A 57671-nucleotide genomic window follows, 5' to 3' on the forward strand; every position below is an offset into this window, starting at 1 on the left:
TCCTCAAGGCATCTCGTCACCCCCGATGGCAAAAGGCCGCGCATTTCCCAACCCCCGCTACACTCCTCTCTGACCTGCTCGCGATTTATCCCCCAGACCCGTTCAGCCATCGCAAGGAGGCTCGATGAACGATGAATTGCAGCATCTGAAGAACCTTGGCAAGACCTCTGCGCAGTGGCTGCACGCAGCCGGCATCCACAGTGCATCGGATCTGCGCCGCCTGGGCGCGGTGGGTGCATACCAGGCCGTGAAGACACGAGGGTTTCGCGCATCAAAGGTGCTGTTGTACGCCATTGAAGGCGCCCTGCTGGACATGCACTGGAACGATTTGCCGCTCGAACGCAAAGAAGCCCTCAACCAACAACTCGACGCGAAGAACCCTTCGCAAAAAAATCCAAAATAATCGTGAAAAGGGGATTGACCGCTAAATGAGAATTGTTATGATTATCACAACTGGTCGCGAGACTGGTTGGATAAGCTAAGAGCCCCTGGTTCGGACTCTCAGATTATCTCCTCATCAGGCTAATCACGGTTATTGACCCGGCAATTTGCCGGGTCTTTTTTTGCCTATAGGTTTGTGTCGCCTGGCTTGACCCGGTCACCGCTCACATTACTGACGAAACTGCGCGCAATAGTCCTGCTCCGGCATCGCCGCCGTGTACCACATGTAATCCGCCTCGCCTGGCTCAACCTGCTCGCCCACCTCGGTAAGCAGCAGGACCTTGCTCCCCCCCGATGCGCCCAGATCAGCCAGATGCAACGGCACGCCCAAGTCCTTGCGCGCGTGGTAGGCCCCTGCGAACAGCAACGCCGGCTGCGGTGCCGCCAGCAAGCGCTCGGCCATGCGCCGGTCGCGCTGTTGCTGCACGGCCAGCATCGCTGGCAACTGGCTTTCAGGCAGCATCCCGCAGTGCCCAGCGCGCACTTGCTCCAGCAACGCAGCCTTTACCGCAGGCGCATTGGACTTATCACCCTTTAACAAAGCGGGCTGCCGATAAGCCTGGCGCATCTCGCCAGGCGACAGGTTGGCCGCCAGCAGCGGCACGCGCTGCTGCAAGGCCTCACGCACGATCGGCCCGTACAACGTCCAGTCCCAACCCTCTTGCCACGCCAGGGCCTTGGGCAAGTCTGCCGGCAAAGCATGCGCCTGCACCTTGTCGACCAGCGGTTGCTGCTCGGGCTGCAGCATTTCCAGCAAGAGGCTGCCTTGCGCGCGCCGAGCGTGCAAAGCGCGTAGCAGCCAAAGCTGCAGCGCATGATGATCGGGGTTGTCGTGCTTCTCGCCCACCATGACTCGGGGAGCCTCTGCCAAGCGCTGCACCAGCTGCTCAGGGCTGATCACCTGACCACTGGCAAGGTCGATGATGTGCCCCAACTCGGCATGCGTGCGCCCTTCACTGCTCTGCCAGGCGGGTAATGGCGGCAAGCTGGCCTGGCAGCCACCCAGTGACAGCATCAGGCATAGCATGAGACCAGACAGCAGCAGATGACGCATCGGCAATGCCTCCTAGCGGGTGATGATCAGTGGATGCCCACGCTCCGGGTGCGCCTGCACCAGCACGTCAATACCGTATACCGCTTTCAACGCTGCGGGAGTCAACACCGCCTCGGGCGTGGCAAAGGCATGACAGCGCCCCTGTTCCAGCAGCAGGATACGGTCACAGTAACGCGCCGCCAGGTTCAAGTCGTGCAGGATCACCAGCACTGCGGCGCCACGGTCGGCGAAGCGGCGTACAGACTCCAGCGTTGTGTGCTGGTGCAGCGGGTCGAGCATTGAGGTCGGCTCGTCGAGCAGCAGCGTGGTGCCCTCTTCGCCCGGCCACAACTGCGCCAGCACGCGAGCCAGGTGCACTCGCTGCCGCTCACCTCCCGATAAGGCCAGGTAACTGCGATCCACCAGATGCCAGGCATCTGCAGCCTGCAAGGCCGCCTCGACAATTTCTGCATCGCGCCGCTGCCCGGTCCCATGCGGCATACGCCCCATGCTCACAACCTCTTCGACCCGGAACGAGAAGCCCAGGCTGGACACCTGCGGCAGCACCGCCAGGCGCCTGGCACGCTCCTGCCCACCCCAGTCAGCCAATGGCCGTCCCTGTAGCGTTACCTGCCCACGGTCCGGTGCCAGTTCGCCACACAACACCCCCAACAGGCTGCTTTTGCCGGCACCGTTAGGGCCTAGCACACCCACAACCTGCCCCGGACTCAGTTGCAGGTGAATGTCGTGAAGCACCTCGTTGCTGCCCCGCCGCAGGTGCAGCCCTTCCACTTGCAACATCAGCTGCGCCCTCGCATCAGCAGGAACAGAAAGAACGGCGCACCGATAAAGGCCGTGACGATACCGATCGGCAACTCGGCAGGCGCCAGCAGCAGCCGCGCAGCCAGGTCGGCGAACAGCATCAGCACGCCGCCCGCCAGCAACGAAGCCGGCAGCACCACCCGGTGATCAGGCCCGGCCAGCAAGCGCACCAGGTGTGGTACCACCAGGCCGATGAAACCGATCAGCCCGGCGGCAGCCACCGCTGCCCCCACCCCCAGCGCCGTGCAGAACACCAGCTCACGCTTGAGCCGCTCGACATCAACGCCCAGGTGGCGTGCCTCCGACTCACCCAACAACAGCGCATTCAGCGCCTTGGCCCGGCGTGGCAACCACACCGCCACACCCGCGGCCACCAGCAGCAACGGCCACAGCCGCTCGTAGCTGGCACCGTTCAGACTGCCGAGGTTCCAGAACGTCAGTGTGCGCAGGGTAGCGTCGTCGGCCAGGTAAGAGAACAGCCCCACCGCCGCGCCGCCCAGCGCGGTCATGGCCACACCGGCCAGCAGCATCGTGGCCACGTTGGTCTGCCCATCGCGCCGCCCCAGGCGGTAAACCAGCGCGGTTACCCCAAGCCCCCCGACAAACGCGCAAAAGGACAGCAAATAGGGCGCGAAGGCCTCCGGCATGCCGCCAAACCAGGCACCGCCGACAATGGCGACCGCAGCCCCCATCGCAGCCCCGGCGGCCACCCCCACCAGCCCTGGGTCGGCTAACGGGTTACGGAACAGCCCCTGCATGGCCACACCGGACAGCGCCAGCACCGCGCCCACCGCCAACCCCAACAGGGTACGCGGCAGACGGATCTGGCCCAGGATCATCTCGGCCTGTTGCAGGCCGTCAGCCGCAATCGGCAGCCCCAGCAGGCGCAGGCCGGCACGCAGGGTGTCGAACAGCGGCAAGCTGACCGGCCCCAAGGCCAACGACAGCCAGACCGCCAACAGGCACAACAGGCTCAGGCAAATGAACAACGTACGTGGCTGTACCCGCTGCTTCATTGTGCAAAGCTGGCCTTGGCCGCCGGGTAGAAGTTGGCAGCCAGCGACTGCAAGGTAGCCGGCAGGCGTGGCCCAAGACCGCCGACCAGCAATGTTGGGTCAAGCGATACAAGGCGCTTCTCACGCACGGCACGGGACGCCGCCAGCGCGGGGTTTTCTTTCAGCAGCGCCTGCAAGGCCTGCTCATCGGCCAGCGCCCGGTCGGAGAACACGATCACATCCGGGTCCAGCGCGGCCAGTGCTTCGTTGGAGAAATTCTTGTAACCCTGATGCGCTGCCAGGTTACGCCCACCCGCCTGGCCCAACAGCCAGTCACCCGCAGTGCCCTGCCCGGCAATCAGCGGCTTGGCGCCGGCATGCCCGACGAGTAGCAGCACGCCCGGCGCCTTATGCCCTGCCTGGGCCTGCTTGACCTTGGCCTGCAAATCCTCAAGCTGCTGGTGGTAACTGGCCGCCAACGCCGACGCTTGCTGCTCGGCGCCAAGCAACTGGCCCAGGTGCTTGAGGTTTTCATCCACCGCCGACAGCTCGGCCCTGCTGGAAAACAACGCCACCTGCACACCCGCCTTGCGGATTTGCGCCAGCACCGGTGGCGGGCCCATTTCTTCGGTACCCACCAGCACATCCGGGCGCAGGCTAAGGATGCCTTCCGCCGACAGTTGCCGCTGGTAACCCACACTAGGCAGTGATTTCAACGATGCCGGGTGCTGGCTGGTGGTATCAACCCCCACCAGCCGCGCTTCACCGCCCAGCGCAGTTATCCACTCACTCAGTGCACCTCCGGCGCTGACCCAGCGTTGCGGCAGCTCGGCCGCCAGGGCCTGGGTAGAGAGCACAAGGCTTGCGCACAGCGCGAGCAAGGCGACGGGACGGCGCATCATCGGGTTCCTTCTGAAGGCGGACCACACGCCTTGTGGCGGGCGGCAGAACTGCGCACCATAGGTAGCCGGACGCAGCGAATGCGGGCAATTTGATAATTATTCGCATTGGCGCGTCAAGCCATCATCTGTTTCACGAGTCGTCCTTGCCATGCACTTCCTTTGTACCTCCCACGGCCTGGCCGAAGGCCAAAGCCGCGCCTTCAGCGTAGACGGCGTCGAACTGTTTGGCGTGCGTCGCCAAGGCCAGGTGTTCCTCTACCGCAACCGTTGCCCACACCGCGGCATCCCGCTGAACTGGGCGGAAGATGCGTTTCTCGATGACAGCGCCAGTCTCATCCACTGTGCCCACCATGGTGCGCTGTTCCTGATAGAAAGCGGCGAATGTGTGGCAGGCCCCTGTGAAGGAGAGCAACTTCAGCCCATGGGCTGCCACGAAGACAGCCAGGGCATCTGGTTCAAGGGTTGAGCAGCACTGGCAAGCGGCGGTCGATGACGATGCCTTCAGCGTCCAGGCGGGTACCGTAGGCCAGTACCTCAACGCCGTCGGCCACCGCGGCACGCAGGGCCTGAGCGTAGGCACCGTCGATTTCCTCGGCCGGGCGCACGGCATCGATACCGGTCAGGTTCACGCAGTACAGTTGTACCGCCCGTACGCCCTGCCGGGCCAGCGTGGCCAACTCGCGCAGATGCTTGGCACCGCGCTGGGTTACCGCATCCGGGAACGCTGCGACCGTGCTGTCGGGGTAGCCCAAGGTTACGCTCTTGACCTCGACATACACGGGCGCGCCGTCAAACTCCAGGCGAAAGTCGATCCGGCTGCCTTCCTCGCCGTAAGCCACTTCGCGCTTGAGCGCCGTGAAACCGGCCAGCTCGGCAATCACGCCTGCCCTCAGCGCCTCCTCGACCAGCGCATTGGCCCGCCCGGTATTCACACAGGCCAGCCGCCCCTGCGGCGTTTCGCTGATTTCCCAGGTACCCGGCAGCTTGCGCTTGGGGTCGGTGGAGCGGCTGAACCACACCTGCCCACCTTCACGCATGCAGTTGAGCATGGAGCCGGTGTTCGGGCAGTGAATGGTCAGATGTTCACCATTGGCCAGTTCGATATCGGCCAGAAAGCGCTTGTAGCGGCGCAGCAGGCTGCCCTGTTCAAGTGAAGGAGAGAAACGCATCAGCCTTGCCAGCTCCGCAGGCCACGGGCAATGCGCTGCACCGCCTCTTCCAGGCGTGGCAGGCTCTGGGTGTAGGCAAAGCGCACATGGTGGCCGGCCAGGTGACGGCCGAAGTCCAGGCCCGGCGTGAAGGCCAGGTGCTCGGTTTCCAGGAAGTGCCGACAGAAGGCGAACGCATCACCGCCAAAGGCACTGATGTCGGCATATAGGTAGAACGCGCCCTGTGGCTCGACGGCAATGCGGAAGCCCAGTTCGCGCAGGGCTGGCAACAGATAGTCGCGACGGCGGGCGAATTCGGCGCGGCGTTCTTCAAAAATGGCCAGGGTTTCCGGCTGGAAGCATGCCAGAGCAGCATGCTGCGCCATGCTAGGTGCGCTGATGTACAGGTTCTGCGCCAGTTTTTCCAGATCAGCCACTGCGCCAGGCGGCGCCACCAGCCAGCCGAGGCGCCAACCGGTCATGCCGAAATACTTGGAAAAACTATTCAGAACGAACGCCGAGTCGTCGACTTCCAGCACGCTTGGCGCGTCCATGCCATAGGTAAGGCCATGGTAGATCTCATCCACCACCAGGTGACCGTGACGCTCATGGGTGGCCCTGGCAAGGCTGGCCAGCTCGTCACGCCCCAGCACGGTGCCGGTCGGGTTGGCCGGCGAAGCGACCAGAGCGCCCACCGTGTCCTTGTCCCAGTAACGGTCGACCAGGTCGGCTGTCAGTTGGTAATTCACGTCCGGCCCTACCGGCACCAACTGCGCGCCCCCCTCGACCAGGCGCAGGAAGTGGCGGTTGCACGGGTAGCCCGGGTCGGCCAGCAGCCAGTGCTTGCCCGGGTCAACCAACAGGCTGCTGGCCAGCAGCAATGCGCCTGAGCCACCCGGGGTAATGAGGATGCGCTCCGGGTCGATACTCAGCCCATACCGCTGGCCATAAAAGCCGGCGATGGCTTCGCGCAGTTGTGGCAGCCCGCGCGCTGCGGTGTAGCGGGTGTGCCCAGCGGCCAGTGCCGCCTGGCCGGCCGCGACGATGGGCGCGGCCGTGGTGAAGTCCGGCTCACCGATTTCCAGGTGGATCACGTCATGCCCGGCCGCCTGCAGCTCGTTGGCCCGGGCCAGCAGTGCCATGACATGGAAGGGTTCGATGGCGCGACTGCGCGCACTGTAGGGGTGGGCCATGACCTTCTCTCAATTGGGTCTAAACTGGAGATTCTACCTCTGCACGCCACCGAACGTACGGCTCAGGCCGCTGTCAATTGCCAGTAACAGGCGGGGTAGCGCACCCCCGATCTATCTGGTAAGTTCGGCGGCTCGCAGTCGCAGGGCCGGCGGGTGCCGGAGATGGAGCAGCCTGCGCATTGGATCAGATGAGTGAGAGGCGGTCTATTCATGTCCACCGTAGAAAAGCAAAAAGCCCAGACCATGTACGGTGTCGAGCCATACGTAGAAACCAAGGGTGAAGAGTACATGGGCGAGCCCATGAAAAAACACTTCACCAAGCTTCTCGGCGCCTGGAAGCAAGAGCTGATGACCAGCGTGGACCGCACTGTGGACCACATGAAGGACGAAGCAGCCAACTTCCCCGACCCGGCCGACCGCGCCAGCCAGGAAGAAGAGTTCGCCCTGGAACTGCGCAACCGCGACCGCGAGCGCAAGCTGATCAAGAAAATCGACAAGACCCTCGACAAGATCAAGGCCGACGAATACGGCTGGTGTGAGTCGTGCGGTATCGAAATCGGCCTGCGCCGCCTGGAAGCCCGTCCGACCGCGGACCTGTGCTTCGACTGCAAGGAAATCGCCGAGAAAAAGGAAAAAACGATCGGCAAAGGCTGATCTTTCTTCCACCTGAACGGGGCGCTCGATGCGCCCCGATTCATTTATATGCCCAGCCAGACCATGACCGACTCCAGCTACATCGGGCGTTTCGCCCCCACCCCCAGCGGCTTCCTGCACTTCGGCTCGCTGGTCGCCGCCCTCGCCTCCTGGCTCGATGCCCGCGCCGTCAACGGCCGCTGGCTGCTGCGCATGGAAGACACCGACCCACCCCGCGAAATGCCCGGCGCCCGCGATACCATCCTGCAAACCCTTGAACGTTACGGCCTGGAATGGGATGGCGAGGTTGTGTTCCAGAGCCAGCGCCACGACGCCTACGCGGCAGTGGTCGACCGCCTGTTCAACATGGGCCTGGCTTATGCCTGTACGTGTTCGCGCAAGCAACTGGAGGGTTACAACGGGATTTACCCGGGTCTGTGCCGCAACGCCGGGCACGCCCGTGAAGGTGCAGCAATCCGCTTGCGCGTGCCCGAGCTGATCTACCGCTTTACCGACCGGGTACAGGGTGAGTACCAGCAGCACCTGGGGCGTGAGGTGGGCGACTTTGTCATCCAGCGCCGTGACGGGCTGTATGCCTACCAGCTGGCGGTGGTGCTGGACGATGCCTGGCAGGGTGTTACCGATATCGTGCGTGGCGCCGACCTGCTCGACAACACCCCGCGCCAGCTGTACCTGCAAGAGCTGCTGGGCTTTTCACAGCCGCGCTACCTGCATATTCCGCTGATCGTGCAACCGGACGGGCACAAGCTGGGCAAGTCGTACCGCTCGCCGCCGTTGCAGGCAGAGCATGCTACGCCGTTGTTGCTGCGCGCGTTGCGGGCGCTGGGGCAAGAAGCAGACCCCGAGTTACTGCTGGCAACACCGGCTGAAGTGCTGGCGGTGGCGCGCAAGCAGTGGCGGCCGGAGGCGATTGCGCAGCGGACCACGGTGCCAGAGGCTGAGTTGCGCTGAGGCTTTAGCGGCCTCTTCGCGGGCACAGGCAAAACAACTCTCAAAAACAAAAGCCCAACAAATTCAAACTCTTGGCTAACCTCACCGATTCCCGCTAGCATCCCCCCAGCCATTTGCGCCAATAATAAGTCCAAGCCCGCAGCGCCCAACCATCGAGGCCAGCATGTACATCTATCGTTTGGTCCTGCTTCTGGTCGTGGGGATCTACCTGTTCTCCCCGGCCATCATGGACTGGTGGATCGAACCGACCGGAGCCTGGTACCGCCCTTACCTGCTCTGGCTGATCCTGATCGTCGTCACCTTCATCCTGCAGAGCCAACGAGATGCCGATGAGCTTTAGCCTGACCCAGATGATCCTGATCAGCGCCGGGTACCTCATGGTGCTGTTCGGCGTGGCCTGGATCAGCGAGCGGGGGGTCATCCCGCGCTCGATCATTCGCCACCCGCTTACCTACACCCTGTCGCTGGGCGTATACGCCAGTGCCTGGGCCTTCTATGGCTCAGTCGGCCTGGCCTACCAGTACGGCTACGGCTTCCTTGCCTGTTACCTGGGCGTGTCCGGCGCGTTCCTGCTGGCACCGGTGCTGCTATACCCGATCCTCAAGATCACCCGCACCTACCAGCTGTCCTCCCTGGCCGACCTGCTGGCGTTCCGCTTCCGCAGTACCTGGGCGGGGGCGCTGACCACCATCATCATGCTGATTGGCGTGTTGCCTTTGCTGGCGCTGCAAATCCAGGCGGTTGCCGACTCGATCAGCATCCTCACCGGTGAGCCGGTCAAGGCAAGGGTGGCATTCGCCTTCTGTACGCTGATCATCCTGTTCACCATCTTCTTCGGTTCGCGGCACATCGCCACGCGTGAGAAACACGAAGGGCTGGTGTTCGCCATCGCCTTCGAATCGGTGATCAAGCTGCTGGCCTTGGGCGGCATCGGCCTTTACGCCCTTTATGGCGTATTTGGCGGCCCGCACGAACTGGAAGTCTGGCTGCTGCAGAACCAGACCGCTCTGGCCGCCCTGCACACCCCGTTGCAGGAAGGGCCATGGCGCACCCTGCTGCTGGTGTTCTTCGCCTCGGCCATCGTCATGCCGCACATGTACCACATGGCCTTCACCGAAAACCTCAACCCGCGCTCACTGGTCAGCGCCAGCTGGGGCCTGCCGCTGTTCCTGCTGCTGATGAGCCTGGCCGTGCCGCTGGTGCTGTGGGCCGGCCTGCGCCTGGGCGCCAGCACCAACCCCGAGTACTTCACCCTGGGCCTGGGTATTGCCGCCAACAACGAGGCACTGGCACTGCTGGCCTACGTCGGCGGCTTGTCGGCCGCCAGCGGCCTGATCATCGTCACCACTCTGGCGCTGTCGGGCATGGCCCTCAACCATCTGGTACTGCCGCTGTATCAACCCCCGGCCGAAGGCAACATCTACCGCTGGCTGAAGTGGACCCGCCGCGCGCTGATCGTTGCCATCATCACCGCCGGCTTCATGTTCTACCTGACCCAGAACAACCACCAGAGCCTGGCCAACCTGGGCATCGTCGCCTTCGTCGCCACCCTGCAGTTCCTGCCAGGCGTGCTGTCGGTGCTGTACTGGCCCACCGCCAACCGCCGCGGCTTCATTGCCGGGTTGCTGGCCGGCACCCTGGTGTGGATGGTGACCATGCTGCTGCCGCTGCTGGGCAACCTGCAGGGCTTCTACATCCCGATGCTGGACATGATCTATGTGCTGGACGACACCAGCTGGCACATGGCGGCCATTGCCTCGCTGGCGGCCAACGTGCTGCTGTTTACCCTGATCTCGCTGTTCACCAACGCCAGCAACGAAGAAGTCAGCGCCGCCGAAGCCTGTGCGGTGGACAACGTGCGCCGTCCGCAGCGCCGCGAGCTGCACGCAGCCTCGCCCCAGGAATTCGCCACCCAGCTGGCCAAACCGCTGGGCGCCAAGGCCGCACAAAAGGAAGTGGAGCAGGCCCTGCGCGACCTCTACCTGCCGTTCGACGAGCGCCGCCCTTATGCCCTGCGCCGCCTGCGAGACCGCATCGAAGCCAACCTGTCCGGGCTGATGGGGCCGAGCGTGGCCCAGGACATGGTCGAGACCTTCCTGCCGTACAAGTCCGGTAACGAAAACTACGTGACCGAAGACATCCATTTCATCGAAAGCCGCCTGGAAGACTACCACTCGCGCCTGACCGGCCTTGCCGCAGAGCTCGATGCCCTGCGCCGTTACCACCGCCAGACCCTGCAGGAGCTGCCCATGGGCGTCTGCTCGCTGGCCAAAGACCAGGAAATCCTGATGTGGAACAAGGCCATGGAAGAGCTCACCGGCATCGCCGCCAAGCATGTGGTCGGCTCGCGCCTGGTCACCATCGACGAGCCTTGGCGCGGCCTGCTGCAAGGCTTCATCAACGTGCCCGACGAGCACCTGCACAAGCAGCGCCTGGCGCTGGACGGCCAGCCGCGCTGGCTGAACCTGCACAAGGCCGCCATCGACGAGCCGCTGGCACCCGGAAACAGCGGCCTGGTGCTGCTGGTGGAAGACCTGACCGAAACCCAGGCACTGGAAGACAAGCTGGTGCATTCCGAGCGCCTGGCCAGCATCGGCCGCCTGGCCGCTGGCGTAGCCCACGAAATCGGCAACCCGATTACCGGCATCGCCTGCCTGGCGCAAAACCTTCGTGAAGAACGTGAAGGTGATGGCGAAATCATCGAGCTGTCCAGCCAGATCCTCGACCAGACCAAGCGGGTATCGCGCATCGTCCAGTCGCTGATGAGCTTCGCCCATGCCGGCGGCAGCCACCAGAACAGTGAAGAGCCGGTGTGCCTGGCCGAAGTGGCGCAGGACGCCATCGGTCTGCTGGCGTTGAACCGGCGCAATTTCGAAGTACAGTTCTTCAACCTCTGCGACCCGGACCACTGGGCCGAAGGGGACCCGCAGCGCCTGGCCCAGGTGCTGATCAACCTGCTCTCCAACGCCCGCGATGCCTCACCGCCCGGCAGCGCCGTGCGCGTGCGCAGCGAAGTGAGCGAGCACACCGTCGACCTGATCGTCGAGGACGAGGGCAGCGGGATACCGAAGAGCATCATGGACCGCCTGTTCGAACCCTTCTTCACCACCAAAGACCCGGGCGAAGGAACCGGACTGGGGCTCGCTCTGGTCTATTCCATCGTGGAAGAGCATTATGGGCAAATCACCATCGACAGCCCGGCCGATATCGAACGGCAACGTGGCACCCGGATCCGCGTGACCCTGCCCCGGCATGTCGTAGCGACGTCCCCTGAAATTCGAGACCGTCGAGAGAATTGAATCAATGCCGCACATTCTGATCGTCGAAGACGAAACCATCATCCGCTCGGCCTTGCGTCGCCTGCTCGAGCGGAACCAGTACCAGGTCAGCGAAGCCGGCTCGGTGCAGGAAGCCCAGGAACGCTTCAGCATTGCCACCTTCGACCTCATCGTCAGCGACCTGCGCCTGCCAGGTGCGCCCGGCACCGAGCTGATCAAGCTCGGCCAAGGTACCCCGGTGCTGATCATGACCAGCTACGCCAGCCTGCGCTCGGCGGTGGATTCGATGAAAATGGGCGCGGTGGACTACATCGCCAAGCCCTTCGACCACGACGAGATGCTGCAGGCCGTGGCGCGTATTCTGCGCGACCGGCAGAACGCTCCGGCCGCCGCACTGGCTGCCGAGCCACGCGCCACCAACGGCAAGGCCGCCGCGGCCGACAAAGGCAGCGCGGCTGCGGCCAATGGCGAAATCGGCATCATCGGTTCATGCCCGCCCATGCAGGACATGTACAGCAAGATCCGCAAGGTGGCGCCCACCGACTCCAATGTGCTGATCCAGGGTGAGTCGGGTACCGGTAAAGAGCTGGTGGCCCGCGCCCTGCACAACCTGTCACGCCGGGCCAAGGCACCGATGATCTCGGTGAACTGCGCGGCCATCCCCGAGACCTTGATCGAGTCCGAACTGTTCGGCCACGAGAAAGGCGCGTTCACCGGTGCCAGCGCCGGGCGTGCGGGCCTGGTAGAGGCCGCCGACGGTGGCACGCTGTTCCTTGACGAAATCGGTGAACTGCCACTGGAAGCCCAGGCCCGTCTACTGCGTGTACTGCAGGAAGGCGAGATTCGCCGGGTGGGGTCGGTGCAGTCGCAAAAGGTCGATGTGCGCCTGATCGCCGCGACCCACCGCGACCTGAAGAACCTGGCCAAGGCCGGCCAGTTCCGCGAAGACCTTTACTATCGCCTGCACGTCATCGCCCTGAAACTGCCTGCCCTGCGCGAGCGCGGCAGTGACGTGAACGAGATCGCCAGCGCCTTCCTCGCCCGCCAACGCGCGCGTATCGGTCGCGACGACCTGCACTTCTCGGCCGAGGCCGAGCAAGCCATTCGCCATTACAGCTGGCCAGGTAACGTGCGAGAGCTGGAAAACGCCGTGGAGCGTGCGGTGATTCTTAGCGAGAGCGCAGAAATTTCGGCCGACCTGCTGGGCATCGACATTGAACTGGGCGACCTGGAGGAGGACGAGATCCTCAACAACGCCCTGGTTGCAGCCAGTGCTGCAAATGCCAGCCACGAGCCGACCGAAGACCTGTCGCTGGAAGACTACTTCCAGCACTTCGTGCTCGAACACCAGGACCACATGACCGAGACCGAGCTGGCACGCAAGCTTGGCGTCAGCCGCAAGTGCCTGTGGGAACGCCGTCAGCGCCTGGGTATTCCACGGCGCAAAAGCAACGTTACCAGCGATAACTGACCTGCCTGGCGTACGCCGCAGCATATGCGGTGGGGTGAGACCAAGCGCCGCCCGCGCGGCGCATCGCGAGCTGCGCTCGCTCCTACGTCTGTTTAGGGCCAATCATTCCTGGGGTATTTGCGCGCGTACGCCTTGGTGCATGGCGCGATATTGCGTAGTACAAACCAGGCGGTCGCGCGCGCCTGCCACAGGCGTTACTGGCCAAAAACAAACGTAGGAGCGAGCGCAGCTCGCGATGCGCCGCGCGGGCGGCGCTCGATCTCACAGGCGCTGAAGCTGTCACGACGAACACCCCAGGTAACACATCAGTCCCCACAAAAATCTGTTACCCAACCTTTGGGTCGTAACAGTTCCCGAGGCGTACGGTAACGAAATCCCGACATTTTCAGCCCCTCGAAAATCACCAGAACGCCTCAACCCCTTGATTTTACTGGACTTGCAAAAGTTGGCACGGCACCTGCTATATGCTTAGTACAAAAACAATAACAAGCACTGCAACTCAGAATAAGAACAAGACGAAACGGCTCACGCACAATAAAAACAAGACGGCGGAGGCGCAGCTAACTGATTCTTTTGGAGAGGATGCGTGTTTGGGGCTTGCCCCACAACCAGGCAGAGAACAACAAAAACTGCACTAAAAAGCAGCGCCTGAACTGGTTGGATCGACAGATCAACGTGACATCAGCGGCCAAAGCAATCCGTTTGCTCTTAACCCCTGGATTGGGGGTCGTCCACAAGCTTCGAGATTTGTGGACAGGGCACTCAACAAAAACAAGAAGCCCAGCAAAAAAACAATAAGAGCACGCAACGACTTCTTGGGGAGCTTAGGCTCCCCTTGTCGTTTCTACCCTTCTGGCAGGCATCCTGCTACCCGCCTACACCATTCCCTGAGTAAATGCTAGAATCCCCGCCCATCATGCGGCCATTCTCCTATTCTTGGCCGAACATTCCTTCAAACAGTGCATCCCATGCTGAAGAAGCTGTTCCAGTCGTTCCGCCCGCCCGTACCGGGCCAGCACCACAGGCGCACCACGCCTGAGGTGATCAACAAGAGCCAGCACTCGCTGCAGCGCCACCAGTTCAGCCGCCATGCGGTGAACATCGTGGAACGCCTGCAAAGCGCCGGCTACCAGGCTTACCTGGTCGGGGGCTGTGTCCGCGACCTGATGCTGGGCATCACGCCGAAAGACTTCGACGTCGCCACCAGTGCCACTCCCGAACAGGTCCGTGCCGAGTTCCGCAACGCGCGCATCATTGGTCGCCGCTTCAAGCTGGTCCACGTGCATTTCGGCCGTGAGATCATCGAAGTCGCCACCTTCCGCGCTCCTCACTCGGAAGAAGATCAGGGCGACAGCCACCGTTCGTCGCACAATGCCAGTGGCCGCATCCTGCGTGACAACGTGTACGGCACCCTGGAAGAAGACGCGCAACGCCGCGACTTCACCATCAACGCCCTGTACTACGACCCGGTCAGCGAGCGCATTCTCGATTACGCCAACGGTGTGCACGACGTGCGCAACCGCCTGTTGCGGCTGATCGGCGACCCGACCCACCGCTACCAGGAAGACCCGGTGCGCATGCTGCGTGCGGTGCGTTTCGCCGCCAAGCTCGACTTCGGCATCGAAAAGCACACGGTCCAGCCGATTCGCGAACTGGCCCCGTTGCTGCGCGAGATCCCGCCAGCGCGCCTGTTCGAAGAAAGCCTCAAGCTGTTCCTTTCCGGCCAAGGCGCCATCGCGTTCGAAATGCTGGTCGACCTGCAATTGTTCGAGCCGCTGTTCCCGGCCAGTGCCCACGCCCTGGACGAGCGCCCGACCTACACCCACACGCTGATCAGCCAGGCACTGAACAACACCGACCTGCGCGTGAAGCAAGGCAAGCCGGTCACGCCGGCGTTCCTGTTCGCTGCACTGCTGTGGCCAGCCTTGCCATCCCGCGTGCTGCACCTGCAGAACCAGGGTGTACCGCCGATTCCGGCCATGAACGGTGCCGCTCACGACTTGATCGCCGAGCAATGCGCACGCATTGCCATCCCCAAGCGCTTCACCCTGCCGATCCGCGAGATCTGGGACATGCAGGAGCGCCTGCCACGTCGCAGTGGCAAGCGTGCCGACATGCTGCTGGACAACCCCCGCTTCCGCGCCGGTTACGACTTCCTGCTGCTGCGTGAAAGCGCAGGCGAAGAAACCGACGACCTCGGCCAGTGGTGGACCGACTACCAGGATGCCAACGACAGCGAGCGCCGCGAGATGATCCGCGAGCTGGGCAGCCGTGACGAAGGCACCGGTGCCGGCCCGCGTAAACGCAAACGCAGCGGCAGCAAGCGCAAACGCAGTGGCGACGAGGCGTTCGAGTGAAGACCCGCGCCTACGTCGGCCTGGGCAGCAACCTGGACGCACCTGCCGAGCAGCTGCGCAGCGCCTTGCAGGCGCTTGACCAGGTGGACAGCACCCGCCTGGTAGCGGCCTCTGCCCTGTACACCAGCGACTCGCTGCTGCCCGGCCAACCGCGCTACACCAACGCAGTTGCTGCCCTGGACACTGCTCTGCCGCCCCTGGCCCTGCTCGATGCGCTGCAGGCCATCGAGAACGACCAGGGCCGCGTGCGCAAGGAACGCTGGGGCCCGCGCACGCTGGACCTGGACATCCTGCTGTTCGGTGATCAGGTACTCGACGAGCCACGCCTGAAAGTGCCGCACTACCACATGCACGCCCGCCCCTTCGTGCTGTACCCGCTGGCCGAACTGGTCCCGGGCGATTTCCGCCTGGCCGATGGCCGCGCCCTCGCGCAGTTACTCGCAGACTGTCCGTTCGTCGGCCTGGAACGCCTGTAAACCGGGCGTTCCAGCCTGCCACGCCACTGCGGTAACGCCAGTAACACCCTGATCGTAACAATGCGGTAACAGGGTGATTGACTTCCCCCACCTCGCTCACGACTATAGGCGTCCCGTGTGGCACCAAAGTGCCGCATACCCGTATTTAGGCCCGGACGGACCTGTGCCCGAACATCACGCGCGATGATGTGCCGCTCCGGAAGATGACTACACGCGTTGAATGCAGTCGTTTTTTACAGCGCCTGAACGAGGAATTTCCTACATGCCTGAAGTAACCCTCACCACCCTCAATGGCCTCAAGGCCAAGGGTGAAAAAATCACCATGCTGACCTGCTACGACGCGACCTTCGCCAAGGCCGCCAGCCAGGCCGGTGTCGAAGTGTTGCTGGTGGGCGACTCGCTGGGGATGGTCCTGCAGGGCCACGACAGCACCTTGCCGGTCACCACAGCAGACATGGCCTACCACACTGCCTGTGTCAAACGCGGCAATGACGGCGCCCTGATCCTTGCCGACCTGCCGTTCATGGCACATGCCACCCCGGAACTGGCCTTCGCCAACAGCGCCACGCTGATGCAAGCCGGCGCCCACATGATCAAGATCGAAGGCGCTGCCTGGCTGGCAGAAACCATCCGCCTGCTGGCCGAGCGTGGCGTGCCGGTGTGCGCGCACATGGGCCTGACCCCGCAGACCGTCAACGTACTGGGCGGCTACAAGGTGCAGGGCCGCCAGGAGGCCCAGGCCCGGCAGATGCGTGCCGACGCCATCGCCCTGGAGCAGGCTGGTGCGGCCATGCTGCTGCTTGAATGCGTACCCAGCGAACTGGCGGCAGAAATCACCAATGCCGTGGGCATCCCGGTAATCGGCATCGGCGCCGGCAGCGCCACCGATGGCCAGGTGCTGGTGCTGCACGACATGCTCGGCCTGTCGCTGAGCGGCCGGGTACCGAAGTTCGTGAAGAACTTCATGGAAGGCCAGCCAGGCATTCAAGGCGCCCTTGTCGCCTATGTCGAGGCCGTCAAGCAAGTCAGCTTCCCAGGTAGCGAACACGGGTTCAGTGCATGAATACAGTCAAAACCGTCCGTGAACTGCGTGCAGCCGTTGCCCGCGCCCGCGGTGAAGGCAAACGCATCGGCTTCGTGCCGACCATGGGCAACCTGCACAGCGGCCACGTAGCCTTGGTGACCAAAGCTGCACAACGCGCCGACTTTGTGGTGGCCAGCATCTTCGTCAACCCGCTGCAGTTCGGCGCCAACGAAGACCTGGACAAATACCCGCGCACCCTGGCCGCCGACCAGGAACGCCTGCTGCAAGCCGGCTGCAACCTGCTGTTCGCGCCCACCGTGCAAGAGATGTACCCCGACGGCATGAGCGTGCAAACCCGCGTCAGCGTACCGCAGCTTTCCGAAGGCCTCTGCGGCGCCAGCCGGCCTGGGCATTTCGAAGGCGTGGCCACAGTGGTCAACAAGCTGTTCAACATGGTCCAGCCGGACCTTGCCGTATTCGGTGAAAAGGACTTTCAGCAACTGGCAGTGATCCGTGCCATGGTGCGCGACCTGAACATGCCGGTCCAGATCATCGGCGAGCCCACCGTGCGTGCTGAAGATGGCCTGGCGCTGTCGTCGCGCAATGGTTACCTCACGCCCGAGCAGCGTATTGCAGCGCCCGCGCTGTACCGCACACTGCAGCACATTGCAGCGGGCATCCGCCGTGGCCAACGGGATTTTGCCGCGCTGGTCGCTGAAGGCCAGGCGCAACTGAGCACTGCGGGTTTGCGCCCGGACTACCTGGAAGTCCGTCATGCCGTGAGCCTGCGCCCGGCAATGATCGATGATCGCGACCTGGTTGTGATCGCGGCGGCTTACCTCGGTAACACCCGGTTGATCGACAACCTTTACCTGCACGTCGAAGACAAGACCGCGTAAGAGCCTGGGGCTGCTTTGCAGCCCCAAAATCACCCTGCCCTACCCATTCCCAGCGCGTGGCCTTTGCCTATAATGATGCCAGCCTGAACCCGGCAATGACTGCCGTGTCCAAGGCATCACCACGCACCAAGGGAACCCCGCGCAATGGCGTATTACCGTACACCCCACGATGTGACGGCCCTGCCCGCCTGGCAGGCGCTTCAGCAACACCGCGACGCCATGCAAGGTTTCAGCATGCGCGAAGCCTTTGCCGCCGATGCCAAACGCTTCGACCAGTTCTCCCTGAGCTGCTGCGGCCTGTTCCTGGACTACTCGAAAAACCTGATCACCGAACAAAGCCGCGACCTGCTGGTCAACCTGGCCAACGAAGTGGGCCTGCAAGACGCCATCAAATCGATGTTCGGCGGCGAAATCATCAACGCCTCCGAAGGCCGCCCCGTGCTGCACACTGCGCTGCGCCGACCGGTGGGCGACAAGCTCAGCGTCAACGGCGTGAACGTCATGCCGGAAGTGCACAAGGTGCTCAACCAGATCACCGAACTGGTCGGTCGCATCCACGACGGCCTCTGGCGCGGCTACAGCGAAAAGCCGATCACCGACGTGGTCAACATCGGCATCGGCGGCTCGTTCCTCGGCCCCGAACTGGTGTCCGAAGCACTGCTGCCGTACGCCCAACGCGGCGTGCGTTGCCACTACCTGGCGAACATAGACGGCAGTGAGTTCCACGAGCTGTCGGCCAACCTGCGTGCCGAAACCACCCTGTTCATTGTCTCGTCCAAGTCGTTCAACACCCTCGAGACCCTGAAAAACGCCATGGCCGCACGCACCTGGTACCTGGCCCAGGGCGGCTCGGAAGCCGAGCTGTACCGCCACTTCATCGCCGTTTCCAGCAACAAGGCTGCCGCCGTGGCCTTTGGTATCCGCGAAGAGAACATCTTCCCGATGTGGGACTGGGTAGGCGGGCGTTACTCGCTGTGGTCGGCCATCGGCCTGCCGATTGCCCTGGCCATTGGTACGGCCAACTTCAAGGAGTTGCTGTCGGGTGCCTACACCATGGACCAGCACTTCCAGACCGCGCCGTTCGACAAGAACATGCCAGTGCTGCTGGCCCTGCTAGGCGTGTGGTACGGCAACTTCTGGGACGCGAACAGCCATGCGATCCTGCCGTACGATCACTACCTGCGTAACATCACCAAGCACCTGCAGCAGCTGGACATGGAGTCCAACGGCAAGAGCGTGCTGCAGGACGGCACCCCGGTGAAGGTTGATACCGGCCCGGTGATCTGGGGCGGCGTTGGCTGTAACGGTCAGCACGCCTATCACCAGTTGCTGCACCAGGGCACCCAGCTGATTCCGGCCGACTTCATCGTGCCGGTGGTGAGCTTCAACCCGGTGGCCGACCATCACCAGTGGCTTTACGCCAACTGCCTGTCGCAGAGCCAGGCGCTGATGCTGGGCAAAACCCGTGAAGAAGCCGAAGCCGAGCTGCGCAGCAAAGGCCTGAACGAAGCGGACATCGAAAAACTGGCCCCGCACAAGGTGATCCCGGGCAACCGCCCGAGCAACACCTTGGTCGTGGAGCGCATCAGCCCTCGCCGCCTGGGTGCGCTGGTGGCGATGTACGAACACAAGGTGTTCGTCCAAAGCGTGATCTGGGGTATCAACGCGTTCGACCAGTGGGGCGTAGAGCTGGGCAAGGAGCTGGGCAAAGGCGTTTACCAACGCCTGGTCGGCAGCCTGGAAGACAGCGCCGAAGATGGCTCTACCCAAGGCCTGATCAACTACTTCCGCGGCCGTCACCGCGGGTAATCCGATACCTGCACCGGCCCCTTCGCAGGTAAACCCGCGAAGAGGCCGGCACAGGTTGAACACCTCTCCCAGCTACACTCTCCTATCGAATAGCCGTTGCAGTCCATCGCCCCTTACAAGAGCAGGACCACCCGCCATGTTCGATATCCGCAATTACCCCGAGGCCCTGGCCGTCAGCCAGTCTGCCGCCCTCACCCCCGACGAATACCGCCGCCTCTACCGCCAGTCGGTAGACGACCCTGACACCTTCTGGGCCGAACAGGCCAAGCGCCTGGACTGGATCAAACCTTGGTCCAGCGTGCAGCAATGCGACCTGAAAACCGGCAAGGCCCGTTGGTTCGACGGTGCCCAACTCAATGTCAGCTACAACTGCATTGATCGCCACCTGGCCCTGCGTGGCGAGCAAACTGCCCTATTGTGGGAAGGTGACGACCCAAACGACTCAAAAGCCATCACCTACCGCGAGCTGCACCGCCAGGTCTGCCGCCTGGCCAACGCCCTGAAGGCACGCGGGTTAAAGAAAGGCGACCGGGTATGCATCTACATGCCGATGATCCCGGAGGCCGCCTTCGCCATGCTTGCCTGCACCCGCATAGGTGCCATCCACTCGGTGGTGTTCGGCGGCTTCTCCCCCGATGCCCTGCGTGACCGTATTCTCGATGCCGACTGCCGCACCGTGATCACCGCCGATGAAGGCGTGCGCGGCGGCAAACGCATCCCGCTGAAACAGAATGTCGACAAGGCCCTTGCCAGTTGCCCTGCCGTCAGCAGCGTATTCGTGGTGCGCCGCACCGGTGGCGATGTTACCTGGGTCGAAGGCCGTGACCTCTGGTACCACGAGGCAACAGAAAATGCCGGCAACGACTGCGCCCCCGAACCGATGGAGGCCGAAGACCCGCTGTTCATCCTCTACACCTCTGGCAGCACCGGTAAACCCAAGGGCGTGCTGCACACCACCGCCGGTTACCTACTGCAGGCGACGATGACCTTCAAGGTGGTGTTCGACTACCGTGACGGCGAGGTGTTCTGGTGCACCGCCGACGTCGGCTGGGTCACCGGCCACAGCTACATCGTCTACGGCCCACTGGCCAATGGCGCGATTTCGCTGATGTTCGAAGGCGTGCCCAACTACCCGGACACCTCACGCTTCTGGCAGGTGGTGGACAAGCATCAGGTGAACATCTTCTACACCGCCCCGACCGCCCTGCGCGCACTGATGCGCGAGGGCTCCGCGCCACTGCAAAGCACTTCGCGCAAAAGCTTGCGGCTGCTGGGCAGCGTCGGCGAACCGATCAACCCCGAAGCCTGGGAATGGTATTTCGAGGAAGTCGGGCAAAAGCGCTGCCCCATCGTCGACACCTGGTGGCAGACCGAAACCGGCGGCATCATGCTTACCCCGCTTCCCGGCTCCCAGTCACTCAAGCCCGGCTGCGCGACCCAGCCCATGTTCGGCGTGCAACCGGTACTGCTGGACGAACAGGGCAAGCTGATCGAAGGCCCCGGCGCCGGCCTGCTGGTGATCAAGGCCAGTTGGCCAGGGCAGATTCGCAGCGTGTATGGCGACCACCCGCGCATGGTGGATACCTACTTCAAGCCCATGCCCGGCTATTACTTCACTGGCGACGGTGCCCGCCGCGATGCCGACGGCGACTACTGGATTACCGGCCGCATCGACGATGTGATCAATGTCTCGGGCCACCGCATCGGCACCGCCGAAGTGGAAAGCGCACTGGTGCTGCATGACAGCGTCGCCGAAGCGGCAGTGGTCGGATACCCCCACGACCTCAAAGGCCAAGGCGTCTACGCCTTCGTCACGCCGATGAATGGCGTGACGCCAGACGACACGCTGAAGGCCGAACTGCTGGCCCTCGTCAGCAAGGAAATTGGCAGTTTTGCCAAGCCCGAGCTGATCCAGTGGGCCCCGGCGCTACCCAAGACCCGCTCAGGCAAGATCATGCGGCGTATACTGCGCAAAATCGCCTGCAACGAGCTGGACAACCTGGGTGACACCTCTACCCTGGCCGACCCCAGCGTAGTCCAAGGCCTGATCGACAAACGCCTCAACCAGTAACCGGCGGCCGCTGCCCATGGCCGCCCTGCACCGCAGGTCGCCATGGAAGCCCTTCGTCGCCGTATCGAAACCCAGGTCATGAGCCTCACCGGGCTGGCCCTCGGCCAGCTCGACCTGGAATCGCCCAAGGGCGACCCCGGCCTATTCGGCCCCCACAGCATCAGTTGGCAAGTGCATGGCGACTTCCCGAGCATGCTTGTCGGCGGCATCAGTGCACTCATGCTGCAGTTACTGCACCCGCTGGCCCTGGCCGGTGTGTGGGACCACTCCAATTTCCGTGAAGACCTGATCGGCCGCTTGCGCCGTACCAGTCAGTTTATTTCCGGTACCACCTTCGGTTCCACGCGCGATGCCGAATGGCTGATCGACAAAGTGCGCACCATCCACCTGCAGGTCACCGGCACTGCGCCGGATGGCCGCCCTTATGCGGCCAGCGACCCCGACCTGCTGACCTGGGTTCATGTGGCAGAAGTCAGCAGCTTTCTCGCTGCCCACTTGCGCTACCGCAACCCGCAGCTGTCGCGCGCCGAGCAAGATGCCTACTACGCCGAAATTGCCCTGATTGCCGAGCGCCTTGGCGCCCGGGATGTGCCACGTTCGTGCCAGCAGATCGAAGACTACCTGCTGCGCATGCGTGCGCAGTTGCGCTGCGACAGCCGCAGCCACGAGGTAGTCGGGATTCTGCTCGACGCCCCGGCCCCCAGCCGCCTGGCACAGCCGGTGGGCAAACTGATGCTGCACGCCGGTATCGACCTGTTGCCGGATTGGGCCCAGACCCTGCTCGGTCTGCAGCACGGGCCCTTGCAGCAGCGCATGATACGCCTGGGCCTGCGACGCACCGCACCGGTATTGCGCTGGGCCATGCGAGACGGTTCGGCGCACCGGGCCAAACGGCGCATGGGCATCGAATAAGGTCAAATGGTCGCCCCTGCGGAACTGATTTAACGTGCCATACTCCAAGCACTCCTGCTTAGACAGACGAAGCGACACATGTACAAAGGATTGACTCGCGCCGCTGGCGCACTCTTGGCCCTTGTGGCCCTCTACAGCCTGCTCGGCTTCCTCATTCTTCCCGGTGTGGCACTGCGCATCGCCAACCAGCAGTTGGCCCAGTACGCGACGGTGCCGGCCCACCTCGAACGGGTCGAACTCAACCCCTTCAGCCTAGAGCTGACATTGTGGGGCCTGCAGATCGGCGAGCCCGGCAAGGAACAGGTCGGGTTCGAGCGTCTGTACGCCAACCTCTCGCTCGACAGCCTGTGGACCAAAGCGCTGCACCTGGAAGCCGTAGAGCTCGACAAACCGCGTAACGAGGTGCTGTTTGCCAAGGACGGTAGCCTTAACCTGACCGGCCTGTTCAAGCTGCCCGCCAGCGAAGCCAAACCTGACGAGCCACCCAGCGAGCCGTTCCCGCTGCGCATCGGTAGCATCAAGCTCATCGACGGCTACCTGCATTTCGAGGACTTGCGCCCCAGCGAGCCGATTGAGTTCCTCTACGACAACATGAACCTGGAGCTGAAAAACCTCAGCACCTTGCCTGACGACAGTGCCGACATGACCCTGGTGGCCAACGGCCCCAATGGCGGGCGCATTGATTGGAACGGGACCCTGAGCCTGTCACCGATCGCCTCTGAAGGCACGCTGAAGATCACGGAAGGCAAAATGAAGGCCTTCTGGCCGTACGTACGTGATGCTGTGCCACTGGTGCTGGAAGACGGCGTGGTCAGCCTCGACACGCACTACAAGCTCAACCTCGCCAAACAGACCGAGCTGTTGCTGGAAAACGCCTCCGTGCGCATTGCGCCGTTCGCCATCAAGGCCCCGGATGGCCGCCCCTTGGCACGCCTGGCCAGCCTGGAGGTGAGCGAAACCTCCGTTGACCTGGTCAAGCAACAGGTCACCGTAGGCAAAATCCGCAGCGAGAAACTCGAAACCTGGGCTGCGCTGGAAAAAGACGGCCAGCTCGATTGGCAAAAGCTGTTTGCCAGCCAGCCTGCCAAAGCCACGCCGAAGGAAAAGGCAGAGCCGGCTGCCGCCGAGCCGACACCTGAGCAGCAAGCCGCCAAAGAGCCGAGCAAGCCTTGGCAAGTGCTGCTCAAGGACGTGCAATTGCGCAACTACCTGGTGCACCTGGCAGACCGCAGCCAGAAAGAGCCGGTAGCCTTGGACATCGGCCCGCTCAACGCCGACCTGCAAGGCTTCGACAGCCTCAACCAGTCGCCCTTCACGCTCAAGCTCGATACGGGCGTAGGCAAGCAAGGCAAGCTGCAGGCTGCCGGCCAGGTCAACCTGGCGCCGATATGGGCCAAGCTGGACGTAAGCACCCGCGATATCGACCTGCGCGTAGCACAGGCCTATATCAGCCCGTTCATCCTGCTGGAACTGCGCAGTGGCATGCTCTCCAGCGACCTCAAGGTCGACCTGAAGAACACCGCACCGCTGGCCTTCAATATCACGGGCAAAGCCCAGGTAAACCAGCTGCACACCCTCGACACCATCAAGAGCCGCGACTTCGTCAAATGGCAGCAGGTGAACGTCGATGGCTTGTCTTATGTACACGGCGATGCGTTGTCGATCGACAAGGTAACCCTGCTGCAACCCTATGCACGCTTCATCATCAACGAAGACCGCACCACCAACGTCAATGACCTGTTGATCCCGCAACCGGCTGGCACCCCGGCGAAAAGCCAAGCCAAGCCGGCCTCAACCAGCAGCGACAAGCCGCTGGGTATCCACATCGGCCAGATCGACATCAACGACGGCTCGGCCAACTTCGCCGACCTCTCCCTCACCCCCAACTTCGCCACGGCCATTCAGCAGCTCAATGGCCAGATCGGCACCATCGACAACCGCAAGCCGGTGCCGGCCAAGGTCGACGTGAAGGGCAAGGTCGACCGCTACGCACCGGTCACCATCAAGGGCGCGCTCAACCCGTTCAACCCGCTGGCCAGCCTGGATATCGCCACCAGCTTCAAGCGCGTCGAACTGACCACCCTCACGCCCTACTCCGGCAAGTTCGCGGGCTTTCGCATTCGCAAAGGCAGGCTCAACCTCGACCTGCACTACCTGATTACCAACGGCCAGCTCAAGGCCGAGAACAAGGTGGTGGTGGAGCAACTGCAGCTGGGCGAAAAAGTCGACAGCCCGGACGCAGTCGACCTGCCGATCCGCCTTGCAGTAGCGCTGCTGAAAGATACCGAGGGCAAGATTTCGATCGAGCTGCCAGTGTCTGGCGACCTCAACAACCCGCAATTCAGTGTGATGCCGATCGTCTGGCAAACCCTGCGCAACCTGGTACTGCGCGCGGCACAGGCGCCGTTCAAGTTCATCGGCGGGCTGATTACCGGCGGTGGCTCGGAAGACCTGGGCAACGTGGCGTTCGCCCCTGGGTCCAGCGAGCTCAGTGGCGATGCCCAGTCGTCCCTGGACAAGCTGGCATCCGCGCTGAAAGAACGCCCGGAACTGCGCCTGGAAATCGAAGGCACCAGCGCCCAGGCCAGCGATGGCCCGCTGATCGCCCAGCAGCGCCTGGAGCGTGAGTACCAGGCCACCTGGTACAAGATCCTGCAGCGCCGGGGCGACAAGGTGCCGGCCAATGCCTCGATGCTGGTGGTGGACGACAGCGACAAACCGGCAATGCTCGAAGGCATTTACCGCACTCGCCTGAAGCAGCAGCCACCTGCCGAATGGGAGCAACTGGGCCGCGACGAACGTACCGCCAAGCTGCGCGAGGCAGTGATCAAGTCGTGGGCCGAGAGCACCGCCTTGCTGCGCACGCTGGGCCAGGAGCGGGCCAGCAGTATCAAGGATTACCTGGTGGACAAGGGCAAGCTGGAAGATGACCGGGTGTATTTCATCGATACCAGCCTGGGGCAGCCTGAGAGCGATGGGCGGGTGGTGACGCCGATGCACCTGGATGCTGAATAATCTTTTTTAGCAGGTCTGGCCTCTTCGCGGGCAAGCCCGCTCCCCCAGGAATCGAGCGCAGTTCAAGGCCTGTGCAGTACCTGTGGGAGCGGGCTTGCCCGCGAATGGGCCGGAACAGGCATCAGACCAACCGTTGCCCAGACACAGCCGGGTGATACAGCGGCTGCACCTTGTTCCCCGCCGGGTCCAGCAGGTGGAAGCTACGCGCTCCGTCACCGTGGTTGAACGGCCGGTCCAGCAGCGTGACACCGTGGGCCTTGAAGTACTGGTACCACGCCTCCAGCTCCTCCACGCTGTCCACAATGAACCCGTAATGATCGAGCGTCTGCAACCCATTGGACGCCCCTGCCCCACGTCCCAGCGAAAGGTTGTCGTTGCCACAGGTGAGGTACACCAGGTCTTCGTTGGCACGGTTCAATACCTCCATACCCAGCACATCGACATAAAAGCGTTCGCACTCTTCCAGGTTGGGTACCAGCAAGGCGATATGGCGCAAGCCATTCAGGCGGCCGGGGCGTGCAGGCAATTCGGACATTGGCGAGACTCCATTTTTGTATACAATTCACTAATGAATTTAAAACAAAAGGAGCGACTTGTGTATAGCCTGTTTATCAAGACCCGTGTGAAGCCCGGTTGCGCCGAGGATTTCCTGACAGCGATCAAGGTCAATGCCGCAGCTTCTGTCACCAACGAGCCAGGCTGCCTGGTATTCGATGTGTCGCAGGACCGACTCGATCCGCAGGTAATCTACCTGTACGAAATCTACCGCGATGATGCCGCGTATGAAGCGCATACCCAGACCGCACACTTTCGTGATAGCCGCCCACTGGTAGAGCCGCTGATCGTCGAGCAGGAATGCTTCGAAAGCGATGTAATCGCCCTCAACCCGGGCTACTGAGTGCAAAAGCAAAGCCCCGGCACAGGCCAGGGCTTCGGTAGAGGTGGCCAAATCCGTTTGGCCGACGGGACATCCCTTATTCGGACTTCAGGCCATCAGCCGAAACGGCCTGAACGCCTTTGATCTTCTTAGCGATGGCGACTGCCATCTCTTTCTGTGCATCGGTAATGGCCACGTCGGACGACAGCGACACGACACCTTTATTGGTCTCGACTTTGATGTCACTGCCTGGCACGCCTTTCTCGGTCATCAGGTCGGCTTTGACCTTGGTGGTGATCCAGGTATCAGAGGTAGCTTCCTTGGCTTTGGTCACCTCACCGGCCGCCAGCGTCATGGGGGCCTGGGTGGACTGTTGGGCGAATGCCGCGTTAGCCATGGTCAGGGTCAGAGCGGTAGCAGTAGCGGCAGCAATGGCGAACTTCTTCATGTGGGTCACTCCTGTTTGTCGAAAGGTCTGCGCCGTATGTCCTGGCGGCAGGTATGAAGGTAGTTGCATGTGCTGTGCCAGCTCTATCGCCTAAAATTAATCTTTTTAAATCAATAAGTTAGCAAAAATACATCACTTTCAGTGTCGTGCATTTTGCAATCTGCACGGTAAACCTGCATGCAAGATGCAAGTCCGCAAAAGGTTCCCGCAGCCCATGAAAAAAGGGCCCCGAAGGGCCCTTTTCCTGTTGCGTTGCAATCGCTTAGACGCCCGAGGCCTTGGCCGCGGCAACGTCCTTGATCGACAGCTTGATACGGCCGCGGTTGTCCACGTCCAGTACCAGTACTTCCACTTCCTGGCCTTCTTTCAGGATGTCGGTGACTTTCTCGACGCGAGCATCGCTCAGCATCGAGATGTGCACCAGGCCGTCCTTGCCAGGCAGGATGTTGACGAAGGCGCCGAAGTCGACGATACGCTCAACCTTGCCGACGTAGATCTTGCCGATTTCGGCCTCGGCGGTGATGCCCAGGATGCGCTGCTTGGCAGCATCTGCAGCTTCCTTGGTTTCGCCGAAGATCTTGATCGAGCCATCGTCTTCGATATCGATCGAAGCCTTGGTCTCTTCACAGATGGCGCGAATGGTGGCGCCGCCTTTACCGATGACGTCACGGATCTTGTCGGTGTCGATCTTCATCGCGATCATGGTTGGGGCGTTGGCCGACAGCTCGGTACGCGACTGACCAATGATCTGGTTCATCTGGCCGAGTATGTTCAGACGCGCTTCCAGGGCCTGGCCCAGGGCGATTTCCATGATCTCTTCGGTGATGCCGTTGATCTTGATGTCCATCTGCAGCGCAGTAACGCCTTTGGCGGTACCGGCTACCTTGAAGTCCATGTCGCCCAGGTGGTCTTCGTCACCGAGGATGTCGGTTAGGACCGCGAACTTGTCGCCTTCCTTGACCAGGCCCATGGCGATACCGGCAACTGGCGCCTTCATCGGCACACCAGCGTCCATCAGGGCCAGGGACGCACCGCAGACCGAAGCCATGGAGCTGGAACCGTTGGATTCGGTGATTTCCGAAACCACGCGGATGGTGTACGGGAACACGTCGGCGGCCGGCAGCATGGCCTGGACCGAACGACGGGCCAGACGGCCGTGGCCGATTTCGCGACGACCAGCACCGCCCATACGACCACACTCACCTACCGAGAACGGTGGGAAGTTGTAGTGCAGCATGAAGGGGTCTTTCTTCTCGCCTTCGAGGGTGTCCAGCAGCTGGGCGTCACGGGCAGTACCCAGGGTCGCAACGACCAGAGCCTGGGTTTCGCCACGGGTGAACAGTGCCGAACCGTGAGTTTTCGGCAGCACGCCGACTTCGATGTTCAGTGGGCGAACAGTCTTGGTGTCGCGGCCGTCGATACGTGGCTTGCCGTTTACGATGTTCTCGCGAACGGTGCGGTACTCGATTTCGCCGAAGATATCTTTGACTTCGGAGGCCGAAGGCTGGCCTTCTTCACCCGAGAACTTGGCAACGGCCTGGTCACGCAGCTCGCCCAGGCGCGCGTAGCGGTCAGCCTTGACGGTGATGGTGTAGCCCTGCGAAACCGCTTCGCCGAACTCGGCGCGGATGGCGTTGAACAGCTCGGTGTTGGCAACGGCTGGTTTCCAGTCCCAGGTCGGCTTGCCCGCTTCGGCAGCCAGTTCCTTGACAGCCTGGATAACGGCCTGGAATTCGTCGTGGGCGAACAGTACGGCACCCAGCATCTGGTCTTCGGTCAGCTCTTGAGCTTCCGATTCAACCATCAGTACGGCGTCGGAAGTACCGGCTACGACCATGTCCAGGCTCGAAGCAGCCAGTTGCTCGTAAGTCGGGTTCAGCAGGTAGCCGGTGCTTTCGTGGAAGGCAACGCGAGCGGCGCCGATCGGGCCTTCGAACGGAATGCCGGAGATGGCCAGGGCAGCCGAGGTACCGATCATCGCGGCGATGTCCGGGTCGGTCTTCTTGCTGGTGGAAACCACGGTGCAGACGACCTGCACTTCGTTCATGAAGCCTTCCGGGAACAGCGGACGGATCGGACGGTCGATCAGGCGCGAGGTCAGCGTCTCTTTCTCGGAAGGACGGCCTTCACGCTTGAAGAAGCCACCCGGGATCTTGCCGGCGGCGTAGGTCTTTTCCTGGTAGTGAACCGACAGCGGGAAGAAGCCCTTGCCTGGATCAGCCTGTTTGGCGCCTACCACAGTCACCAGCACGGTGACGTCGTTGTCGACGGTAACCAGCACAGCGCCGGTTGCCTGACGGGCAATACGGCCCGTTTCGAGAGTAACGGTCGATTGACCGAACTGGAAAGTCTTGATTACCGGGTTCACGGTTTCCTACCTTTTTCAGTGGCTCTTGGGGGAACTGGTTTCTTGCGAATTCTTGGGCAGAACGGGGAATCGGCCCCGTTGACCGTCCAGATACAACACGAGGCTGGGAGCCTGGCACCAAGCGGAAAAACCGCTCAGCATTGCCAGGCTGCCAACCTCGGAGATACGCGTGGTGTGTCCAACGGCAGCGCTGCAAAACAGCCCTGCCGAAGCCTGCGACACGCCATGCACACCACTGACCAGGCCGCTATTAGCGACGCAGGCCCAGGCGACCGATCAGGGCGCTGTAACGAGTGGTGTCTTTGCCCTTCAGGTAGTCCAGCAGCTTACGACGCTGGTTGACCATACGGATCAGACCACGACGGGAGTGGTGGTCTTTATCGTTGGCCTTGAAGTGGCCTTGCAGCTTGTTGATGTTGGCGGTCAGCAGAGCAACCTGCACTTCCGGGCTACCGGTATCGCCGGCGGCTTGCTGGTATTCGGCAACGATCTGAGCTTTTTCTTCAACGCTGAGGGCCATTTGGCTTCTCCTGATAACGGATCCCGCAAGCGGGGTCCAATAGGCCAGGGACAAATCCCTGTATTAATAAAAAAGGTGTGACCGTGCCTACTGACAGCCACCCTTGATGCCGTGGGGCTCGGCTACTGCCTGGCCCCCCGGTTTCGGTCATTCCGACCGAATCAGCCGACGCGGCGCAATGCGCCCGTCTTCGCTCACTTCACCGATACCGATGAAGCGCGCATTGTGATCCTGTACCCGGACCATGCCAAATTGTGGCGCGTCCGGTGCGCGTACCGCCTGCCCATGCAGCCAGTAGAACGCACTGTGTTCGGACAGGCACACCAAAGGCCAGTCCTGCAGGCCACTGTCCGATGGCATCAGGAAGCGATCGAGCGCTTCGTTGCCACCTTCGGCGTGGGCATGTTCGAGTGCCTCGAGGGTGACCGTCTGTGCCAGCGCGAAAGGCCCGGCCTGGGTCCTGCGCAGCTCAGCAACATAGGCGCCACAGCCAAGGGCCTCGCCAATATCCTCCACCAGGGTGCGGATATAGGTGCCTTTGCTGCATCCTACGCTCAACCGTGCACGGGTGCCTTCGCACTCGAGCAACTCCAAGCGGTTAATAGTAACAGAACGCGCCTCGCGCTCCACTACCTCTCCTGCACGAGCCAGCTTATACAGTGGCTGGCCGTCACGCTTGAGCGCCGAGTACATCGGCGGTATCTGGCTGATCTGGCCACGAAAACGCGGCAACAGCGCCTCGATGTCGGCGCGACCAACGGTCACGTCGCGGGTCTGTAGCACCTCACCTTCGGCATCGCCGGTGTTGGTAGTCTGCCCCATCTGCATGACGGTTTCGTAGCCCTTGTCGGAATCGAGCAGGTACTGCGAAAACTTGGTCGCTTCACCGAAGCACAGCGGCAGCACGCCGGTTGCCAACGGGTCGAGGCTACCGGTGTGGCCGGCCTTTTCCGCATTGAGCAGCCAGCGCACCTTTTGCAGGGCGGCATTAGAGGTGAAACCCAGCGGCTTGTCGAGCAGGATGATGCCGCTGACATTGCGGCGGATACGTTTGACCTGGGCCACCGCTTACTCCTTGGTGTCCGGCTCGTCGGCGTCCTTGTGCAGGCGGTCTTCGGCCACTGCACGTTCGATCAGCGCCGACAGGTGCACACCGCGACTGACGCTTTCATCGAAGTGGAAGTGCAGTTGCGGCACGCTGCGCAGCTGCATCGAGCGGCCCAGGTGCAAACGCAGGAAGCTGGCAGCGCTGTTCAACGCCTTCAGCGACTGCTGCACGGCATCTGGCGTTTCCTCACCCATGACGGTGATGAACACCTTGGCATGGCCCAGGTCACGGCTGACGTCCACGGCGGTGATGGTCACCAGGCCAACACGCGGATCTTTGACTTCGCGACGGATCAGCTCGGCCAGCTCACGCTGCATCTGATCGCCAATACGTTGGGTACGGCTATATTCTTTGGCCATTCTTGTTACCTGTAACTTAAAGCGGCAAACGCCCGGTCAGACCAATGCCTGACCGGGCGCTACCTGTAGAGGTGCTGAAAACCGCCGCGTAGAGAAGCGGTTTGCAGCCAGCTCACCCTTAGAGGGTACGAGCAACCTGGACTTTCTCGAAGACTTCGATCTTGTCGCCGACCTTGACGTCGTTGTAGCTCTTGACGCCAATACCGCACTCCATGCCGTTACGCACTTCGGAGGCATCGTCCTTGAAGCGACGCAGCGATTCCAGCTCGCCTTCGAAGATCACAACGTCTTCGCGCAGTACGCGGATCGGACGGTTGCGGTACACGGTACCCTCGATGACCATACAGCCAGCGATGGCGCCGAACTTCGGCGAACGGAACACGTCACGTACTTCGGCAACGCCCAGGATGTTCTCGCGAACATCGCTGCCCAGCATACCGGTCAGGGCCTTCTTGACGTCTTCGATGATGTCGTAGATCACGTTGTAGTAACGCATATCCAGACCTTCCTGCTCGACGATCTTGCGGGCGCCGGCATCGGCACGCACGTTGAAGCCGAACAGTACTGCATTCGAAGCCAGCGCCAGGTTGGCGTCGCTTTCGGTGATACCACCGACGCCGCCACCAATCACGCGCACCTGAACTTCGTCGTTGCCCAGGCTGCCGAGCGAGCCCTGCAGTGCTTCCAGGGAACCACGCACGTCAGTCTTGAGGACGATGTTGAGGGTCTTCTTCTCTTCCTGACCCATGGTCTCGAAGATGTTTTCCAGCTTGCCGGCGTGAGCACGGGCCAGCTTGACCTCGCGGTACTTGCCTTGACGGAACAGGGCAACTTCGCGGGCTTTCTTCTCGTCGGCAACCACGGACAGCTCGTCACCGGCTTCCGGAGTACCGTCCAGGCCGAGGATTTCGACCGGGATCGACGGGCCGGCTTCCTTCACAGGCTTGCCGTTCTCGTCGAGCATGGCGCGCACGCGGCCATAGTTGGAACCGCACAGGACCATGTCGCCCTGACGCAGGGTACCGTCCTGAACCAGGATGGTCGCCACCGGGCCACGGCCCTTGTCCAGGCGCGATTCAACGACCACGCCACGACCTGGAGCGGTCGGGGTAGCGGTCAGTTCGAGAATCTCGGCCTGCAGCAGCACGGCTTCGAGCAGCTCGTCGACACCGGTACCCATCTTGGCCGAAACCTTGACGAACGGCGTGTCACCACCCCAGTCCTCGGAGGTAACGCCTTCGACGGCCAGCTCGTTGCGGATGCGATCGAGGTCGGCACCCGGCTTGTCGATCTTGTTCACTGCAACCACCAGCGGAACGCCAGCTGCCTTGGCATGTTGAACCGCTTCGCGGGTTTGCGGCATCACGCCGTCGTCCGCCGCCACCACCAGGATGACGATGTCGGTGGCCTTGGCACCACGGGCACGCATGGCGGTAAACGCGGCGTGGCCAGGGGTGTCGAGGAAGGTGACCATGCCACGGTCGGTTTCCACGTGGTACGCACCGATGTGCTGGGTAATACCACCGGCTTCGCCAGCAGCCACCTTGGCACGACGGATGTAGTCCAGCAGCGAGGTCTTACCGTGGTCAACGTGACCCATGACGGTAACGACCGGTGCACGCGACTCGGTCTGGCCTTCGAACTTGAGCGATTCGGCCAGGGAGTCTTCCAGTGCGGTATCGCTGACCAGGGTGACCTTGTGGCCCAGCTCTTCTGCGATCAGCTGAGCGGTTTCCTGGTCGAGCACCTGGTTGATGGTAACCGGGGTGCCCAGCTTGAACATGAACTTGACGACTTCAGCGCCCTTGACGGACATCTGGTTGGCCAGTTCAGAGACCGTGATGGTCTCGCCGATGGTCACATCACGAATGATAGGGCCAGTCGGGTTCTGGAAGCCGTGCTGGTTGCGCTTCTTCAGCTTGCTCTTGCCACCGCGGCCACGGCGTACGCCATCGCTTTCTTCATCGGTGGTGCGCGGTGCGGCACGAGGAGTCGGAGCCTTTTCCTTCTCCTTGACCTTGACCTTGATCGACACGCGCGGGGCTTCGCCACGACGCTCGCCGCCACGACGGTCTTCGTCACGGGTACGGCCTTCGTTGCGACGGGCTTCGTCTTTCTTGCGCTCGGCAGCACGGGCTGCGGCGTCTTCGGACGCCGGGGCGTCGGCGACTACCGGGGCCGGAGCAGCGGCAGGCGCCGGCTCAGGCTTGGCGGCTGGCGCAGGGGCGGATGCAGCAGCTTCGGCGGCCTGACGGCGAGCCTGCTCTTCGTTGCGCTGGCGAACTTCGGCCTCGACCTTGTCGCGAGCGGCATTTTCAGCCGCGCGGCGCTCATCCAGCTCACGCTTCTGCTCAGCCTGGATTTCTTCCGGGCTGCGCTGCACGAATACTTTCTTCTTGCGTACTTCTACGCTGATGCTCTTGCTACCGGCGACACGCAGCGTGCTGGTGGTTTTGCGCTGCAAGGTAATCTTGCGCGGCTCTTCCGCCTTGCTTTTGTGGCTGCTCTTCAAATGAGTCAGCAGGGTCTGCTTCTCATTGTCGGTCACTACCTGACCGGCGTCGGTGTGCGGCAGACCTGCCTCACGCATCTGCTGCAGCAGGCGCTCTACCGGTGCCTCGACCTCTTGGGCCAGTTCTTTCACCGTGACTTGCGTCATGCACTTCTCTCCTCAGGCCGCGCCTAATTACTCGAACCAATGGGCTCGGGCGGCCATGATCAACTTGCCGGCACGCTCTTCGTCGATGCCGTCGATGTCGAGCAGATCGTCGATCGACTGCTCGGCCAGGTCTTCGCGGTTAACCACGCCGCGCACCGCCAGTTCAGCCGCCAGGTCCTTGTCCATACCCTCAAGGGAGAGCAGGTCTTCGGCCGGGTGGGCGTCTGCCAGTTTTTCTTCGGTAGCGATGGCCTTGGTCAACAAACGGTCCTTGGCTCGAGCGCGGAGCTCATTGACGATATCTTCGTCAAAGCCATCGATGTTGAGCATTTCTTCCAACGGTACGTAGGCAATTTCTTCGAGGCTGGTGAAGCCTTCGTCGACCAGCACTTGGGCCAGCTCCTCGTCGACTTCCAGCTCATCGATGAAATTGCGCAGGATGTCACCGGTTTCGGCCTGTTGCTTGGCCTGGATGTCCTTCTCGGTCATCACGTTCAGGGTCCAGCCGGTCAGCTGACTGGCCAAACGAACGTTCTGACCGCCACGGCCAATGGCCTGGGCCAGGTTGTCCTCGGCGACGGCGATGTCCATGGCATGGGCATCTTCATCAACGATGATCGCCGCGACTTCAGCCGGCGACATGGCGTTGATGACGAACTGCGCCGGGTTATCGTCCCACAGGACGATATCCACACGCTCACCACCCAGCTCCCCGGATACGGCCTGGACGCGCGAACCACGCATGCCGATACAGGCGCCTTGCGGGTCGATGCGCTTGTCCTTGGAGCGGACGGCGATCTTGGCTCGCGAACCCGGATCACGGGAAGCAGCCATGACTTCGATCAGGCCCTCGGCAATTTCCGGCACTTCAATGCGGAAAAGCTCGATCAGCATCTGCGGCGCGGTGCGCGACAGGATCAGCTGAGGGCCACGGTTTTCGGTGCGAATTTCCTTGAGCAGCGCACGCAGGCGCACGCCAACACGGAAGGTTTCGCGCGGAATGATGTCTTCGCGGGCCAGCAGGGCCTCGGCGTTGTTGCCCAGGTCAACGATAACGTTGTCGCGGGTAACCTTTTTGACGGTGCCGGAGATGATCTCGCCAACGCGCTCACGGTAGGCATCGACCACCTGCGCACGCTCGGCCTCACGGACCTTCTGCACGATGACCTGCTTGGCGGTCTGGGCGGCGATACGACCGAACTCGATAGACTCGATCTTCTCTTCGATCACGTCACCGACCTTGGCTTCAGGGTGGGTGTCCTTGATCTTGTCCAGCCAGGTCTCGATTGCCGGATCATCAAGATCGGCTTCGTCGACCACGGTCCAGCGACGGAAAGTCTCGTAGCTACCGGTGTGGCGGTTGATTTCCACACGCAGGTCGACTTCGTCTTCAAAACGTTTTTTGGTTGCAGTGGCCAGGGCCACTTCCAGCGCTTCGAAAATGACGCCGGGCGGTACACCTTTTTCGTTGGATACCGATTCAACAACCAGCAGTACTTCTTTGCTCATCGTACGCCTCGCCTTGCGCAAGCCATTGGACCCGGACAGTTCACCGGGCCCGGCACGTCTCAGTCAAAACTGGGAATAATATTGGCCTTGTCGATCGAGTCGATCGGCAACAGGAACTCCTGGTTGTCCACCTGGACCACCACGTCCTGCTCCTCCACACCGCGGAGAAGGCCCTGGAAGTTACGACGACCCTCGAAGGGTGAGCGCAGCTTGATCTTCACTTGTTCGCCGGCATGCGAGGCAAACTGTTCCAGAGTGAACAGTGGGCGATCCATGCCTGGAGAAGACACCTCGAGGGTGTACTCACTGCTGATTGGATCTTCCACATCGAGGATTGCGCTGGCCTGACGGCTGACCGCTTCGCAGTCGTCCACCAGGATGCCACCTTCCTTGTCGATGTAGATGCGCAGTACCGAATGCTTACCCTGGGAAACGAACTCGATCCCCCAGCACTGATAGCCCAGACCCTCGACAACCGGGGCCAACAAGGCCTGCAACTGTTCTAGCTTGCTCGACACCTGAACCCCCTCGTGCATGCTGTGCAAATAAAAAATGGGCGAAGCGCCCATCCCTGAAAGCGCCGTTGGACAACGACGCCGAAAACTGTTCGGTTAGCAAAAAGCCCCTGAAAAGGGGCTCCGCTGAAGCTGGTTGCGGGGGCTGGATTTGAACCAACGACCTTCGGGTTATGAGCCCGACGAGCTACCAAGCTGCTCCACCCCGCGACAAAGCTGGGGCAAAAGTATAAGACCGAACCCTGTTGAGGGTCAAATCAGAACCTTCACCTGCAAGAAAGCCCGCTAAAGCGGGCTCTCAAGCTTTAATTGGTACCGAGAAGGGGACTCGAACCCCTACACCCTATGGGCACAACCACCTCAAGGTTGCGTGTCTACCAATTCCACCACCTCGGCAATACTACTACTTGAAACCCGTTACTTCTGCTCTTGTGCCGGAGGAGGTACATCACCCGAGTTGCTGGTGTTTTCGCTCTTCTGCTGCTGGAGCACCGGTACATCATCATTAACTGCCGGTTTCTGCGGCTCTTTCACTTCAAGCACTGCTGGATCTGGAAGACCTGCTTGGCTAAGCTGGTGAGCTTGTTGCTTCGCGAAGTATCCTAACCCAAGTGCTGTCAAAAAGAAAGTGGCAGCGAGTATAGCAGTTAATTTACTTAGGAACGTTGCAGATCCCTGGCTTCCGAACACGGTGTTTGAGGCACCCGCGCCGAAAGATGCACCTGCTTCAGCACCTTTACCCTGTTGCAACAGAACCAGCACTACTAGCGACAGCGCTGCCAACAGATGAAAAACAACGATGACTGTTTCCAGCATTTGTTCAGTTTCCTGCGGCGCGACAAATTGCACCGAATTCGTCTGCGTTCAGGGAAGCCCCACCAATGAGACCCCCATCGATATCCGGCATGCCGAACAGTTCGGCCGCATTGGCCGCCTTCACGCTGCCGCCGTAGAGCAACTGCACCTTCGCAGCCACTTCAGCATCTTCTGCCGCCAGCTGGCCGCGGATGGCGGCGTGCACATCCTGGGCCTGCTGTGGCGTGGCCGTCAGGCCAGTACCGATGGCCCATACAGGCTCATAGGCAATTACTGCATTGGCAAAAGCCTTAACACCGAATGCTTCGATGATACTGCTTAGTTGACGCCCGACAACTTCAAGCGTCTTGCCAGCCTCGCGCTCTTCAAGGGTTTCCCCGATGCAAAGCACTGGCTTCAAACCTTTGGCCTGCGCTGCTGCAAACTTTCGATTGAGCACTTCGTCGGTTTCACCAATGATCTGGCGACGCTCCGAATGACCAATCAACACCAACTTGCAACCCGCTTCAACCAGCTGCTCGGGAGCAACTTCCCCGGTCAGCGCACCCTGTTCGGGCTGTACAGCAGAATTCTGTGCGCCAACAGTAATTTCTTTACCTGCCAGGCCATCGATCACTTGATTGATGAACAAGGCCGGTGGAAATACCGCGACTTCCACTCCGCTCGGCAAGGCGAGATTATTCAAGCCTTCGGTCAGCTCAGCGACGCTAGCGCGGGTACCGTGCATCTTCCAGTTACCAGCTACCATAGGGCGACGCATGCTTTACCTCGTCGGTCAAAGTGGGCGCAGATCTTACCCAACCAGATCTGCGCTGGCAAGCGCCTTCAGACACAAACTTCGCTGACCAGTTTGGCCAGCGCTTCAGCGTGCATACGCACCTGGTTTTCGTCCTCGCCCTCGACCATGACCCGAACCAGTGGCTCGGTACCGGATTTGCGCAACAGCACACGGCCACGACCAGCCAACGCCTCGGTCACCTTGGCACTGGCTTCCTTGACGTCCGGGTGCTCCAGCGGGTCGACCTTGCTGGCGCCGAAGCGCACGTTGATCAGCACCTGCGGGCACTTGCGCAGTGCCTGGCGGGCCTGGGCAAGGGTTTCGCCACGGCGCTTGAGCGCCATCAGCACCTGCAGCGCGGCGATGATCGCATCACCGGTAGTGGTGTGGTTGCAGCACACGACGTGACCGGAGTTTTCACCACCGACCAGCCACTCACGCTCAAGCAGCTCGGCCATGACGTAACGGTCACCGACCTTGGCCCGCACGAACGGGATATCCAGGTCCTTCAGCGCCAACTCCAGGCCCAGGTTGCTCATCAGCGTACCCACTACCCCGCCCTGCAGCTTGCCGCGGTCGTTCAGATCCCGGGCGATGATGAACAGCAACTCGTCACCATCGACGATGGCGCCGGTGTGGTCGACCATCAACACGCGATCGCCGTCACCGTCGAAGGCGATACCGAGATCGGCATGCCCCACCAGCACGGCGGCCTGCAGCGATTCGATGTGCGTCGAGCCGCACCCTTCGTTGATGTTCAGGCCATCCGGCTGCGCATGCAGCACGGTCACGTCGGCGCCCAATTCACGGAACACGCTCGGCGCAACCTTGTAGGTGGCACCGTGGGCGCAATCGACCACCAGCTTGAGGCCTTCAAAGCCAGTACCCGTGGGTACGCTGCTCTTGCAGAACTCGATATAACGGCCAGCAGCGTCGTTGATGCGCGAAACCTTGCCCAGCTTGCCCGAGTCGACCACGGACATCGGCTGGTCAAGCAGCTCTTCGATCATCAGCTCGACTTCGTCCGGCAGCTTGGTGCCCTGGCCCGAGAAGAACTTGATGCCGTTGTCTTCATGCGGATTGTGCGAGGCACTGATGACAATGCCAGCCTGGGCATGGAACGTGCGCGTCAGATAGGCGATGGCCGGCGTAGGCATTGGCCCCAGCAGCATGACGTCGGCACCCGCCGCGGCCAGGCCGGCTTCGAGTGCAGACTCGAACATGTAGCCGGAGATACGCGTGTCCTTGCCCACCAGCACCCGGCAATGGCCTTGCTTGCGGAAGGCCATGCCGGCCGCCCAACCCAGCTTCAGCATGAAGTCAGGCGTGATCGGGTATTCGCCGACACGGCCACGAATGCCGTCGGTACCAAAGTATTTTCTGCTCATAGGGACTCCAATGTTCTTATTCGGCGTTTTGTACCGCAGCAATCATGCGCACCACATCGACAGTTTCAGCCACGTCATGGACACGAAGGATGCTCGCCCCCTTGGTCATGGCCAACGCCGCCAGCGCAAGGCTGCCGTACAACCGCTCGCCGACCGGACGTTCCAGCGTCAGGCCGATCATGCTCTTTCGTGAAACGCCCACAAGCAGTGGGCGCCCAAGGCAATAGAGCGCTTCCATGTGCTTGAACAGGCTCAGGTTGTGCGCCAGTGTCTTGGCGAAACCAAAGCCCGGGTCAAGGATGATTCTGTTTGCGTCGATGCCCGCCGCCCCGCAGGCGGCCATCCGCTGCTCAAGATAACGCGTAACGTCAGCGGTCACATCATCGTAATGCGGGTCATCCTGCATGTTACCCGGCTCACCACGCATGTGCATGAGGCACACCGGCAGGCCGGTATCTGCCGCAGCGTCCAGAGCGCCATCGCGCTCCAGTGCCCGCACGTCATTGATGAGCCCGGCACCGAGACGGGCCGACTCACGGATGACGGCAGGCGTGGAGGTATCGACCGAGATGACCACATCGAGGCGGCTGTTGATTGCTTCGACCATCGGCGCGACACGCTCCAGCTCCTCAATGACCGATACTGCCCGCGCACCAGGGCGTGTGGACTCGCCACCGATGTCGATCAGCGTGGCGCCGGCGGCGACCATTGCCTCGGCATGGCGCAGAGCCTCGTCGCGCTGACTGAAGCGCCCGCCATCGGAAAAGGAGTCGGGGGTGATATTGAGAATACCCATGACATGGGTACGCGACAAATCAAGAACCCGGTTGCCGCAAGGCAACCGGGTCGGGTACTGCGCTGAGCTCATAGATGCCCTTAGTGTTGAGCTGCTGGGCCGCCGATTGGCGATTCCGGACGGTCATTCTGGGCGGCAGGCGTGCCCGAATCCTTGTCATCGTCCCAGTCACGCGGTTCACGCGGCGTACGCCCAGCCATGATGTCGTCGATCTGATCGGAATCGATGGTCTCATACTTCATCAGTGCTTCGGTCATCGCTTCGAGCTTGTCGCGGTTGTCGATCAGCAACTGCTTGGCTGTGGCGTAGCACTGATCAATGATGCTGCGCACCTCGGAGTCGATCAGCTTGGCAGTCTCGCCAGAAACACTGGCGTGCTGGCTGCCAGCGCTACGACCGAGGAACACCTCACCGTCTTCTTCAGCGTACATCAGCGGCCCGAGCTTCTCGGACAGTCCCCATTTGGTAACCATGTTCCGCGCGATCTGGCTGGCACGCATGATGTCGTTGGACGCACCGGTAGTGACGCCATCGAAGCCCAGGGTCATTTCTTCGGCGATACGGCCACCGTACAGCGAGCAGATCTGGCTGATCAGCGCACGCTTGGACAGGCTGTAGCGGTCTTCTTCCGGCAGGAACATGGTCACACCCAGGGCGCGACCGCGCGGAATGATGGAAACCTTGTAGACCGGGTCGTGCTCAGGCACCAGGCGACCAACAATGGCGTGGCCAGCCTCGTGGTAGGCCGTGTTGCGCTTTTCTTTCTCGGACATGACCATGGTCTTGCGCTCGGCGCCCATCATGATCTTGTCCTTGGCCAGCTCGAACTCTTTCATTTCGACCAGGCGCTTGTTGGAGCGTGCGGCAAACAGCGAGGCTTCGTTGACCAGGTTGGCCAGGTCAGCACCGGAGAAGCCAGGAGTACCACGAGCAATGACCGCCGGGTTGACGTTTTCGCCGACCGGCACTTTGCGCATGTGCACCTTGAGGATCTGTTCGCGACCGCGGATGTCTGGCAGGCCTACCACCACCTGGCGATCGAAACGACCAGGACGAAGCAGCGCCGGGTCGAGTACGTCCGGTCGGTTGGTAGCAGCGATGACGATGATGCCATCGTTCATCTCGAAGCCGTCCATCTCTACCAGCAACTGGTTGAGGGTTTGCTCACGCTCGTCGTGACCGCCGCCCATGCCGGCGCCACGGTGGCGACCCACAGCGTCGATCTCGTCGATGAAGATGATGCACGGGGCATGCTTCTTGGCCTGCTCGAACATGTCGCGCACACGGCTGGCACCGACACCTACGAACATTTCCACGAAGTCCGAACCGGAAATGGTGAAGAACGGTACTTTCGCTTCGCCGGCAATTGCCTTAGCCAGCAGGGTCTTACCGGTACCTGGCGGACCTACCATCAACACACCGCGCGGAATGCGGCCGCCCAGACGCTGGAATTTGCCCGGATCACGCAGGAACTCGACCAGCTCGCCAACTTCTTCCTTGGCCTCGTCGCAGCCGGCAACATCGGCCAGCGTGGTCTTGACTTGGTCTTCGGATAGCAGGCGCGCCTTGCTCTTGCCAAAGCTCATCGGCCCGCCCTTGCCGCCCGCACCGCCTTGCATCTGGCGCATGAAGAACATGAACACGGCAATGATGACCAGGATCGGGAAGCTGGCCACCAGCAGTTGCGTCCAGATGCTCTGCTGCTCTGGCTGCTTGCCTTCGATGATGACGTGGTTATCGACCAGGTCACCGATCAGGCCATTGTCGGTAATGGCCGGGCGCACGGTCTTGAAGTTGTCGCCGTCGGCGCGCTTGCCGGTAATGATGTAGCCGTCGACGGTCACACGCTCGACCTTGCCATCCTTGACCTGCTGGATGAAGTCGGAGTAGTTGAGGGTCTGCGGCTCGTTAGGGCTGGAGAAGTTGTTCATCACTGTCACCAGGACAGCTGCGATGATCAACCACAGGATCAGATTCTTTGCCATGTCGTTCAATTCGCTACCCTCTGAGGCCGGCGCACGACGCAGCCGTGCCTCGCATGATATTCATCGCCCTAACTTACTACATTACCCACGCAGCCGCAGGCACCGTCTGTAACCCTTTGTGAAAGCTAGACTACACGAAGTTCGGACAATCCTGACGCAGTGGCCGATTGGAATTAACTATCGGCCACCCCGCTTCACACCTTTCACGCCCCTTTGAAGCCCCTGCCCAACAGGTACTGCTCACGGGAACGATCCCGCGACGACGACGGCTTGCGCATCTGCACCTTGTCGAACTTGCTGCGCACGTCCTTCAGGTACACGTCAAAACCTTCGCCCTGGAAAATCTTGATCAGGAAGTCGCCGCCGGGCTTGAGCACGCGGGTCGCCAGATCGAGGGCCAGCTCGCAGAGGAACATGGCGCGCGGTATGTCCACCGCAGGCGTACCACTCATATTGGGGGCCATGTCAGAAATCACAAGGTCTACGTGCGAATCACCGACCGCTTCGAGAATGCGCTGCAGGACTTCGTCGTGGGTGAAATCGCCCTGGATGAAGGTCACGTCGGCGATCGAGTCCATTTCCAGGATGTCGGACGCGATCAGCCGGCCCTGGCCACCAATCAGACGACTGGTCACCTGCGACCAGCCCCCCGGGGCCGCACCGAGATCGATTACGCTCATGCCTGGACGGATCAGGCGGTCTTTTTCCTGGATCTCAAGCAGTTTGTAGCTCGCACGCGAGCGGTAGCCATCCTTCTGCGCCTGTTTCACAAAAGGATCGTTGAAATGCTCTCGCAGCCAGTTTGCGCTGCTTTTGGAACGTTGTACCACGGGGCACCTCGATGATATGCGTCGTGATTGACTGGGCGGAGCCGGTGGCCCTCGGGTAAAATGCCCGTCAATTTTACAGAATCAGACGGAAAGGGTCAGATTATGCCGCTCAATAACGAGCAGAAGAAGCAATACAAGTCCATTGGTCATGACCTGAAGCCGGTCCTGATCGTTGCTGGCAACGGTTTGAATGAAGGCGTCATCGCCGAACTGGAACGCGCGCTGGTCGACCATGAACTGATCAAGGTCGAGATTCGCTCGGAAGACCGCGAAGAACGCGCCGAAACCATTGCCGAGCTGTGCAAGGCTGGCCGTGCCGAGCTGGTGCAGACCATTGGCAAGAAAGCCCTGATCTACCGCAAGAATCCACAGCCGAACAAGCAGCTGTCCAACATCCACCGCTACAAGTAACGGTGGCTCCGGTCAGTGGCGCGGCGAACGCGCCCTGACCGGCACCGGCTGGGCCACCAGCACGATGCCGGAAAAGCCCAGTACCAGGAAGCAGAACATCTGCCAGCGCTCGCCCACGGAAATACCGTAGCGCAAGGTGTAGTACCCCACGCAGGCGCCGAAGCCGAGCAATAGCATCTGGCCACGGAACTGCCTCCACCAGGCCGCCAGGCCGTCCACCCTTGCCAGCACTGCCAGCTGGGTCAACAAGCCAAGCAACGCCACACCGATCAACCAGCGGTCGATCTGCCCGGCGATATCCTGCACCAGCAGCGGCGCCAGGCCACTGACCTTGAGCGCAGGCACCAGCCCTACATGAAAAACCCACAGGCCACCGACCCAGAAAACCTGGGCCAGCTGCCAGAGGATCCCCTCGAGGGATGGCGCCCGCAGGCGCCGGTCAGATGTGCTTGACTTCGACAATCTCGTACTCGACCGTGCCGCTAGGCGTCTTGACGACGACAGTATCACCTTCTTCCTTGCCGATGATGGCACGGGCAATCGGCGCACCGCTCGAGAGCTTGCCCTGTTTCACGTCGGCTTCATCCTCGCCGACGATCTGGTAGGTCACCTCTTCATCGGTTTCGGTGTTGGCCAGTACCACGGTGGTACCGAAAATCACCTTGCCGGTGTGAGGGATAGTGGTCACATCAATCACCACCGAGTTCTGCAGGCGGCCTTCGATATCGCGGATACGCGCCTCGACCATGCCCTGCTCTTCGCGGGCTGCATGGTATTCGGCGTTTTCCTTGAGGTCGCCCAGTTCGCGCGCTTCGCCGATTGCCTGGCTCAGGCGCGGGCGCTCGGTCTTGCTCAGGAACAGGTGCTCCTCTTCCAGGGCGCGAGCGCCCTGGACGGTCATCGGGTACTTGGTAATGCTCATGCTTTCAGTCCTGCATGCAGATCTTGCAAGCGACGAACGGTCTTTTCCGGACCAAACTTCAGCGCTTCGCAGATGGCTTCACCGGCCGCAATGGTGGTGGTGCAGTAAATCTTGTGCTGCAGCGCATTGCGACGAATCGAGTAGGAATCGGCGATCGACTGGCGGCCTTCGGTGGTGTTGATGATCAGCGACACTTCGTCGTTCTTGATCATGTCGACCACGTGCGGGCGACCTTCGGTCACCTTGTTCACACGGCGCACTTTCAGGCCAGCCGCTTCGATAACCTTGGCGGTGCCAGCAGTTGCAACCACTTCGAAGCCCAGGGCGATCAGGTCGCGGGCAACGCCAGCCACTTGTGGCTTGTCGTCGTCACGCACGCTGATGAACGCGGTACCGCCGGTCGGCAGCACTTCGCTGGCACCCATCTGGGCCTTGGCGAAGGCTTCACCGAAGCTGTCACCCACGCCCATGACTTCACCGGTCGATTTCATCTCAGGGCCGAGGATCGGGTCAACCCCCGGGAACTTGGCGAACGGGAAGACGGCTTCCTTGACGCTGTAGAAGTTCGGGATGATTTCCTGGGTGAAGCCCAGCTCTTTCAGGGTTTTGCCAGCCATCACGCGGGCGGCGATCATGGCCAGGGAAGTGCCGATGCATTTGGACACGAACGGCACGGTACGCGAGGCGCGCGGGTTGACTTCGATCACGTAGATCTTGTCGCCCTGCAGGGCCAGCTGCACGTTCATCAGGCCGACGACACCCAGCTCCAGGGCCATTTTCTTGACCTGTACGCGAACTTCGTCCTGCACTTCCTTGCTCAGCGAGTAAGGTGGCAGCGAGCACGCCGAGTCACCGGAGTGAACACCAGCCTGCTCGATGTGCTGCATGATTGCGCCGATCACCACATCGGTACCGTCGCACACGGCATCCACGTCCATCTCGATGGCGCAGTTGAGGAAGTGGTCGAGCAGTACCGGGCTGTCGTTGGACACCTGTACGGCTTCACGCAGGTAGCGCTTGAGCTCGTCCAGTTCGTAGACGATTTCCATGGCGCGGCCACCCAGCACGTACGACGGGCGCACCACCAGCGGGTAACCGATGGCGCCAGCAGCGCTGATGGCTTCTTCTTCGCTGCGTACGGTGGCGTTTGGCGGCTGCAGCAGGTTCAGGCGCTGAACCATCTGCTGGAAACGCTCACGGTCTTCGGCGCGGTCGATGGCGTCCGGGCTGGTACCGATGATCGGTACGCCGGCTTCTTCCAGGGCACGGGCCAGTTTCAGCGGAGTCTGGCCGCCGTAGTGCACGATCACGCCTTTCGGCTTCTCGACGCGGCAAACTTCCAGCACGTCTTCCAGGGTCAGCGGCTCGAAGTACAGGCGGTCGGAGGTGTCATAGTCGGTGGAGACGGTTTCCGGGTTGCAGTTGACCATGATGGTCTCGTAACCGTCTTCACGCAGCGCCAGTGCGGCGTGTACGCAGCAGTAGTCGAACTCGATACCTTGACCGATACGGTTCGGGCCACCGCCCAGGATCATGATCTTGTCGCGGGTCGACGGGTTGGCCTCGCACTCTTCCTCGTAGGTGGAGTACAGGTAGGCGGTGTCGGTGGCGAACTCGGCGGCGCAGGTGTCGACGCGCTTGTACACCGGGAACACTTCCAGCTTGTGACGGTGACGGCGCAGGTTCTTGTCGGTGATGCCCAGCAGCTTGGCCAGACGCTGGTCCGAGAAGCCCTTGCGCTTGAGGCGCAGCATGTAGTCCTTGTCGATCGCCGACAGGGCCAGGGTCTTGACCTTCTCTTCTTCCTTGATCAGGTCTTCCATCTGCACCAGGAACCACAGGTCGATGCCGGTCAGTTCGAAGATTTGCTCGATGGTCATGCCGGAACGCATGGCGTCAGCCACGTACCAGATACGCTCGGCACCCGGCACAGTCAGCTCGCGCTTGAGGATGCTGGCAGCTTCCGGGCTGGCCAGGTCGACTTTCGGGTCGAGGCCGCAGGCACCGACTTCAAGGCCGCGCAGGGCTTTCTGCAGGGATTCCTGGAAGGTACGGCCGATGGCCATGACTTCACCCACGGATTTCATCTGGGTGGTCAGGCGGGCGTCGGCTTTCGGGAATTTCTCGAAGGCGAAGCGTGGCAGCTTGGTGACGACGTAGTCGATCGACGGCTCGAAGGACGCCGGGGTGCGGCCGCCGGTGATGTCGTTCTGCAGTTCGTCGAGGGTGTAACCAATGGCCAGCTTGGCAGCGATCTTGGCGATCGGGAAGCCGGTAGCCTTGGAGGCCAGTGCCGAGGAACGCGACACGCGTGGGTTCATCTCGATCACGACCATGCGGCCGGTGTTCGGGCAAATACCGAACTGCACGTTGGAACCGCCGGTTTCAACACCGATTTCACGCAGCACCGCCAGCGAGGCGTTGCGCATGATCTGGTATTCCTTGTCGGTCAAGGTCTGTGCCGGAGCAACGGTGATCGAGTCACCGGTGTGCACGCCCATCGGGTCGAAGTTCTCGATCGAGCAGACGATGATGCAGTTGTCCTTTTTGTCGCGGACCACTTCCATCTCGTACTCTTTCCAGCCGATCAGCGATTCGTCGATCAGCAGCTCTTTGGTCGGCGACAAGTCCAGACCACGGGTGCAGATTTCTTCGAACTCTTCACGGTTGTAGGCGATACCACCGCCAGTGCCGCCCATGGTGAACGATGGACGAATGATGCATGGGAAGCCCAGCTTCTCGAGAACCGCGTTGGCCTCTTCCATGCTGTGGGCGATACCGGAGCGCGGGCACTCCAGGCCGATGTCTTTCATGGCCTTGTCGAAGCGCGAACGGTCTTCGGCTTTGTCGATGGTGTCGGCGTTGGCACCGATCATCTCTACGCCGAACTTCTCCAGAACGCCGTGGCGCTCCAGGTCCAGGGCGCAGTTCAGTGCGGTCTGGCCACCCATGGTCGGCAGGACGGCGTCCGGGCGCTCTTTCTCGATGATCTTGGCCACCGACTGCCACTTGATCGGCTCGATGTAGGTAGCGTCGGCCATGGCCGGGTCGGTCATGATGGTGGCTGGGTTGGAGTTCACCAGGATGACGCGGAAACCTTCCTCGCGCAGGGCTTTACAAGCCTGGGCGCCGGAGTAGTCGAATTCGCAGGCCTGGCCGATCACGATCGGGCCAGCGCCAAGAATCAGGATGCTTTTGATGTCTGTACGTTTTGGCATGGTTGTCACTCAAATCCGGGGTCAGTCGGCAAGCCGCTTTGAACAATCTGGGTCAGGCGCTTCCGGGCGCGGCGCGAGCCGGCCCGGGGCCTTGAAGCAGGATGCTCAGCGGCGCTTGGCCATGGCATCGGTGAAACGATCGAACAGTGGCGCGACGTCGGTCGGGCCTGGGCTCGCTTCAGGGTGGCCCTGGAAGCTGAACGCGCTCTTGTCGGTGCGCTCGATACCCTGCAGGGTGCCGTCGAACAGCGACTTGTGAATGGCGCGGACGTTGCCCGGCAGGGTGGCCTCGTCAACGGCAAAGCCGTGGTTCTGGCTGGTGATCATGACCACGCCGGTGTCCAGGTCCTGGACCGGGTGGTTGGCACCGTGGTGACCGTGGCCCATTTTCACGGTCTTGGCGCCGGAAGCCAGGGCCAGCAACTGGTGGCCGAGGCAGATGCCGAATACCGGGATCTCGGTTTCGAGGATTTCCTTGATCGCCTGGATCGCGTAGTCGCACGGCTCAGGGTCACCAGGGCCGTTGGAGAGGAACACGCCGTCCGGGTTGAGTGCCAGCACTTCGCTGGCCGGGGTCTGGGCTGGTACCACAGTCACGCGGCAGCCACGGGCCACCAGCATGCGCAGGATGTTCAGCTTGACGCCGTAGTCGAAGGCAACCACGTGGTACGGCAGGTCGGCCGCGTCGATGGTCGGGTGGCTGTCGGTTTTCAGCTCCCACACGCTGGAGCGCCACTCGTAGCGTTCCTTGGTGGAAACGACCTTGGCCAGGTCCATGCCCTTCAGGCCCGGGAAGCCGCGGGCGGCGGCGATGGCGGCTTCTTCGCTGATGTTGTCACCGGCGAGGATGCAACCGTTCTGAGCGCCCTTTTCACGCAGGATTCGGGTCAGGCGACGGGTGTCGATGCCGGCGATGGCAACGACGTTGTTGGCCTTGAGGTACTCAGGCAGCGACTGGGTGTTACGCCAGTTGCTGGCCAGCAGCGGCAGGTCACGGATGACCAGGCCAGCGGACCAGACACGGTTCGACTCGGCATCTTCCGGCGTGGTGCCGGTGTTGCCGATGTGCGGGTAGGTCAGGGTAACGATTTGCTGCGCGTAGGAAGGGTCTGTAAGGATTTCCTGGTAGCCGGTCATAGCGGTGTTGAATACCACCTCACCAACGGTCTGACCGTCGGCACCGATAGCTTCACCGCGGAAAATACTGCCGTCGGCAAGGGCGAGTATGGCTGGCTTTGTCAAGAAGACCTCCCGTAAATCAAGCATGAAAGGGCGATCGCAGGTTGCAAAAAAGCGGAGTGACGTATGGACACGTCACCCCGCTTTCATGTGCTGAATTCAATTCGCTGCGCGCTTTTAGTGGACACACTAAAGCTGTAGCTTACAGAAAAGTGCGTTTTGGGTCTACCGCGGATGTGTCTCTAAAACACAAGATTGCGACAGGCTGACATTGGCGCTGGCTTCTTCGCGGGCTCGCCCGCTCCCACAGGGGCCCCACAAACCCTCAGGCTTGTGCAATACCTGTGGGAGCGGGCAAGCCCGCGAAGAAGCCAACACCGCTCGAGCTGCTTAATGCAGTTCAAGCACATCCTGCATGTCATACAGCCCAGGCTCGCGCCCATCCAGCCACAGCGCTGCACGTACAGCCCCCTTGGCGAAGGTCATGCGGCTGGAAGCTTTATGAGTAATCTCAAGGCGCTCGCCTTCTGCCGCGAACAGCACGGTGTGATCACCCACCACATCGCCGGCACGCACGGTGGCGAAACCGATCGTCTTGCGATCACGTGCACCCGTCTGCCCTTCACGGCCATACACGGCCACTTCCTGCAGGTCTCGGCCCAGCGCGTTGGCAACCACTTCACCCATGCGCAGCGCCGTACCCGACGGGGCATCGACTTTGTGGCGGTGATGCGCCTCGATGATCTCGATATCGACATCATCGCCCAACACCCGAGCGGCCAGATCAAGCAGCTTGAGGCTAAGGTTCACTCCCACGCTGAAGTTGGCGGCGAACACAATTGGAATGTCCTTACCTGCCTCAGCCAGCAACTGCTTTTCTTCAACCGTAAAACCGGTGGTACCGATGATCATCGCCTTGCCGTGCTTGCGGCAGAATGCGAGGTTTTTCAGGGTCACCGAAGGGTGAGTGAAGTCGATCAGCACGTCGAATTCGTCGGCGACCTTGGCCAGATCGTCAGACAACAACACACCAATCCGACCAAGCGCCGCCAGCTCTCCAGCATCGGCCCCAACGAGCGAGCTGTCAGGGCGATCGATCGCCGCCGTCAACCCAGCACCCGGCGTTTGTTGCACGGCTTCGATAAGGGTCTTGCCCATCCGCCCCGCCGCGCCCATCACTGCAATACGTCGCATAGCCTTTTCCTTGTCAGAGATCGCCGAAGAAGCGCTTCACGCCATCGAACCAGCCACTGGCCTTGGGCGAGTGGGAGCTGTCGCCTTCCAGCGAGTCACGCAGTTCTTCCAGCAGCTCGCGCTGGCGACGGCTGAGGTTGACCGGGGTTTCCACCGCCACACGGCACAGCAGGTCACCCGCACCACCGCCACGCACCGGCGCCACACCCTTGCCACGCAGGCGGAACTGCTTGCCGGTCTGGGTACCTTCCGGAATTTTCAGCTTCACGCGGCCATCCAGGGTCGGCACTTCCAGCTCGCCACCCAGGGCAGCATCGGTGTAGCTGATCGGCACCTCGCAATACAAGTGCTTGCCATCACGCTGGAAGATCTCGTGCTCACGCACACTGATCACCACATACAGGTCGCCGGTCGGGCCACCATGGGTACCCGCCTCGCCCTCGCCAGACAGGCGGATGCGGTCGCCCGTATCGACGCCCGCCGGCACTTTGACCGACAGCGTCTTGTATTCCTCGACCCGGCCTTCGCCGTGGCATGAAGTGCATGGGTCGGTGATGATCTTGCCCTGGCCATGGCAGCGCGGGCAGGTCTGTTGCACCGAGAAGAAACCTTGCTGCATGCGCACCTGGCCGATGCCACCGCAAGTCGGGCAAGTCGATGGAGTCGAGCCCTTCTTGGCGCCGGAACCATCGCAAGGCTGGCAGTTGACCAGGGTAGGTACGCGGATGCTCACGGTGGTACCACGCACCGCTTCTTCCAGGTTCAGCTCCAGTGTGTAGCGCAGGTCGCTGCCACGCTGGGCACCGCCACGACCACCACCACGGCCACCACCGAAGAAGTCGCTGAATACATCGCCGAAGATGTCGGAGAAGTTGGCGCCGCCGAAACCAGCACCGCCGCCACCCATGCTTGGGTCTACGCCGGCATGGCCGTACTGGTCGAACGCCGCACGCTTGCTGGCATCAGACAGCACTTCGTAGGCCTCGTTGGCCTCTTTGAACTTGTCTTCCGACTCTTTATCGCCCGGGTTGCGGTCCGGGTGGTACTTCATCGCCAGTCGGCGGTAAGCCTTTTTGAGGTCAGCTTCGCTGGCGCCGCGCTCGACACCCAGAACCTCATAGTAATCACGCTTGGACATAGGTCATTTGCACCTTGTTGGGCGTCTGGCATCTGCGCCGCGCCATCAGCACCTGCCGCCCCTCCAGGGGCTCTGACAGATACTGTAAAAATTCTCGAATTCCAGATACGCCAACGCGGGAGCAAGCCCCCGCGCGGCGACATCCTACCAGCTCACCGCCAAACGGCGGTGAACTGGCCGACAACATGCAGGGATTACTGCTTGTTGTTGTCTTTCACTTCTTCGAACTCGGCGTCAACCACGTCATCGTGCTTGGCTTCCGGCTCGGCCTGCTGCGCGCCACCTTGAGGCTGCTCAGCCGACTGCTCGGCGTACATCTTCTGGGCAACCGGGGCAGAGACCTTGGACAGCTCTTCAACCTTGGCATCGATTGCGGCCTTGTCGTCGCCTTTGACAGCGGCTTCCAGGGCAACAACGGCAGCCTCGATGGCGGTTTTCTCTTCAGCGGTAACCTTGTCACCTGCATCAGCGACCATCTTGCGGGTCGAGTGAACCAGCGCATCACCCTGATTACGGGCAGCAGCCAGCTCTTCGAACTTGCGGTCTTCCTCGGCGTTGGCCTCGGCGTCACGCACCATGCGCTCGATTTCGTCGTCCGACAGGCCGGAGTTGGCCTTGATCACGATCGACTGCGACTTGCCGGTGGCCTTGTCTTTGGCGCTAACGTGCAGGATGCCGTTGGCGTCGATGTCGAAGGTGACTTCGATTTGCGGCACGCCACGCGGCGCTGGCGGAATGTCGGCCAGGTCGAATTTGCCCAGCGACTTGTTCTGCGCAGCCTGCTTACGCTCACCTTGCAGCACGTGAATGGTCACGGCGCCCTGGTTGTCGTCGGCAGTCGAGAACACCTGCGACTTCTTGGTCGGGATGGTGGTGTTCTTCTCGATCAGCGAAGTCATCACGCCACCCATGGTTTCGATGCCCAGGGTCAGCGGGCTGACGTCCAGCAGCAGTACGTCTTTCACGTCACCAGCCAGAACGGCGCCCTGGATGGCAGCACCCATGGCAACGGCTTCGTCCGGGTTGACGTCCTTGCGAGCTTCTTTACCAAAGAAGTCAGCAACGGCTTTCTGCACCAGCGGCATACGGGTCTGGCCACCGACCAGGATCACGTCGTCGATCTTGCTGGCATCGATGCCAGCGTCTTTCAGGGCGATGCGGCAAGGCTCGATGGTACGGTTGACCAGGTCTTCGACCAGCGACTCCAGCTTGGCGCGGGAGATCTTCACGTTCAGGTGCTTCGGACCGGTGGCGTCTGCAGTGATGTACGGCAGGTTGACGTCGGTCGACTGGGCGGACGACAGCTCGATCTTGGCCTTTTCAGCAGCTTCTTTCAGGCGCTGCAGAGCCAGCGGATCGTTCTTCAGGTCCATGCCGGACTCTTTCTTGAACTCGTCGACGAGGTAGTCGATCAGGCGCATGTCGAAGTCTTCACCACCCAGGAAGGTGTCACCGTTGGTGGCCAGTACTTCGAACTGGTGCTCACCGTCGACTTCGGCGATCTCGATGACCGACACGTCGAAGGTACCGCCACCCAGGTCATAAACGATGACGGTGTGGTCGCCCTTGGCCTTGTCCATGCCGTAGGCCAGCGCAGCGGCGGTCGGCTCGTTGATGATACGTTTTACGTCCAGACCAGCGATACGGCCGGCGTCTTTGGTGGCCTGACGCTGGCTGTCGTTGAAGTAGGCCGGAACGGTGATGACCGCTTCGGTGACTGGCTCGCCGAGGTAGTCTTCGGCGGTTTTCTTCATTTTTTTCAGGACTTCGGCGCTGATCTGCGGCGGTGCCATGTCCTTGCCGCTGGCCTGCACCCAAGCGTCGCCGTTATTGGCCTTGACGATCTTGTACGGCACCAGCTTGATGTCTTTCTGCACGACGTCTTCTTCGAAGCGGCGGCCGATCAGGCGCTTCACTGCGAACAGGGTGTTGTGCGGGTTGGTGACGGCCTGGCGCTTGGCCGACTGGCCAACCAGGATTTCGCCATCGTTGGCGTAGGCCACGATCGAAGGGGTGGTACGCGCACCCTCGGCGTTTTCGATCACCTTGACGTTACCGTTTTCCAGAACGGAGACGCACGAGTTGGTGGTCCCCAGGTCGATACCGATGATTTTGCCCATGTTAACTCTCCCGAAACTTGAATTTGGTAGCAGCGACTACTTTGGCCAACTGCGGTAATACTTGAAGGCTTGACACCTAGATGGGGATGCCCCGATGGATTTCAAGCCTTTTCATTGATCGAGGGTTGCGCCGCGCTCGGCGCCTTGCTGACCACCACCATGGCGGGGCGCAGCAGGCGGCCGTTCAACAGGTAACCCTTCTGGAACACGTTCAGCACGCTGTTTGGCTCTACTTCAGCGTTTTCCTGCATGGCCATGGCCTGATGGTGGTCAGGATTGAATGGCTGGCCGTGCGGATCGACAACTTCGAGGTTGTAGCGCTTGAGGGTGTCCTGGAACATCTTCAAGGTCAGCTCGACGCCTTCACGGATCTGCTTGACGTGCTCATCCTCGGCACTGGAGTGCGCCAGGGCCAGCTCCAGGCTATCGATCACCGGCAGCAGGTCGCTGGAGAATTTCTCCAGGGCGAACTTGCGGGCCTTGTCGACTTCCTGCTCAGCGCGACGAATGCTGTTCTGCGCTTCCGCAGCGACACGCAGCGACTGATCCTTGGCGGCGGCCAGCTGCTCCTCGAGTTCCAGAACACGGGCATCTGCAGTGGTTTCTGCACCGGTTTCTTCAACGTTAAGGTCTTTTTCGTTCAGCTGTTCGTCAGCCATGGGGTCTCTCCTGCGCAATTTTGTGGACTGCGAGCCAGGCTCGCCTTGGATGTCGGCTATATGGGGCCGGAAAAACCAGCTTCAAGGGGCAAGGTGGTTTTCCGGGCAGTAACAGAATCTGCCAAGGAGCATTGGCAGGCCTGAAAAAAGTACTGTATAAATAACCAGACCTGACTTTCGGGAGCCGCCCCCCATGCTGGTGCACCTGTCCATTCACAACTACGCCATCGTCGAGCACCTCGACCTCGAAATTGCCCGCGGCATGTCCGTCATCACCGGCGAGACCGGTGCCGGCAAATCGATCATGCTCGACGCCCTCGGCCTTGCCCTGGGCGACCGGGCCGACAGCGGCGTGGTGCGCCCCGGCACCGACAAGGCGGACATCCTCGCCACCTTCGACCTGGTGGACATTCCCGAGGCCCATGCCTGGCTGACCGAACGCGACCTGGACAACGACGGCCTGTGCATCCTGCGCCGGGTCATCACCGCCGAAGGCCGTAGCCGCGGCTACATCAACGGCACGCCCTGCCCGCTCGGCGACCTCAAGGCGCTGGGCGAACTGCTGATCGATATCCACAGCCAGCACGAACACCAGTCGCTGCTCAAGACCGATACTCACCGCCGCCTGCTCGACGAGTACGCGGGTGCCGTCGACCTGGCCCGCCAGGTGCAACTGGCGGCCAAGCGCTGGACCCAGACGCGCCTGGAGCTGGAACGCCTGTCCAACTCAGGCGATGAGCAGCGCGCCCGACACCAGTTGCTGAGCTACCAACTGGAAGAGCTGGACAACCTTGGCCTGGGTGAACACGAACTGGAACACCTGGAGCAGGAGCACAAGAACCTGACCAGCGCCGAAGCGCTGTTCGGCATCTGCCGCCAGGTTATTGATCAGTGCAGCGAAAGCGATTCGGGCAACGTGCTGAGCGCCCTCACCTCCAGCCTCAACCGGCTGGGTGCAGCCACCCACTCACCCAAAGCCCTGGGTGAAGCAGCCAACCTGATTGCCAGCGCGCAGATCCAGGTAGAAGAAGCCGTGGGCGAGCTCAACCGCTTCCTCGACAACTTCGACGCCGACCCTATGCGCCTGCAAGCCTTGGAAGAACGCCTCGACACCATCTATACGCTGGCGCGCAAACATCGCGTGCAGCCCACCGAGCTGCCTCATCTGCAGCAGCAGCTGATGGAAGAGATCGAAGGCCTGAACGCCAGCGACGAGTCAATCGAACGATTGGGCGAAGAGCTTGCCGCCTTCGCCCAGCACTATAAAGAGAAGGCTCGCGAACTCAGCGGCCTGCGCCAGCAAGCGGCGCAGCAGCTGGCAGGCGCGGTGGAGCAAGAAATCCAACGCCTGGGCATGCCTGGTGGGCGCTTCTGCATCGAACTGACACCCAACGAAGGCTCAGACCTGTCGCCTCACGGCCTGGAGCAGATCGAACTGCTGGTCAGCGCCAACCCCGGCCAACCGCTCAAAGGGCTGGCAAAGGTAGCCTCGGGGGGCGAACTGTCGCGTATCAGCCTGGCGATTCAAGTGATCACCGCGCAGACATCACGCATTCCTACCCTGGTGTTCGACGAAGTCGACGTGGGCATCGGCGGCCCTACCGCCGAAATTGTCGGCCAACTGCTGCGCCGCCTGGGCGAGCGCGGGCAAGTATTGACCGTAACCCACCTGCCACAGGTGGCTGCGCAAGGGCATCACCACCTGTTCGTGCACAAGGTGCGCAACAGCGATACCACACACACCGCCGTGGCCAGCCTGGGCAAGCGTGAGCGGGTCGAGGAAGTGGCGCGAATGCTAGGCGGCATCGACCTGACCAAAGAATCCCTGGCGCATGCGCGCAAGATGGTCGTGAGCGGCAAAGCCTGACCCATTCTTGTTCGGCTCCTCCAAAAGCACAAAGGCGACCCTAGGGTCGCCTTTGCCATTCATAACGATAAAAATCGTTACTTCTTCTTACGCACATACAGGACCAGATTGTGGTCCACCAGCTCGTAGCCATGCTCGGCCACGATCTCGCGCTGGCGCTTCTCGATTTCGGCGTCCATGAACTCGATGACTTCACTGGTATCCACGTTCACCATGTGGTCGTGGTGACCACCATCGGCCAACTCGAACACGGCGTGGCCGCCGTCGAAGTTGTGGCGAACCACCAGGCCCGCCGCTTCGAACTGGGTCAGTACGCGATAGACAGTGGCCAGGCCTACGTCCTCGCCTGCCTCCATCAGCGCCTTGTAGACATCTTCGGCGCTCATGTGACGCTGCTCGGTGGAGTCGAGCATCTGAAGGATCTTGACTCGAGGCAGGGTCACCTTGAGACCGGCTTTGCGCAATTCGCTATTTTCAACCATGGTCAGCTTTCTCGCCGATGCTGCTTCGCAGCTTCTCTTAATACGGGTATGATCGGGGTTTACGTTGTCCAGCCAAGATAGTGGAAGTCGCCCACCGATGCAAAACACCAAGCTCTTGCTAAACAGCCTCGCCCTCGCGGGACTGCTCGCACTCGCCGGTTGCTCGTTTCCCGGGGTTTACAAAATCGACATCCAGCAGGGCAATGTCGTAACGCAAGACATGATAGACCAATTACGCCCCGGAATGACCCGACGGCAAGTAAGGTTTATCATGGGCAACCCGCTGATTCAGGACACCTTCAACACCAACCGTTGGGACTACCTGTACAGCCTGCAGCCAGGTGGCGGTAAACGTCAGCAAGAACGCATGAGCGTGTTCTTCAACGAAAGCGACCAGCTGGTCAGCCTGTCTGGCGACTTCATGCCAGGTGTCAGCCGCGACCAGGAAATCCTCGGCGGCAGCAGCGACACCACGGTCAGCCCGGCCACCGAGCCTGGCCAGGCCGAACAGCCAGCCGCGCAGCCCGCGGAAAAACCAGCCAAGCCTGGCTCGACCGAAGAGTCCATCCAGCGCGAAATCGACACCATCGAGACCACCCCGGTCCCGACCCCTGCACCGCTGGAAACCCGCTAATCGGGCCAGCAGGCACAAAAAAGCCCGGACGTGTTCCGGGCTTTTTATTTTCGCTGGCTTAATCAGGCATTCAGCTGCTTGGCCCGCTGGCAGAAAGCATCAACCAAGGTGTTGGCCGCCTGGTTGAACAGCGGGCCTAACGTGGCGCGCACAATCGGCCCAGCATAGTCGAAGGACAGGTCGAGGCTGATCTTGCAGGCCTTTTCACCGAGCGGCTTGAACACCCACACACCATGCAGCTGGGTGAACGGCCCTTCTTCGAGGTTCATCTCGATGGACTGCCCCGGTACCAGCACGTTACGCGTGACGAAGTGCTGGCTCATGCCCCCCTTGGCCACTTCGAGCCTGGCGCGCATATGCGTCTCGCTGGCTTCCATTACCGTCGAGGCCGAGCACCACGGCAGAAACTCAGGGTAGCTGGCCACATCGTTGACCAGATCGTAGAGCGCCTGGGCGGGGTATGGCAGCAGGGCAGAGCGTTGAATATGGGTAGTCATCCAGGCGTCACTTCCAAGGCTGGGTGGCGGCGCTTCGCAGCGTGCCGAAAACAGGTTCTGTGCGTATGACAGGGTTTGTATTGTCCGGTATTCATTCCAGTGGCTCAAGCACACCGAAATCCCATAGCGGACGACGCGCGGACTTGCCTATAATGCCGCCCCTATGGCTAAGCAAAAAAAACATCCGACCGGGACCATCGCGCAGAATAAAAAAGCGCGACACGATTACTTCATCGAACACAAGTTCGAGGCCGGGCTGGTCCTGTCCGGCTGGGAAGTAAAAAGCCTGCGCGCCGGCAAGGCACACCTGACGGACAGCTACGTGCTGCTCAAGGACGGTGAAGCCTGGCTGTTCGGCAGCCACATCACCCCGCTGACCACCGCCAGCACCCACGTCATCGCCGACCCCATCCGCACCCGCAAGCTGCTGCTGAACAAGCGTGAGCTGGAGCGCCTGGAGGCCGCCGTGGCGCAAAAAGGCTACACCTGCGTAGCTTTGGCGCTGTACTGGAGCAAGCACCTGATCAAGTGCGAAATCGCATTGGGCAAGGGCAAGAAGGAATTCGACAAGCGCGACACCATGCGCGAACGCGATTCCAACCGCGAGCTGCAGCGGGCTGTGCGGAACAAAGGCAAAGAAGACTAATTAGTCTTTAGCCTGTTCCAGCCTCTTCGCGGGTTTACCCGCGAAGAGGCCAGCACTGCCCAGACAAATCTCAGCGCCCGCTCCGCCGCTCCGCCCGCGCCACGCGCTGCGCTTCCTCATGCGCCTCTTCCAGCACCTCCTGCACATACAAAATGTGCCGGCTGGACACCTCCCGAGCATCCTCCGCCCTGCCCTCGACAATCGCCAGGTACAGCTCCCGGTGCTGACTGATCAACATGTCCCGGGTCTCAGTGCGTTGCTGGTACATGCCACCAATGTTGGTCACCACGTTGCGCT

The 57671-nt window shown here is 61.5% G+C and carries 52 protein-coding genes and 2 tRNA genes (1 of these 54 running past the window's edge); 20 read left to right on the forward strand and 34 right to left on the reverse strand.

All coding sequences use genetic code 11. The features are described 5' to 3' along the window. Positions 1-124 precede the first annotated feature (124 nt). On the forward strand, positions 125-403 hold the full coding sequence (locus ACF8R4_RS20960) for a TfoX/Sxy family protein (RefSeq protein WP_060498420.1): 279 nt from the start codon (positions 125-127) through the stop codon (positions 401-403). A 207-nt stretch (positions 404-610) separates the two neighbouring features. On the opposite strand, the gene ACF8R4_RS20965 is transcribed toward ACF8R4_RS20960, so the two are convergent. From ACF8R4_RS20965 to ACF8R4_RS20980, 4 genes are read right to left on the reverse strand one after another with little or no spacing between them, the layout of a single operon-like run. Further along, on the reverse strand, positions 611-1495 hold the full coding sequence (locus ACF8R4_RS20965; RefSeq protein ID WP_060498421.1) for a ChaN family lipoprotein: 885 nt from the start codon (positions 1493-1495) through the stop codon (positions 611-613). A gap of 12 nt (positions 1496-1507) precedes the next feature. Beyond that, the gene (locus ACF8R4_RS20970; RefSeq protein ID WP_028699679.1) at positions 1508-2275 is read right to left on the reverse strand and encodes a heme ABC transporter ATP-binding protein; all 768 of its coding nucleotides are present in this window, start codon (positions 2273-2275) and stop codon (positions 1508-1510) included. Continuing rightward, complete coding sequence (locus ACF8R4_RS20975) at positions 2275-3258, reverse strand: FecCD family ABC transporter permease (RefSeq protein WP_392493472.1); 984 nt, start codon at positions 3256-3258, stop codon at positions 2275-2277. Before ACF8R4_RS20975 ends, ACF8R4_RS20970 begins: the two co-directional genes overlap by 1 nt. A gap of 50 nt (positions 3259-3308) precedes the next feature. Then, positions 3309-4193 (reverse strand): hemin ABC transporter substrate-binding protein, encoded by an 885-nt coding sequence (locus tag ACF8R4_RS20980; protein WP_060498423.1) that lies wholly within the window; start codon positions 4191-4193, stop codon positions 3309-3311. A gap of 148 nt (positions 4194-4341) precedes the next feature. Between ACF8R4_RS20980 and ACF8R4_RS20985 the strand changes: the two genes are divergently transcribed. Next, on the forward strand, positions 4342-4659 hold the full coding sequence (locus tag ACF8R4_RS20985; RefSeq protein WP_060498424.1) for a Rieske (2Fe-2S) protein: 318 nt from the start codon (positions 4342-4344) through the stop codon (positions 4657-4659). Here ACF8R4_RS20985 and sfsA read toward each other — a convergent pair. Together sfsA and ACF8R4_RS20995 are read right to left on the reverse strand one after the other, a co-directional pair. Continuing rightward, positions 4649-5362 (reverse strand): DNA/RNA nuclease SfsA, encoded by a 714-nt coding sequence (sfsA, locus tag ACF8R4_RS20990; RefSeq protein ID WP_060498425.1) that lies wholly within the window; start codon positions 5360-5362, stop codon positions 4649-4651. The two genes, ACF8R4_RS20985 and sfsA, sit on opposite strands and share 11 nt — an antisense overlap. After that, positions 5362-6534, reverse strand: a complete 1173-nt coding sequence (locus tag ACF8R4_RS20995) for a pyridoxal phosphate-dependent aminotransferase (RefSeq protein ID WP_060498426.1) — start codon at positions 6532-6534, stop codon at positions 5362-5364. The genes sfsA and ACF8R4_RS20995 overlap by 1 nt, the downstream gene beginning before the upstream one ends. 210 nt (positions 6535-6744) lie before the next feature. On the opposite strand from ACF8R4_RS20995, the gene dksA reads away from it, so the two are divergent. From dksA to ACF8R4_RS21060, 13 genes are all read left to right on the forward strand, one after another. Then, positions 6745-7188: an RNA polymerase-binding protein DksA gene (gene dksA / locus ACF8R4_RS21000; protein WP_060498427.1), complete on the forward strand. Its 444-nt coding sequence runs from the start codon at positions 6745-6747 to the stop codon at positions 7186-7188. 63 nt (positions 7189-7251) lie between these two features. After that, a complete protein-coding gene (gluQRS, locus tag ACF8R4_RS21005) occupies positions 7252-8139 on the forward strand; it encodes a tRNA glutamyl-Q(34) synthetase GluQRS (RefSeq protein ID WP_392493473.1) in 888 nt (295 codons plus the stop codon). A gap of 163 nt (positions 8140-8302) precedes the next feature. Beyond that, a complete protein-coding gene (locus ACF8R4_RS21010) occupies positions 8303-8479 on the forward strand; it encodes a hypothetical protein (RefSeq protein WP_003250005.1) in 177 nt (58 codons plus the stop codon). Further along, positions 8463-11438 carry a sensor histidine kinase gene (locus tag ACF8R4_RS21015; RefSeq protein ID WP_164525092.1) on the forward strand — a complete coding sequence of 992 codons (2976 nt, stop codon included), beginning with the start codon at positions 8463-8465 and terminating at the stop codon, positions 11436-11438. Before ACF8R4_RS21010 ends, ACF8R4_RS21015 begins: the two co-directional genes overlap by 17 nt. A gap of 4 nt (positions 11439-11442) precedes the next feature. Then, positions 11443-12888, forward strand: coding sequence for a sigma-54 dependent transcriptional regulator (locus ACF8R4_RS21020; protein ID WP_060498429.1), 1446 nt, complete (start codon positions 11443-11445; stop codon positions 12886-12888). A 968-nt stretch (positions 12889-13856) separates the two neighbouring features. After that, the gene (locus tag ACF8R4_RS21025) at positions 13857-15245 is read left to right on the forward strand and encodes a polynucleotide adenylyltransferase PcnB (protein WP_060498432.1); all 1389 of its coding nucleotides are present in this window, start codon (positions 13857-13859) and stop codon (positions 15243-15245) included. After that, the gene (gene folK / locus ACF8R4_RS21030; protein WP_060498433.1) at positions 15242-15721 is read left to right on the forward strand and encodes a 2-amino-4-hydroxy-6-hydroxymethyldihydropteridine diphosphokinase; all 480 of its coding nucleotides are present in this window, start codon (positions 15242-15244) and stop codon (positions 15719-15721) included. The genes ACF8R4_RS21025 and folK overlap by 4 nt, the downstream gene beginning before the upstream one ends. Positions 15722-15983: 262 nt before the next feature. Further along, complete coding sequence (gene panB / locus ACF8R4_RS21035) at positions 15984-16784, forward strand: 3-methyl-2-oxobutanoate hydroxymethyltransferase (RefSeq protein ID WP_060498434.1); 801 nt, start codon at positions 15984-15986, stop codon at positions 16782-16784. Then, positions 16781-17644: a pantoate--beta-alanine ligase gene (gene panC / locus ACF8R4_RS21040; RefSeq protein WP_060498435.1), complete on the forward strand. Its 864-nt coding sequence runs from the start codon at positions 16781-16783 to the stop codon at positions 17642-17644. Before panB ends, panC begins: the two co-directional genes overlap by 4 nt. 144 nt (positions 17645-17788) lie before the next feature. Beyond that, a complete protein-coding gene (pgi, locus tag ACF8R4_RS21045; RefSeq protein ID WP_060498436.1) occupies positions 17789-19453 on the forward strand; it encodes a glucose-6-phosphate isomerase in 1665 nt (554 codons plus the stop codon). A 136-nt stretch (positions 19454-19589) separates the two neighbouring features. Next, positions 19590-21524 carry an acetate--CoA ligase gene (gene acs, locus ACF8R4_RS21050; protein ID WP_164525094.1) on the forward strand — a complete coding sequence of 645 codons (1935 nt, stop codon included), beginning with the start codon at positions 19590-19592 and terminating at the stop codon, positions 21522-21524. A 42-nt stretch (positions 21525-21566) separates the two neighbouring features. Next, on the forward strand, positions 21567-22436 hold the full coding sequence (locus tag ACF8R4_RS21055; protein WP_060498438.1) for an oxygenase MpaB family protein: 870 nt from the start codon (positions 21567-21569) through the stop codon (positions 22434-22436). A gap of 78 nt (positions 22437-22514) precedes the next feature. Next, positions 22515-25451: a DUF748 domain-containing protein gene (locus ACF8R4_RS21060; RefSeq protein WP_156867643.1), complete on the forward strand. Its 2937-nt coding sequence runs from the start codon at positions 22515-22517 to the stop codon at positions 25449-25451. A 121-nt stretch (positions 25452-25572) separates the two neighbouring features. Here the strand turns inward: ACF8R4_RS21060 and ACF8R4_RS21065 are convergent, their stop codons facing one another. Beyond that, complete coding sequence (locus ACF8R4_RS21065) at positions 25573-25986, reverse strand: VOC family protein (protein WP_016391800.1); 414 nt, start codon at positions 25984-25986, stop codon at positions 25573-25575. A gap of 60 nt (positions 25987-26046) precedes the next feature. Here ACF8R4_RS21065 and ACF8R4_RS21070 point away from each other — a divergent pair, with 60 nt between their 5' ends. Continuing rightward, on the forward strand, positions 26047-26349 hold the full coding sequence (locus ACF8R4_RS21070) for a putative quinol monooxygenase (RefSeq protein WP_060498440.1): 303 nt from the start codon (positions 26047-26049) through the stop codon (positions 26347-26349). A gap of 76 nt (positions 26350-26425) precedes the next feature. Here the strand turns inward: ACF8R4_RS21070 and ACF8R4_RS21075 are convergent, their stop codons facing one another. The 16 genes from ACF8R4_RS21075 to rlmE form a co-directional block, all read right to left on the reverse strand. Further along, positions 26426-26776 (reverse strand): BON domain-containing protein, encoded by a 351-nt coding sequence (locus tag ACF8R4_RS21075; protein ID WP_016712080.1) that lies wholly within the window; start codon positions 26774-26776, stop codon positions 26426-26428. 262 nt (positions 26777-27038) lie between these two features. After that, the gene (pnp, locus tag ACF8R4_RS21080) at positions 27039-29144 is read right to left on the reverse strand and encodes a polyribonucleotide nucleotidyltransferase (RefSeq protein ID WP_014859357.1); all 2106 of its coding nucleotides are present in this window, start codon (positions 29142-29144) and stop codon (positions 27039-27041) included. A gap of 250 nt (positions 29145-29394) precedes the next feature. Continuing rightward, positions 29395-29664, reverse strand: a complete 270-nt coding sequence (gene rpsO / locus ACF8R4_RS21085) for a 30S ribosomal protein S15 (protein ID WP_003249971.1) — start codon at positions 29662-29664, stop codon at positions 29395-29397. 147 nt (positions 29665-29811) lie between these two features. Further along, positions 29812-30729, reverse strand: coding sequence for a tRNA pseudouridine(55) synthase TruB (truB, locus tag ACF8R4_RS21090; RefSeq protein ID WP_060498441.1), 918 nt, complete (start codon positions 30727-30729; stop codon positions 29812-29814). Between the two features lie 3 nt (positions 30730-30732). Next, positions 30733-31131 (reverse strand): 30S ribosome-binding factor RbfA, encoded by a 399-nt coding sequence (gene rbfA, locus ACF8R4_RS21095; RefSeq protein ID WP_028632620.1) that lies wholly within the window; start codon positions 31129-31131, stop codon positions 30733-30735. A 118-nt stretch (positions 31132-31249) separates the two neighbouring features. Continuing rightward, positions 31250-33790 carry a translation initiation factor IF-2 gene (gene infB, locus ACF8R4_RS21100; RefSeq protein ID WP_060498442.1) on the reverse strand — a complete coding sequence of 847 codons (2541 nt, stop codon included), beginning with the start codon at positions 33788-33790 and terminating at the stop codon, positions 31250-31252. 27 nt (positions 33791-33817) lie between these two features. Beyond that, entirely contained in the window at positions 33818-35299 is a 1482-nt protein-coding gene (gene nusA, locus ACF8R4_RS21105) for a transcription termination factor NusA (protein WP_009685349.1), read from the reverse strand. A gap of 59 nt (positions 35300-35358) precedes the next feature. Beyond that, complete coding sequence (gene rimP, locus ACF8R4_RS21110) at positions 35359-35817, reverse strand: ribosome maturation factor RimP (protein WP_009685348.1); 459 nt, start codon at positions 35815-35817, stop codon at positions 35359-35361. Positions 35818-35947: 130 nt separating this feature from the next. Further along, positions 35948-36024 (reverse strand) — tRNA-Met (locus ACF8R4_RS21115). A gap of 100 nt (positions 36025-36124) precedes the next feature. Beyond that, positions 36125-36210: transfer RNA gene (locus ACF8R4_RS21120), tRNA-Leu, on the reverse strand. Positions 36211-36231: 21 nt separating this feature from the next. Continuing rightward, the gene (secG, locus tag ACF8R4_RS21125) at positions 36232-36630 is read right to left on the reverse strand and encodes a preprotein translocase subunit SecG (RefSeq protein ID WP_060498443.1); all 399 of its coding nucleotides are present in this window, start codon (positions 36628-36630) and stop codon (positions 36232-36234) included. Positions 36631-36634: 4 nt separating this feature from the next. Further along, positions 36635-37390 (reverse strand): triose-phosphate isomerase, encoded by a 756-nt coding sequence (tpiA, locus tag ACF8R4_RS21130; protein WP_060498444.1) that lies wholly within the window; start codon positions 37388-37390, stop codon positions 36635-36637. A 65-nt stretch (positions 37391-37455) separates the two neighbouring features. Beyond that, entirely contained in the window at positions 37456-38796 is a 1341-nt protein-coding gene (gene glmM, locus ACF8R4_RS21135) for a phosphoglucosamine mutase (protein WP_060498445.1), read from the reverse strand. Between the two features lie 16 nt (positions 38797-38812). Next, positions 38813-39664, reverse strand: a complete 852-nt coding sequence (folP, locus tag ACF8R4_RS21140; RefSeq protein WP_392493387.1) for a dihydropteroate synthase — start codon at positions 39662-39664, stop codon at positions 38813-38815. 8 nt (positions 39665-39672) lie between these two features. Beyond that, positions 39673-41577: an ATP-dependent zinc metalloprotease FtsH gene (ftsH, locus tag ACF8R4_RS21145; protein ID WP_060498447.1), complete on the reverse strand. Its 1905-nt coding sequence runs from the start codon at positions 41575-41577 to the stop codon at positions 39673-39675. A gap of 203 nt (positions 41578-41780) precedes the next feature. Then, positions 41781-42407, reverse strand: coding sequence for a 23S rRNA (uridine(2552)-2'-O)-methyltransferase RlmE (gene rlmE / locus ACF8R4_RS21150; RefSeq protein WP_012274251.1), 627 nt, complete (start codon positions 42405-42407; stop codon positions 41781-41783). Positions 42408-42509: 102 nt separating this feature from the next. On the opposite strand from rlmE, the gene yhbY reads away from it, so the two are divergent. Further along, positions 42510-42818 (forward strand): ribosome assembly RNA-binding protein YhbY, encoded by a 309-nt coding sequence (gene yhbY, locus ACF8R4_RS21155; RefSeq protein WP_003249945.1) that lies wholly within the window; start codon positions 42510-42512, stop codon positions 42816-42818. 12 nt (positions 42819-42830) lie between these two features. On the opposite strand, the gene ACF8R4_RS21160 is transcribed toward yhbY, so the two are convergent. The 8 genes from ACF8R4_RS21160 to grpE form a co-directional block, all read right to left on the reverse strand. Then, positions 42831-43280: a hypothetical protein gene (locus ACF8R4_RS21160; RefSeq protein WP_012053750.1), complete on the reverse strand. Its 450-nt coding sequence runs from the start codon at positions 43278-43280 to the stop codon at positions 42831-42833. After that, the gene (gene greA, locus ACF8R4_RS21165; protein WP_024717413.1) at positions 43258-43734 is read right to left on the reverse strand and encodes a transcription elongation factor GreA; all 477 of its coding nucleotides are present in this window, start codon (positions 43732-43734) and stop codon (positions 43258-43260) included. Before greA ends, ACF8R4_RS21160 begins: the two co-directional genes overlap by 23 nt. Positions 43735-43736: 2 nt before the next feature. Beyond that, positions 43737-46958 (reverse strand): carbamoyl-phosphate synthase large subunit, encoded by a 3222-nt coding sequence (gene carB, locus ACF8R4_RS21170; RefSeq protein ID WP_060498449.1) that lies wholly within the window; start codon positions 46956-46958, stop codon positions 43737-43739. A gap of 105 nt (positions 46959-47063) precedes the next feature. Beyond that, positions 47064-48200, reverse strand: a complete 1137-nt coding sequence (gene carA, locus ACF8R4_RS21175) for a glutamine-hydrolyzing carbamoyl-phosphate synthase small subunit (RefSeq protein WP_003249935.1) — start codon at positions 48198-48200, stop codon at positions 47064-47066. A 327-nt stretch (positions 48201-48527) separates the two neighbouring features. After that, entirely contained in the window at positions 48528-49331 is an 804-nt protein-coding gene (gene dapB, locus ACF8R4_RS21180) for a 4-hydroxy-tetrahydrodipicolinate reductase (RefSeq protein WP_016712092.1), read from the reverse strand. Positions 49332-49344: 13 nt separating this feature from the next. After that, the gene (gene dnaJ / locus ACF8R4_RS21185; protein ID WP_012274254.1) at positions 49345-50469 is read right to left on the reverse strand and encodes a molecular chaperone DnaJ; all 1125 of its coding nucleotides are present in this window, start codon (positions 50467-50469) and stop codon (positions 49345-49347) included. A 194-nt stretch (positions 50470-50663) separates the two neighbouring features. Continuing rightward, the gene (dnaK, locus tag ACF8R4_RS21190) at positions 50664-52589 is read right to left on the reverse strand and encodes a molecular chaperone DnaK (protein WP_060498450.1); all 1926 of its coding nucleotides are present in this window, start codon (positions 52587-52589) and stop codon (positions 50664-50666) included. A 101-nt stretch (positions 52590-52690) separates the two neighbouring features. After that, on the reverse strand, positions 52691-53248 hold the full coding sequence (gene grpE / locus ACF8R4_RS21195) for a nucleotide exchange factor GrpE (RefSeq protein ID WP_060498451.1): 558 nt from the start codon (positions 53246-53248) through the stop codon (positions 52691-52693). A 193-nt stretch (positions 53249-53441) separates the two neighbouring features. Here grpE and recN point away from each other — a divergent pair, with 193 nt between their 5' ends. Next, positions 53442-55115 carry a DNA repair protein RecN gene (recN, locus tag ACF8R4_RS21200; RefSeq protein WP_060498452.1) on the forward strand — a complete coding sequence of 558 codons (1674 nt, stop codon included), beginning with the start codon at positions 53442-53444 and terminating at the stop codon, positions 55113-55115. 77 nt (positions 55116-55192) lie between these two features. On the opposite strand, the gene fur is transcribed toward recN, so the two are convergent. Further along, complete coding sequence (gene fur, locus ACF8R4_RS21205) at positions 55193-55597, reverse strand: ferric iron uptake transcriptional regulator (RefSeq protein ID WP_012274258.1); 405 nt, start codon at positions 55595-55597, stop codon at positions 55193-55195. 97 nt (positions 55598-55694) lie between these two features. On the opposite strand from fur, the gene ACF8R4_RS21210 reads away from it, so the two are divergent. Then, positions 55695-56231, forward strand: coding sequence for an outer membrane protein assembly factor BamE (locus ACF8R4_RS21210; protein ID WP_060498453.1), 537 nt, complete (start codon positions 55695-55697; stop codon positions 56229-56231). Between the two features lie 62 nt (positions 56232-56293). Here the strand turns inward: ACF8R4_RS21210 and ACF8R4_RS21215 are convergent, their stop codons facing one another. Beyond that, complete coding sequence (locus ACF8R4_RS21215) at positions 56294-56728, reverse strand: type II toxin-antitoxin system RatA family toxin (RefSeq protein ID WP_060498454.1); 435 nt, start codon at positions 56726-56728, stop codon at positions 56294-56296. Positions 56729-56891: 163 nt separating this feature from the next. Between ACF8R4_RS21215 and smpB the strand changes: the two genes are divergently transcribed. Continuing rightward, a complete protein-coding gene (gene smpB, locus ACF8R4_RS21220) occupies positions 56892-57374 on the forward strand; it encodes an SsrA-binding protein SmpB (protein WP_012274261.1) in 483 nt (160 codons plus the stop codon). A gap of 70 nt (positions 57375-57444) precedes the next feature. On the opposite strand, the gene ACF8R4_RS21225 is transcribed toward smpB, so the two are convergent. Further along, positions 57445-57671, reverse strand: partial view of a GntR family transcriptional regulator gene (locus ACF8R4_RS21225; RefSeq protein ID WP_060498455.1) — the 3' end only. The gene runs 541 nt beyond the window's last position; the window shows 227 of its 768 coding nt (coding positions 542-768); its start codon lies off the right edge, out of view — the gene reads right to left on this strand; its stop codon occupies positions 57445-57447.

It is taken from the genome of Pseudomonas sp. FYR_2, assembly GCF_043106425.1.
GTDB classification, from domain to species: domain Bacteria; phylum Pseudomonadota; class Gammaproteobacteria; order Pseudomonadales; family Pseudomonadaceae; genus Aquipseudomonas; species Aquipseudomonas monteilii.

Bases quoted from the DNA above. Each gene is read 5' to 3' on its own strand.
- ACF8R4_RS20985 (WP_060498424.1), top strand. From the start codon at position 4,342: ATGCACTTCCTTTGTACCTCCCACGGCCTGGCCGAAGGCCAAAGCCGC.
- ACF8R4_RS21020 (WP_060498429.1), top strand. From the start codon at position 11,443: ATGCCGCACATTCTGATCGTCGAAGACGAAACCATCATCCGCTCGGCC.
- ACF8R4_RS21015 (WP_164525092.1), top strand. From the start codon at position 8,463: ATGCCGATGAGCTTTAGCCTGACCCAGATGATCCTGATCAGCGCCGGG.
- ACF8R4_RS21025 (WP_060498432.1), top strand. From the start codon at position 13,857: ATGCTGAAGAAGCTGTTCCAGTCGTTCCGCCCGCCCGTACCGGGCCAG.
- ACF8R4_RS20980 (WP_060498423.1), bottom strand. From the start codon at position 4,193: ATGATGCGCCGTCCCGTCGCCTTGCTCGCGCTGTGCGCAAGCCTTGTG.
- ACF8R4_RS21210 (WP_060498453.1), top strand. From the start codon at position 55,695: ATGCAAAACACCAAGCTCTTGCTAAACAGCCTCGCCCTCGCGGGACTG.
- gluQRS (WP_392493473.1), top strand. From the start codon at position 7,252: ATGACCGACTCCAGCTACATCGGGCGTTTCGCCCCCACCCCCAGCGGC.
- dnaK (WP_060498450.1), bottom strand. From the start codon at position 52,589: ATGGGCAAAATCATCGGTATCGACCTGGGGACCACCAACTCGTGCGTC.
- pgi (WP_060498436.1), top strand. From the start codon at position 17,789: ATGGCGTATTACCGTACACCCCACGATGTGACGGCCCTGCCCGCCTGG.
- acs (WP_164525094.1), top strand. From the start codon at position 19,590: ATGTTCGATATCCGCAATTACCCCGAGGCCCTGGCCGTCAGCCAGTCT.
- folP (WP_392493387.1), bottom strand. From the start codon at position 39,664: ATGAGCTCAGCGCAGTACCCGACCCGGTTGCCTTGCGGCAACCGGGTT.
- fur (WP_012274258.1), bottom strand. From the start codon at position 55,597: ATGGTTGAAAATAGCGAATTGCGCAAAGCCGGTCTCAAGGTGACCCTG.
- tpiA (WP_060498444.1), bottom strand. From the start codon at position 37,390: ATGCGTCGCCCTATGGTAGCTGGTAACTGGAAGATGCACGGTACCCGC.
- panC (WP_060498435.1), top strand. From the start codon at position 16,781: ATGAATACAGTCAAAACCGTCCGTGAACTGCGTGCAGCCGTTGCCCGC.
- dapB (WP_016712092.1), bottom strand. From the start codon at position 49,331: ATGCGACGTATTGCAGTGATGGGCGCGGCGGGGCGGATGGGCAAGACC.
- sfsA (WP_060498425.1), bottom strand. From the start codon at position 5,362: ATGCGTTTCTCTCCTTCACTTGAACAGGGCAGCCTGCTGCGCCGCTAC.
- ACF8R4_RS21215 (WP_060498454.1), bottom strand. From the start codon at position 56,728: ATGACTACCCATATTCAACGCTCTGCCCTGCTGCCATACCCCGCCCAG.
- ACF8R4_RS20970 (WP_028699679.1), bottom strand. From the start codon at position 2,275: ATGTTGCAAGTGGAAGGGCTGCACCTGCGGCGGGGCAGCAACGAGGTG.
- ACF8R4_RS20995 (WP_060498426.1), bottom strand. From the start codon at position 6,534: ATGGCCCACCCCTACAGTGCGCGCAGTCGCGCCATCGAACCCTTCCAT.
- yhbY (WP_003249945.1), top strand. From the start codon at position 42,510: ATGCCGCTCAATAACGAGCAGAAGAAGCAATACAAGTCCATTGGTCAT.
- ACF8R4_RS21055 (WP_060498438.1), top strand. From the start codon at position 21,567: ATGGAAGCCCTTCGTCGCCGTATCGAAACCCAGGTCATGAGCCTCACC.
- infB (WP_060498442.1), bottom strand. From the start codon at position 33,790: ATGACGCAAGTCACGGTGAAAGAACTGGCCCAAGAGGTCGAGGCACCG.
- ACF8R4_RS21065 (WP_016391800.1), bottom strand. From the start codon at position 25,986: ATGTCCGAATTGCCTGCACGCCCCGGCCGCCTGAATGGCTTGCGCCAT.
- rpsO (WP_003249971.1), bottom strand. From the start codon at position 29,664: ATGGCCCTCAGCGTTGAAGAAAAAGCTCAGATCGTTGCCGAATACCAG.
- ACF8R4_RS21075 (WP_016712080.1), bottom strand. From the start codon at position 26,776: ATGAAGAAGTTCGCCATTGCTGCCGCTACTGCTACCGCTCTGACCCTG.
- dnaJ (WP_012274254.1), bottom strand. From the start codon at position 50,469: ATGTCCAAGCGTGATTACTATGAGGTTCTGGGTGTCGAGCGCGGCGCC.
- dksA (WP_060498427.1), top strand. From the start codon at position 6,745: ATGTCCACCGTAGAAAAGCAAAAAGCCCAGACCATGTACGGTGTCGAG.
- rbfA (WP_028632620.1), bottom strand. From the start codon at position 31,131: ATGGCCAAAGAATATAGCCGTACCCAACGTATTGGCGATCAGATGCAG.
- secG (WP_060498443.1), bottom strand. From the start codon at position 36,630: ATGCTGGAAACAGTCATCGTTGTTTTTCATCTGTTGGCAGCGCTGTCG.
- carB (WP_060498449.1), bottom strand. From the start codon at position 46,958: ATGCCAAAACGTACAGACATCAAAAGCATCCTGATTCTTGGCGCTGGC.
- grpE (WP_060498451.1), bottom strand. From the start codon at position 53,248: ATGGCTGACGAACAGCTGAACGAAAAAGACCTTAACGTTGAAGAAACC.
- panB (WP_060498434.1), top strand. From the start codon at position 15,984: ATGCCTGAAGTAACCCTCACCACCCTCAATGGCCTCAAGGCCAAGGGT.
- nusA (WP_009685349.1), bottom strand. From the start codon at position 35,299: ATGAGCAAAGAAGTACTGCTGGTTGTTGAATCGGTATCCAACGAAAAA.
- ACF8R4_RS21010 (WP_003250005.1), top strand. From the start codon at position 8,303: ATGTACATCTATCGTTTGGTCCTGCTTCTGGTCGTGGGGATCTACCTG.
- glmM (WP_060498445.1), bottom strand. From the start codon at position 38,796: ATGAGCAGAAAATACTTTGGTACCGACGGCATTCGTGGCCGTGTCGGC.
- ACF8R4_RS20965 (WP_060498421.1), bottom strand. From the start codon at position 1,495: ATGCGTCATCTGCTGCTGTCTGGTCTCATGCTATGCCTGATGCTGTCA.
- ACF8R4_RS20960 (WP_060498420.1), top strand. From the start codon at position 125: ATGAACGATGAATTGCAGCATCTGAAGAACCTTGGCAAGACCTCTGCG.
- ACF8R4_RS21060 (WP_156867643.1), top strand. From the start codon at position 22,515: ATGTACAAAGGATTGACTCGCGCCGCTGGCGCACTCTTGGCCCTTGTG.
- recN (WP_060498452.1), top strand. From the start codon at position 53,442: ATGCTGGTGCACCTGTCCATTCACAACTACGCCATCGTCGAGCACCTC.
- smpB (WP_012274261.1), top strand. From the start codon at position 56,892: ATGGCTAAGCAAAAAAAACATCCGACCGGGACCATCGCGCAGAATAAA.
- ftsH (WP_060498447.1), bottom strand. From the start codon at position 41,577: ATGGCAAAGAATCTGATCCTGTGGTTGATCATCGCAGCTGTCCTGGTG.